Source organism: Ruania albidiflava DSM 18029 (assembly GCF_000421225.1).
Taxonomy (GTDB): domain Bacteria; phylum Actinomycetota; class Actinomycetes; order Actinomycetales; family Beutenbergiaceae; genus Ruania; species Ruania albidiflava.
Map to the genome: position 1 here is coordinate 170,306 of NZ_ATWL01000007.1, position 41,260 is coordinate 211,565.

Genomic DNA, 41,260 nt, shown 5'->3' on the forward strand with positions numbered 1-41,260 from the left:
CTTCGCCGAGGCCGGTGAGGCCGGTGTGCCGATGCCGGCGCTGCCGGAGATTAACGCCGTCTGGACGTTCTGGGGCACCACGCAGGCGGACATCGTCTCCGGTGCGGCCAGTGATCCGGCAGCAGCCTGGAACACGATGGTGGAGAACATCCAGGGCGCTATCGACGCCGCCTGACCACCCGCTCGGGAGGGGCGCAGGAAACGCCCCTCCCGAGCAGGCTGGTGACTATTCCCGTGCCGGCGGTGTGCCGGCCCCGGAGTGCGGCTCCGCGCATCGCGGCGCACCTGGTCCCGGAGGAAACGTGTCCCTACGCACCGAGAACAAGCCCACGTCCACCGTCGACGTCCGCGGCAGCACCTCCCACGCGCGGGAGATGAACAAGTTCTTCTTCGTCAAGCTCGTGCTGATGGCGCTGGTGAACGCCTTCGGCCTGTTCGTGCTCTACTCCTCCTGGCAGGTGGGCCACTGGGGGATGCTCGCCGCGATGGTGGTCCTGCTGGTCGTGGTCAACTGGGCCTACTTCTCCAAGCGGATGCTCGCGGCGAAGTTCCTCGTGCCCGGACTGGTGTTCCTGTGCGTGTACCAGCTGTTCACCATGGCCTACACCGGCTACGTGGCCTTCACCAACTACGGCACCGGCCACATCGGCACCAAAGAAGCCGCGATCGAGGCGAACCTCGCACAGAACGAGCACCGGGTGGAGGGGACACCGGCCTATCCGCTGGCCGTGGTCAGCAGCGATGATGAGCAGCTGGGCTTCGCCATCCTCGATGACGGCGCCGTGCTGGTGGGCACGTCCGACTCACCGTTCCAGCCCGCCCCGGAGGCGACTGTGGCCGACGGGGCGATCACCGCTGTCCCGGGCTACGAGGTGCTCACCTTCGAGGAGATCCTGCAGCAGCAGGAGGAGATCACCACCCTGCGGGTCGGTTTCGGCGATGCGGAGCAGGGCAGCATCCGCACCCAGACCGGGTCCACCGGGTTCCTCTACCAGCCCTCGCTGAGCTATGACGAGGCCACCGGCGCCCTGACCGACACCACCACCGGTGTGGTGTACCGGGACAACGGGGAAGGTATGTTCGCCGCCGACGACGGCTCCACCCTGCGGGTGGGCTGGCGGGTGCCCGTCGGGTTCGACAACTTCACCCGGATGTTCACCGATGCGCGGCTGTCCGGTCCGTTCCTGCAGGTGCTGGTGTGGACCTTCGCCTTCGGCTTCCTGTCCGTGGCCACCACGTTCTTCCTCGGCCTGTTCTTCGCGATCGTGTTCAACCACCCGCGGGTCCGAGGCCGAAAGGTGATCCGTTCGCTGCTGATCCTGCCCTACGCCTTCCCGGGGTTCCTCTCCGGTCTGGTCTGGGCCGGGTTGCTGAACCGACGATTCGGGTTCATCAACCAGGTGCTGCTCGGTGGCGCGGAGATTCCGTGGCTGACCGACGCCTGGTTGGCGCGGTTGAGCGTGATCGGGGTGAACCTCTGGCTGGGGTTCCCGTACATGTTCCTGATCACCACCGGGGCGTTGCAGGCCATCTCCTCGGACATGTACGAGGCGGCGAGGCTGGACGGCGCCCGGGTGTGGCGGATGTTCCGCTCGATCACTCTGCCGCTGCTGATGATCTCCGTGGCGCCGCTGCTGATCGCCTCGTTCGCATTCAACTTCAACAACTTCAACCTCATCTACTTCGTCACCGAGGGTGGCCCGAACTTCCCCGGGTCTCCGATCGCGGTGGGCGCCACCGACATCCTCATCTCCATGGTCTACGCGGTGGCGATCGAGTCCGGTTCCACCCAGTACGGGCTCGCCTCGGCGATGTCGATCCTGATCTTCCTCATGGTCGGGCTGATCTCCTGGCTCGGCTTCAGACAGACCCGCAAGCTCGAGGAGGTGCTCTGAGATGGCAGTGGTGACCTCTGCGACCGAGGTGCGCGGCAAGCGGTGGTGGCGTGAGGTGGGGTGGCGCTACCCGGTGGCCGCCGTGGCGATCGTCTACGCCGCGTTCCCGATCGTGTACATCCTGTCCGCATCCCTGTCCGACCGCGGCACGCTCACCGGCTCCAACCGGCTGTTCGCCGAGGTCAGCACCAGCCAGTACGAGCAGCTTCTGGCCACGATGTTCCCGACATGGGTTGCGAACACGCTGTTCATCGGGGGCGTGACGGCGGTGGGTGTGGTGCTCATGGGTGGTGCCGCGGCGTATGCCTTCTCCAGGTTCCGGTTCGCCGGCCGCCGTCAGTGGCTCACCGGCCTGCTGCTGGTGCAGATGTTCCCGCAGATGCTGGCCTTCGTCGCGATCTTCCTGCTGCTGCTCAGCCTGCGCGACGTGGTGCCGGTGCTCGGCCTGAACTCCCAGGTGGGCTTGATCGCCGTCTACCTCGGTGGCGCCCTGGGCACGAACACGTTCCTGATGTACGGGTTCTTCAACTCGGTGCCCAAGGAGCTGGACGAGGCGGCCAAGATCGACGGCGCGGGCCACGCCCGGGTGTTCTTCACCATCATCCTGCGCCTGGCCGCCCCGATCCTGGCCGTGGTCGGGTTGCTGTCCTTCGTGGCCACGTTCTCCGACTACATCATCGCCGGCATCGTGCTGCAGAGCCAGGACCGGCTGACCGTGGCGGTCGGCCTGTACCAGTTCATCTCCGGCCAGTTCGACGCCCGCTGGGGCATCTTCGCCGCCGGTGCGGTGATCAGCGCCATCCCGGTGCTGCTGCTGTTCCTGTTCCTGCAGCGCTACATCGTCGGCGGCCTGACCAGCGGTTCGGTCAAGGGGTGATCGGCCCAGCCCCAGGTAGGTAGTACCCCGGCCCCGAGGCCGGCACGTCCCACCCCACCGTTGCGCCCAGATGAGACGTTCTGCACCGCACCGGCGGCTTGTTGCGCCCTGACGAAGGAGTCTGATGTTGTCCCGCACCACCCGTCCCCGCGCCTGGTTCGCTCTCGGCGCCGCGCTCAGCCTGCTCGGCACCGGCCTGGTGGCCACCGAGACCGCCCTCGCCCCGGAGGCCGCCGCCGCTGCGCACACTGTGGTGCTCGCCGGCACGTTCCAGGACGAGCTCGGCTGCGCCGAGGACTGGCAGGCCGACTGCGCCGCCACCGCCCTGCAGCCCGGCGAGGACGCCGGCAGCTACACCACCACCCTGGAGCTGCCCGCCGGCGACCACGAGGTCAAGGTGGTCCTGGACGGCGACTGGGACACCTCCTACGGGGTGGGCGGCGGCGAGGAGAACTACCAGATCCGGCTGGCCGGTCCGACCACGCTGCAGCTCACCTTCGACGAGACCACCACGCTGCTCAGCGTCACCGCACCCGACCTGGACCAGGGCTACACCGAGGCGGACGCCGCCCTGGTGGCCGACCCGGTGCACCAGGCCGGCTCGGACGAGCAGTTCTACTTCGTGATGACCGACCGGTTCGCCAACGGTGACGCCAGCAACGACACCGCCGGCATCTCCGGCGACCGCCTGGACCACGGCTACGACCCCACCGACAAGGGCTTCTACCACGGCGGCGACCTGGCCGGCCTGCACCAGCGGCTGGACTACATCGAGGACCTGGGCACCACGGCGATCTGGCTCACCCCGTCGTTCGTGAACCGCCCGGTGCAGGGGGAGGGGGCGGACGCCTCGGCCGGCTACCACGGCTACTGGGTCACCGACTTCACCCAGATCGACCCGCACCTGGGCAGCAACGCCGAGCTCGAGGCGCTCATCGACGACGCACACTCCCGCGGCATCAAGGTCTACTTCGACATCATCACCAACCACACCGCGGACGTGATCGACTACGCCGAGGGCAGCTACGACTACGTGGACCAGGCCACCTCGCCCTACACCGACGTGGACGGCACCCCCTTCGACCCGGCCGACTACGCCGGTACCGGGAGCTTCCCGGAGCTGGACGGGCAGACCTCCTTCCCCTACACCCCGGTGCGCGAGGAGGGGGTGACCCTGGTGCCGGACTGGCTCAACGACGTCACCCTCTACCACAACCGCGGCAACTCCACCTGGGAGGGGGAGTCGGTCACCTACGGCGACTTCGACGGCCTGGACGACCTGATGACCGAGCACCCGGAGGTGGTGCAGGGGTTCGTGGACGTCTACTCCGACTGGATCGACCTGGGCATCGACGGGTTCCGCATCGACACGGTCAAGCACGTGAACCTCGAGTTCTGGCAGCAGTGGACCACCGAGGTGCTCGACTACGCCCACTCGGCCGGCAACGACGACTTCTTCACCTTCGGTGAGGTCTACGAAGCCGACGCCCGGCTGCTCGCTCCGTACGTGCGCAGCACCGACATGAGCTCGGTGCTGGACTTCGCGTTCCAGTCCTCGGCCGTGGCCTACGCCCGCGGTGGCAGCGCCGCCGGGCTGTCCGGGCTGTTCGCCGCGGACGACTACTACACCACCCCCACCTCCGACGCCGGGGCGCTGCCCACCTTCCTCGGCAACCACGACATGGGGCGGGTCGGCTACTTCCTGCAGGGTGCCGGTCAGGAGCTGCAGCGCTCCCGGCTGGCGCACTCGCTGATGTACCTCACCCGCGGGCAGCCGGTGGTCTACTACGGTGACGAGCAGGGCTTTGTCGGCCAGGGCGGGGACAAGGACGCCCGGCAGGACATGTTCGCCAGCCAGGTGCCCCAGTACCAGCAGGACCAGCGGTTGAGTGGCGAACAGATCGGCGAGACCGACCACTATGACACCAGCGCCCCGATGTACACCCACATCGCCGAGCTTGCCGCGCTGCGCCAGCAGCACCAGGCGCTGACCAGCGGCGCGCAGATCGAGCTGGCTGCCGACGGGCCCCTGTACGCGTTCGCCCGGGTGGATGCCCAGGAGCGGATCGAGCACCTGGTGGCGCTGAACAGCTCGGCCGACCCGGTGACCACCACCCTGACCACCCTCACCCCGGGAGCGGACTACACCACCGTGTCCGGTGACCACGCCCCGGTCACCGCGGACGCCCAGGGCCAGGTGACCCTGGATGTCCCGCCGCTGTCCGCCGTCGTGCTGGTGGCCGACCGCACCGTGGGCGCCCCGGCGGAACCGGGCAGCATCACACTCACCCCGGGGCAGGGCGGTGCGCTGGCGGAGCTGGCACCGATCGAGGCCGAGATCGCCGAGCACACCTGGGCGCAGACCTCCTTCGCCTACCGGCTGCTCGGCGAGAGCGACTGGACACCACTGGGCACCACCACCGGCGACGCGCCCCGGGTGTTCCACGACGTGACCGGGCTGCCCACCGGCACGATGGTGGAGTACCGGGCGGTCTCCGAGGACGCTGCCGGGCACCGGGTGGCCGCATCCACCCTCGGGGTGGTCGGGCAGGCGATGGACGGCACCGCCGCCGAGGAACCCACCGAGCAGCTGGTGACCGTCCCGGGCAGCCACAACGCCGCGATGGGGTGCGCCGGGGACTGGCAGCCCGGGTGCGAGGTGGCCGCCCTGGCCCTCGGCGAGGACGGCGTCTACTCGGCCACCTTCGACCTGCCCGCCGGGGACTATGAGTACAAGGTGGCCGTCGGCGGCAGCTGGGAGGAGAACGACGGGGCCGGTGGTGTGCCCGGCGGGGACAACGTCGCCTACCAGCACGACGGCGGCGAGATCACCTTCTTCTACGACCCGGCCACGCACCGGTTCAGCAGCACTGCCGAGGGGGAGATCCTCACCCTGCCGGGCAGCTTCCAGAGCCAGGTCGGCTGCCCCGCGGACTGGCAACCGGACTGCATGGCCACCTGGATGCACGACAGCGACGGGGACGGGACCTATGAGTGGTCCACCGACGCCCTGGCCACCGGCAGCTACCAGGTGAAGGTCGCCCACGGGCGCAGCTGGGACGAGAACTATGGCGCCGATGGCGTCCCGGACGGGGACAACATCACCTTCAGCGCCACTGCCGGTGACGTGGTCACGTTCAGCTACGACTCCGCCAGCCACCGGCTCACCGTGACCGCGGAGAACCCGCCGCTGCCCGGTGCCGGCGAGCAGGCCGCGCAGTGGGTGGCTGCCACCACGATCGCCTGGCCGCGCTCGCTGCTGCCGGAGGACGTCGCGCTGGAGGACCTCACCTTCTCGCTGCACCAGGCCGCCGACGGCGGGATGTCGGTGGATTCCGGCCAGGTCACCGGGGCAGAGAGCTCCGCCAGGCTCGAGCTGGTCGCCGCACAGCTCCCGGACGACCTCGCCGAGGCCTTCCCGCACCTGTCCGACTCCCTCGCCCTGCAGGTGCAGGGACTCTCGACGGCGGAGGTCGCCGAGGCGCTCAAGGGGCAGCTGCGGGTCTCGGCCGAGCAGGCGGGGGAGCTGGTGGCGTTCACCGGGGTGCAGATCCCCGGCGTGCTGGACGACCTGTACGCCGACGAGGCAGCCGAGCGCACCCTGGGCGTGCACTGGGCCGAGGGCACCCCGAGCCTGGCGGTGTGGGCGCCGACCGCTCGCCAGGTGGACCTGCAGCTGTGGGCGCCGGGCAGCGAGCAGACCCGGGCGGCGCCGGAGCTGGTGCCGATGACCCGAGGTGGCGACGGGACCTGGACGGTGACCGGCAGCCCGGACTGGGAGGGGAAGTCCTACCGGTACCAGGTGCAGGTGTACGCCGACGCCGCTGACGAGGTGCTCACCAGCTCGGTGACCGACCCGTACTCGGTAGGGCTGACGGCTGGCTCCACGCACTCGGTGCTGGCGGACCTGGACGACCAGCGGGTGGGCGCCCCAGCAGTGGACGCAGGTACCCGCCCCGGTGATCGAGGACCCGGTGGACCGCACCATCTACGAGCTGCACGTGCGGGACTTCTCCATCAGCGACGAGACCGTACCGGCCGGGCTGCGCGGCACCTATGGCGCGTTCGCCCTCAGCGACAGCGACGGGGTGAACCACCTGCGCGAGCTGGCCGAGGCCGGGATGAACACGGTGCACCTGCTGCCCACGTTCGACCTGGCCACCATCGAGGAGGACCGGTCCGCGCAGCAGGAACCGGACATCCCGGACGCCGGCCCGGACTCACCCGAGCAGCAGGCGGCGGTGGCTGCCGTCGCTGACCAGGACGGGTTCAACTGGGGTTACGACCCGCTGCACTACCAGACCCCAGAAGGCTCCTACGCCGCCGAGGGGAGGCAGCACGGTGGTGACCGGGTGGCGGCGTTCCGCACCATGGTCGGCGGTCTGCACTCGTTGGGCCTGCAGGTGGTGCTCGACCAGGTGTACAACCACACCACCTACTCCGGTCAGGAGGCGCCCTCGGTGCTGGACCGGATCGTGCCCGGCTACTACCACCGGCTGGACGCCACCGGCCAGGTGGAGACCTCCACCTGCTGCCAGAACGTGGCGACCGAGCACGAGATGGCGGAGAAGCTGATGGTCGACTCCGTGGTCACCTGGGCCGCCGACTACCACGTGGACGGCTTCCGGTTCGACCTGATGGGCCACCACTCGGTGGAGAACATGCAGGCGGTGCGGGATGCCCTGGACGAGCTCACTCTCGCCGAGGACGGGGTGGACGGGGAGTCCGTGTATCTCTACGGCGAGGGCTGGGACTTCGGCGAGGTGACCGGCAACGCCCGGTTCACCCAGGCGATCCAGGGCCAGCTCGGCGGCAGCGGCATCGGCACGTTCTCCGACCGGCTGCGCGATGCAGTGCGTGGTGGTGGTCCGTTCGACGAGGACCAGCGCAGCATCCAGGGCTTCGGCTCCGGCTCGGCGACCGACCCGAACGCGGTGGCGGCGGGTTCGCCGGAGGAGCAGGCGGCGCAGTTGGCGCAGCAGAGCGACCTGGTCCGCCTCGGGCTGGCCGGCAACCTGGCCGACTACTCCTTCCGCACTGCCTCCGGTGAGGTGCTCACCGGTGCGCAGATCGACTACAACGGCCAGAGCGCCGGGTATGCGCAGCAGCCTGCGGAGGTGATCAGCTATGTGGACGCCCACGACAACGAGACGCTCTACGACAACCTGGTGTTCAAGCTGCCGACGGACACCTCGATGACCGACCGGGTGCGGATGAACATCCTGTCCCTGGCGACCACCGCCCTGGCGCAGACGCCGTCGTTCTGGCACGCCGGCACCGACCTGCTCCGGTCGAAGTCCCTGGACCGGAACAGCTACAACTCCGGCGACCACTTCAACGAGCTGGACTGGAGCGGCCAGTCGAACACCTTCGGGGTCGGGCTGCCACCAGCGGCCGACAACGAGGACAGCTGGGACATCATGGGCCCGCTGCTGGCCGACGAGGACCTGGTCCCGGAGCCGGCGGACATCGAGCACGCCAGCCAGATGGCGCAGGACCTGCTCCGGCTGCGGTTCTCCACCGACCTGTTCCGGCTCGGCTCGGCGGAGGCGATCGAGGACAAGGTCAGCTTCCCGCAGGCCGGCCCGGACGCGACCCCGGGACTGATCGTGATGGCGATCGACGACCTGGCCGGGGCACAGGACGTGGACCCAGACCTCGACGGGGTGCTCGCCGTGTTCAACGCCTCGCCCGAGCCGATCACCGAGCAGGTCGACGGCTTCGCCGGACGAGACTTCACCCTCTCCGCGGTGCAGCAGGACGGTGTGGACGACGTGGTGCGCAGCACCGAGTGGGAGGCCGACACCGGGACCGTGACCGTCCCCGGCCGGACCGTGGCGGTGCTGGTGGACGACCAGGAGGCCGGCGAACCGGATCCCACCGAGGAGCCCACCGAGGTGCCTGACCCGACGCAGGAGCCGACCGACCCGGGCGGCACCGGCGACCCCGCACCGAGCGACAGCGACGCCAGCGGCTCGGACGAGGGGGCCACAGGAGCCGGTGGTGAGCTCTCCGCCACCGGTGTGGCGCTACCGGCCCTGGTGGCCTGGGCGGTGCTGGCGATCATCCTCGGCACCGCGGTGGTGCTCCTCGCCCGGCGCCGGAGCCTGACCACCGAGTAGGCACCCCTCGCCCGATCGCCGACCGAGGCACTCCTGTGACACGGAGGTACGAGTTTCGCGCCTCCATGTCACAGGAGTACCTCAGTGTGAGGCCGCCCGCCTATACCTGGGGGAGCTGCACCCAGGCGGTGACGTCCGGGGCGAGGACTGCAGCGCCGTCGCCGGACCCGGACAGGTCCGCACTGGCGAGCAGCACCTCGGTGCCCTCCGGTAGACGCAGGTCCTGCTCGCCGAGGTTCACCAGCACCAGCACCGACCCGTTCTGGAAGGCGAGCACCGAGTCGCGTGCGGCACCGGGCAGCCCGTCCACCCAGGCAAGCGAACCCGCACCCAGCTCCCACTCGGCACGCAGCCGCAGCGCGGCCCGGTACAGCTCCAACGTCGAGCCCGGTTGGTCCATCTGGGCGTCGCGGGCGAAGGAAGCCCAGTCCTCCGGTTGCGGCAACCAGGTGGTGCCGGTGGGGGAGAAGCCGAACCCGGGGGCGTCGGCCTCCCAGGGCAGCGGCACCCGGCAGCCGTCGCGGCCCTTCTCGGCACCCTCGGTGCGGAAGAACGCAGGGTCCTGACGCAGCTGGTCCGGTAGGGCCGTGTGCTCCGGAAGCCCGAGCTCCTCACCCTGGTACAGGTACGCCGAGCCGGGCAGAGCCAGCATCAGCAGCGCCGCAGCCGATGCCCGGCGCAGCCCGAGCGCCGCATCCGGCTGGGTGTCCTCGGCGCCGATCCCGTTCGGACCCTTGCCGGTCTCGGCCAGCCCCAGCCGGGAGGAGGCGCGGACCACGTCGTGGTTGGACATCACCCAGGTGGTCGGCGCTCCCACCTCATCACTCGTGGTCAGCCCCCGGGTGATCGAGGCCCGCAGCTCGGAGGCGTCCCAGCGGGTGCACAAGAAGTCGAAGTTGAAGGCCTGGTGCATCTCGTCCGGGCGGACGTAGCGGGCCAGCGCCTCCGGGGTGTCTGTCCATGCCTCGGCCACCAGGGCACGGTCGCCGTCATAGTCGGCGAGCACCCGGTGCCAGCGGCGGTACACCTCGTGCACACCGGGCTGGTCCCACATCGGTGCCTGCGGGCGGTCCCCGGCCTCGACCGAGTCGTCGTCCTGGCCGCCGACCATCGTGGTGTGCCCGCCCCAGTCGGGGAACTCCTGGTCCTTGATCAGCCCGTGCGCCACGTCGACGCGGAACCCGTCCACACCGCGGTCCAGCCAGAACCGGAGCACATCGTCGAACTCGGCCCGGACCTCCTCGTTCTCCCAGTTCAGGTCCGGCTGGTGGGAGTCGAACAGGTGCAGGTACCACTGGCCGAGGGTGCCGTCCGGTTCGGTGATCCGGGTCCAGGCGCGGCCACCGAAGACGCTCTCCCAGTTGGTGGGCGGCTCCTCGCCGGACTCGCCGCGGCCGTCGCGGAAGATGTACCGGTTGCGCTCGGCCGAGCCCGGGGCAGCGGCCAGGGCGGCCTGGAACCACTCGTGCTCGTCGGAGGTGTGGTTGGGCACCAGGTCCACGATCACCCGCAGCCCGAGCTCGCGGGCCCGGGCGAGGAGGGCGTCGGCGTCGGCCAGCGTCCCGAACCGCGGGTCGACCTGACGGTAGTCGGCCACGTCATAGCCGGCGTCGTGCTGCGGGGAGGTGTAGAACGGGGACAGCCAGATCGCGTCGACGCCAAGCTCGGCCAGGTGGTGCAACCGAGCGGTGATTCCCGGCAGATCACCGATCCCGTCACCGTCCGCGTCGGCGAAGGAGCGGGGGTAGATCTGGTAGATCACCGCCGTGCGCCACCACTCGGGATCTGGCCCCGCCGGGCTGTGGATCAGGGTGCTCGTGGTCTCGTCGAGGGTGCCCAGGGGCACAGATGCGGAAACAGTCACCGCGCCATTCTGGTCATTTCCGGGCGGAACATCAACGGCGCCCGGACGGGACAGCGCCAGAGGCTGCTCGGGCACCTGCGCACGGCACCGCCGCGGGGGCGGCAGACCCCCACCGTCTAGGCTGGTGGGCGTGGTGCAGGAGCAGATACCGGTCCGTGGCTACGGGGCGCTGGACATCGAGCGGTGGTACGCAGAGCCGCCGAAGACTGCCCACCGCACGCCGTTCGAACGGGACCGGGCACGGATCGTGCACTCCTCGGCACTGCGCCGTCTCGGCGCCAAGACCCAGGTGCTGGGGCCGGGCACCGACGACTTCGCCCGCACCCGGCTGACCCACTCCCTGGAGGTGGCCCAGGTCGGACGGGAGCTGGGCAAGTCGCTGGGTTGCGACCCGGACGTGGTGGACACCGCCTGCCTGGCCCACGACCTGGGTCACCCACCGTTCGGGCACAACGGAGAGACCGCGTTGAACCAGGTGGCCGCCGGTATCGGGGGGTTCGAGGGGAACGCGCAGACACTGCGGCTGCTCACCCGGCTGGAGCCGAAGACGTTCACCCCGGAAGGGCTCGGCGTGGGACTGAACCTGACCCGCGCCAGCCTGGACGCCGCCACCAAGTATCCGTGGTTCGCCGGTCAGGGCCCGGTGCGACCCGATGGGTCCAGCACGCACAAGTTCGGGGTCTACGCCGACGACGCGCCGGTGTTCCGCTGGCTGCGGCAAGGCGCCCCGGAGCTGAAACGGTGCATCGAGGCGCAGGTGATGGACCTGGCCGACGACGTCTCCTACTCCGTGCACGATGTGGAGGACGCGGTCTTCTCCGGCCGGGTCGACCTGAGCACCATCACTGGCGAGGTGCAGCGGGAAGAGGTGATCACCCTGGTGCGCCAGTGGTACGACCCGCCGGTCGGGGACGAGGTGCTGGATGCGGCGATCACCCAGCTCACCTCGCTGGACTACTGGGTGCACAGCTATGACGGCACCCGCCGCGGGCAGGCTCGGCTGAAGGACATGACCAGCCAGCTGATCGGCCGGTTCTGCGTGGCTGCCGCGCGAGCCACCCGGGAGTCGTTCGGGGACGGCCCGCTGGTGCGTTACGACGCGGACGTGGTGGTCCCGGACGAGGTGCTCGCAGAGATCAGCGTCCTCAAGGGCATCGCTGCCACGTATGTGATGGCCCCGCGCGAGGACGACCCCCTCTACCAGCGCCAGCGACTGATCCTCACCGACCTGGTCGCCGTGCTCTACGACCGGGCGGAGATCGCGCTCGCGGAGATGTTCGCCGAGGACTTCGGCCAGGCGGGTGACGACGACATCCGGCTACGGGTGGTGGTGGACCAGGTGGCCTCGCTCACCGACCTGTCCGCCCTGGAGTGGCACGCCCGGCTCTGCGGACCGGATGTGGGCACCGCGCTGTAGCGGCGGGGCCCACCACCTCCCGCACCCGGTCCGCTGTGGACGCCGCACCCGGGTCGCGCTGCGACGACTTACACTCGTCGATATGGCCGGTCTCATTCGTCGTGAGGACATCACCGCGGTGCGGGAGCGGGCGAAGATCGACGAGATCGTCGGCCAGCACGTGACCCTGCGCAGCGCCGGCGTGGGCTCGATGAAGGGCCTGTGCCCGTTCCACGACGAACGCAGCCCCTCCTTCCACGTGCGTCCGCACCTGGGCCTGTGGCACTGCTTCGGCTGCGGGGAGGGTGGCGACGTCATCTCCTTCGTGCAGAAGATCGACCACCTGAGCTTCACCGAGGCGGTGGAGACGCTTGCCGCGAAGGCTGGGGTACAGCTGCGCTACGAGGACGACGGCGGCCCGCGCCGGTCCCCGCACGAGGCGGGCCGGCGCCAGCGGCTGCTCGATGCGCACCGGGTGGCCGCCGAGTACTTCGCCGCCCAGCTCTCCAGCCCGGAGGCGCAGGTTGCGCGCGACTTCCTCACCGGCCGCGGCTTCGACCGGGCCGCTGCCGAGACGTTCGGCCTCGGGTACGCCCCCAAGGGGTGGGACAACCTGGGCCGGCACCTGCGGCAGAAGCACTTCACCTCTGAGGAGCTGACCGCTTCCGGGCTGCTCTCTCAGGGCCAGCGCGGCAGCTACGACAGGTTCCGCGGACGGTTGGTGTGGCCGATACGAGACCTGGCCGGCGCCGTCGTCGGTTTCGGGGCGCGCAAGCTGTACGAGGACGATCCGGGACCGAAGTACCTGAACACCCCCGAGACGCAGATCTACAAGAAGTCCCAGGTGCTCTACGGCATCGACCTGGCCAAGCGGGCGATCGCAAAGAACCGGCGGGTGGTGGTGGTCGAGGGCTACACGGACGTGATGGCGATGCACCTGGCCGGAGTGCCCACGGCGGTGGCCACCTGCGGTACGGCGTTCGGCGGCGAGCACATCAAGATCGTGCGCCGGCTGCTAGGGGACAGTGCCAGCTCGGCCGCCGGGGTGATGCTCTCCTCCGGCAGCGCAGTGGGCGGTGAGGTGATCTTCACCTTCGACGGGGACGAAGCCGGGCAGAAGGCGGCACTGCGTGCGTTCGACCAGGACCAGCAGTTCGCTTCCCAGACGTTCGTGGCGGTCGAACCCTCGGGGATGGACCCGTGCGACCTGCGCCAGGCGCGTGGCGACGAGGCTGTCCGGTCACTGGTGGCCGACCGGGAGCCGCTGTTCCAGTTCGCGATCCGCTCGGTGCTGCAGCAGGTGGACCTGGACACGGCCGAGGGGCGCGTGAACGGGTTGCGGGTGACCGCTCCGGTGGTAGCCCGGATCCGCGACCACGCGCTGCGGGGAGAGTACGCCCGCGAGCTGGCCGGATGGTTGGGCATGGACGAGTCGTCCGTGCGTCAGGCGGTCAACCGAGCAGCGCGGGCACCTCGGCCAGCCGATGACGGCGGAACTCGCCGGGACAGGCGCCCTGGCCCTGGTCCGGGGCCGAGTGGGGGCGGCCCGCAGGGGCGGGCCCAGGACGGTGCCGGTGATCAGGACGCGGCACCAGCAGCGGCTGCCGCTCGGGCGGCGGCCCGCTACCGCGACGACCCGGTAGCACGGCTGGAGCGTCAGGTGCTCGAGGTGGTGCTGCAGCTACCGCAGCACGCTCTGGAGGCGGGGTTCGACGACCTGGGGGCGGACACGTTCGTGGTCCCGGCGCACCGGGCGGTGCACGATGTGATCCGCGCGGCAGGTGGCCTGGCCCGGTTTGGTGAGCTGGCGGAACAGCTGAGCGCCAGCGGTGCGGGTAGCAGTGCAGCGGACCGGGCTACCGCCACCTGGGCCGAGCAGGTGCGGGAGGCGGCGGACGGGCCGGTGTCCACCCTGATCACCGAGCTGGCGGTGGCACCGTTGCCGCAGGACCGTCCCGAGGAGCTGGGCGGTTACGCGCGAGGGGTGCTGGTCGCGCTGCTGCGGATGGGGATGACCCGGCAGGTGGCGGACGTGAAGGGCCGGTTGCAGCGGATGGATCCCAACGACCCGGCCTACGGCGAGGCGTTCACCGAGCTGGTGCGGCTGGAGGAGCGGCGTCGGCTGCTGAACGAGTCCGCCTAGCTGGTACCCGGCCGGTGCGGACACCGGACGTCCTGTGGGGACATCTACCCCGGATGAGGTGTGCATCCACCCTGCCCGGTGCTCTAGCCTGCACCGTATGAGTGAACCGCAGGGACCACAGGAGCAGCAGCCGGGGAGCACACCGCCCGGTCCGCAGGGGACCCCGGGCTACGGTGCGCCCGGGCAGCAGCCCGGGGGTGAACAGCCCACGCAGGCGTTTGGCGCTTCCTCCGGGGGGCAGCCCGGCTACGGCGCGCCGGGGCAGCAGCCCGGGGGTGAACAGCCGACGCAGGCGTTTGGTGCTTCGTCCGGCGGCCAGCCGGGGTACGGCGCACCTGGGCAGCCTGGTGGTCCGCAGCAACCTGGCTATGGCGCTCCTGGTCCGCAGCCGGGGCAGCAGCCTGGTTATGGCGCGCCGGGGCAGCAGCCTGGTTATGGCGCGCCGGGGCAGCAGCCCGGGTACGGGGCGCCTGGCCAGCAGCCGGCCTACGGGGCACCCGGTGGCTACGGCCAGCAGCCCGGGTACGGCGGCCCAGGTGGCCCAGGCGGGTACGGACCCGGTGGTCCGGGGGGTCCCGGCGGCGCTGGTGGTCCGGGAGGACCGACCCCGTGGTACGCCCGCTGGTACGTGTGGGTGGCCGCAGCGTTGGTGATCGTGCTCATCGTGTTCGGCATCGTGAAGCTCGCTGGAGGCGGTGGCGACGAGCCGCCGCCGACCGCCGACCCGACCACCACCGAGCCGTCGGAGGAGCCCACCAGCGACGAACCGAGCGATGAGCCGAGCGATGAACCGACGAGCGAGCAGCCCAGTGACGACCCGACGAACGGGGGAGCCGACGTCCCCACCGACGACGTCGCGCTCGGCGACATCGTGTCTCTCGATGCGAATTGGGACGCGACCGTCGAGGAGCCGAACATGGACGCAACGCAGCTCGTGGTCGACGAGGGCAACCCCGAACCTGGCGACGGCAAAAAGTACGTGATCGTCTACGCAACTGTCACGAACACCAGCGACGAGCCCCGTACACCGTGGAACGACCTCGGGATGGCGTATGTCAACGCCAACGGTGACCAGTTCGACAGCTCGAACGTCGTGGCACCGGACGACATGTACATGGTGTCGGAGCTGGCGCCCGGCGAGAGTGGTACCGGGACCTGGGTGTTCGAGGTGTCGGAAGAGAGCACCGGTGGCTACTGGCTGATGGCCTCGTTCGCGGACAGCGACTCACCACAAGTCGTGTCTTTCGTGAACCCGTGAGCCGCTGAGTCGTCAGCACCTACGCCGGCCGCTCCCTTGCAAGGGAGCGGCCGGCGTTCTGTGTTTCGCACCGAGTCGGGCGGTGTCCGGCACTTCGGTGAGGAACGGCGGTGCCCCAGGCGGGGCTTGAACCCGCGACCGACGAATTATGAGTTCGCTGCTCTGACCAGCTGAGCTACTGGGGCCGGGCGCGCAGCGGCGCACCGCCGCCGGTCCGTGGCATGGGCCGGCGCCGACAATCGTAATGGGTGCCGGGCACGGGTTAGTGTCATGTCCATGCGTCGATCTCTGCGGCAGCTGCCCGAACCGATCCGTGCCCAGATTCCCGCCGGCGCCAAGGTGCTGGCCAGCCGGGAGCTGACCGATGGTCACTGGGCGGTGGCGACGGCCGAGCGGGTGCTGGTCCTGGAGGCCGAGAAGAGCCTGGTGGACCGTCCGTGGGCGGAGGTGGACCGGGCCACGATGGACTCCGACACCGAAGAGCTGACCGTGACTTGGGTGGACGGGGCGGAACCGACCGTCCTGCCGGTCGGGGACCAACCCGGGGTTGCCGACTTCACCTTCGCGGTCAAGGAGCGCGTGGACAACTCTCTCGTGCACGTGGAGACCGAAGAGCTGCCGGGTGGTGGTGTGCTCCGGGGTGCGATCCGCCGCAACCCAGACGGCTCGCTCTTCTCCCAGGTGACCATCTCCGGCGCCCGCCGCACTCCGACCGACATTGACCGCCGAGCCGCCGATCTCGAGACCCGGATCCGAGGTGTAGTGGGACTCACGCCCTGAGCCGGTGGCGGCGGTCCGGAGCACGGAGGAACGCTGTTAGTATTGTCGTCGCGATCCCCCGTAGCTCAATAGGCAGAGCATCCGACTGTTAATCGGACGGTTACTGGTTCGAGTCCAGTCGGGGGAGCCCTTGCCTCAGTGCACACCATCCTGTCCGGTGGCCTGTTCCCGGTCCGCATGCTCCCCAGCGCTGCGGCCTCCTGAGGTGCGTAGCTCACGCGCCCGCTGTCGGTCCTTCTCCTCCCGGGCGGCCCGCTTGGCAGCAGCACGCGTGTCCCGTGCCGGGAGCTGAAGGGTGTCCTCAGCCGGCAGGCCCGCCTGCAGCTGGCGGCCACGCTCCAGCTCGGCGTCGAACTCGGCCCCCAGCAGTAGCGCCAGGTTCATGATCCACAGCCAAAGCAGGAAGATGATGACCCCGGCGAGCGCGCCGTAGGTCGTGGCGTACTTGGCGAAGTTGGCGACATAGAGCCCGAGCCCTGTCGAGGCGAGCGCAGCAGCCACGATGGCGATGATCGCACCCAGGCTGATCCACCGGAACCGGGGTTGTTTCACGTTCGGGGTGGCGTAGTACAGCAGCGCTATCACGACCACGACGATCGCGAGCAGCACAGGCCACTTCACGATGGACCACACGGTGATCGCAGCACTCCCGAGGCCGACCAGCTCGCCCACCGCGCGCGCGACCGGACCGCTGAGGACCAGGATCGACGTCGCGACCGCGACCAGCAGCAGCATGAGCACGGTCAGCCCGTACATCGCCGGCCGCAGCTTCCAGATCGGGCGCCCCTCAGTGACGCCGTAGACCCGGTTCATCGCGCGGGAGAACGCATTGACGTAGTTGGACGCCGTCCACAACGCAGCCAGCAGCCCGACCAGCAGACCGACTCCGGGTGCAGGTGCGTTGGTGAGGCTGGTGATGACGGGCTCGAGGGTGCTCATCGCGCTGTCCGGTACGGCCGCGGAGACCAGATCCACCAGCTGGTCGGTCAGCGACTGCTGCCCCACCAGGCTGAGGATCGACACCAGAGCGATCATGGCCGGGAAGATCGACAGCATCGCGTAGTAGGTGAGCGCTGCCGCGAGGTCCAGGCACTGGTCGGTGACGAACTCGCTCACCGTGCGGCGCAGGATGAACAGCCAGGACGGTTTGCGCAGCTCAGTGGGGGAGTCCGCCTTCCCCCGGCGGCGGGCCGGAGCAGCCCTCCGGCGAGAGCCTCTCCCCTTCCTCGTCTGATCGGGGTCAGTCGTACGCCGTTCGGCCATGGTCGTCTCCCACTGGTGTCTGAACAGCCGGGCGAGCGGGGGCAGGGCGCACCTACGGCACGGTCCAGAAGTAAGACATCACGTGTGCTTACCCGAGACCGGTGCGCTCATCATCGTGTGCGGCCGGCTCCTGCGCATCTTCTGCTCTAGGTTGCGCATCCGGGTGCCGCGCTTACGGTGGACTCCAAGCACCGGCCGGCGACCCCGCCGGCTTGGTGGAGATCCTGCTTCAGACCAGAGGCGCCAGGTGCTGGAACTGGCCGCGGATCGCTGGAACGGGACGGAGACCCTGATGGCACTGGAGACGGAACAGCAGTCCAACACGGCAGCAAAGATCCTGTACCGCCCGTTCGGGCTGGTCAGCAGCGTGATCGCCGGCCTGGTCGCGGGACAGATCTTCAAACAGGTGTGGAAACGGGTCGGCAACAGGGACCAGGGGGACCCGCCCGGAGCACTGGAGTCGGAGTACTCCTTCAAGGAAGTGGTCCTCGGCGCGCTGATCCAGGGTGCCATCTTCGCTGCGGTGAAGGCCGCAGTGAGCCGGAGCGGTGCCCGGGCCTTCGAACGCTGGACCGGGGAATGGCCGGGCGACTGAGCACCGCTGCGATTCCACCAGCCAGCCACCGATCACCGACAGGAGCATGGTCATGCTGACACCGCAGGCTCGCGGGCCGTTGAGCGACCGGGTCCTGGCTGCAATGCGCGACGGCGCCACAGCCCACCTGGTCCAGGTGCCGGAGGCGGAGGTCGCGGAGGACGCCCAGCTCACCCTCTGGGCGCTGTACGAGCAGCACTACCGCGGCTTCGACGACGTCCCGGCCGCACTGGAGTGGGATCCGCACCTCATCGCCGTGCGGCGGCACCTGGAGGAGGACTTCGAGCGCATCCTGCGGGACCGCACTCCGCCCGCTCCACACGCAGAACCGTTCGCCGAGACGTTCTTCGCCTACATCGCCGACCACGACGGGCCCTCTGTGGCAGCCCATGTACAACGGGCCGCGACCAGCGAGCAGGTGCGCGAGCTGTTGCGGCACCGCTCGATCTACCACCTCAAGGAGTCCGACCACACGACCTGGGCCATCCCGCGGTTGTCCGACCCGGTGAAGGCGGCCGTGATGGAGCTGCAGTTCGACGAGTACGGGTGCGGCGACCCGGACCGCCTGCATGCCCACCTGTTCGCCCTCGGCCTGGAGGCGAGCGGTCTACGGCGTGAGTACGGCAGCTACGTCGACGACGCCCCTGTGGAGATCCTGGAGCAGAACAACGCGATGTCGTTGTTCGGCCTGAACCGGCGCCTGCGCGCCGCATCCCTGGGCTTCCTCGCCGCGTTCGAGGCCACCAGCTCCACGCCGTCCCGACGGATGGCGCAAGGTCTGGACCGACTGGGCTTCCCGACCGCGATGATCGACTACTACCTCGAGCACGTCGAGGCGGACGCAGTGCATGAACAGCTTGCGGTACGCACGATCTGCGGCGTGCTGCTGCAGGAGGAGCCGGACCTGCTCGAGGACGTCTATTTCGGCGCCTGGACCAGCATGGATCTCGAGGACCGGTACGCCGAGCGGATGCTGCAGGAGTGGGCGGCATGAACCGGCCGGAGCGGACGGACCACCCGGACGTCATCCTGTGCCCGGACGGGCCGATGCTGCTCCGCGGCGACCACGTGGTGCAGGACGAGGACGGCCAGCAGCACCGCACCAGCCGCCCAGTGAGCGCCGTGTGCCGGTGCGGTGAGTCGATGATCCCGCCCTGGTGCGACGGGACGCACAAGGTCCTGAGTCAGCACTGCCGCCGCTGACGTCCGCTGACCCCACGCGCGAGCCGCACGAGACTGCGGCTCACCACACGTCGAGGGTGTACAGGTAGGACGTCCGGCGCGGTACACCGCTGGGCTTGGTCACCTCCCGGGACAGCACCCGGTACCGGGTCTTGGCAGCCGGGCTCACGGTGGTGGTCGCCTGGCCGTTCTTCACCGCGATGTCGCGGACCGTGCGCCAGCTACCGTCGGACATCTCTCGCTGGAGCCGGACTGTGCCAGTCACCCCGCCCTTCGGGCTGATCCAGCCGATGTACAGGGTGGTGTTCCGGCCCTTGGCGGTCTCCTTCGGACCGCTCAGGTCCAGGATGGCGCGGTCGTCCGGACCCACGCAGCGCAGCCGGTGCCAGTTACTGGTCCCGTTCGGGTGGCTGGTGTCGATCTGCTGACTCCGTGCACTGATCGCCCGGACCCGCCAGTAGGCGGTGTTCCGCGCGCCGACCACAGTGGAGCCCTCACCGTTGCTGACGGTGATGTCGCGGATGTTCTGCCAGGTGCCGTTGGCCCGGCGACGCTGCAGCCGGACGGTGCCGTTCACCGGCACGTCGTCGTACTCCCAGAGCACGACCAGCCGGCCGCCGGCCGTGGACACCTTCCCACCGGTCCCGGAGAGCCGGAGCTTCACCCGGTCAGCGAGAATGTCCTGCGTCCTGCTCCGGATAGTGCCTAGCTTCGCGTACAGGTACTGGCCCGGGCAGGCGGTGGACTTGGTGTCCCGGTGCCCGGAGATCACCGGCAGGTTGCGCGTACCAGCGTTGGTGTACCGGGCGGTGTTGCGGGCGTAGTGCACGCCGTGCACGTCGAACTTCCACGCCAGCAGCGCCGCGTAGGCGTTCAGCACGCTGCTGGGCACGCTGCGCTCTTGGAAGTTCCCGATCGCGGCCACGCCGAAGGACTGGGAGTTGTAGTACTGGGTGTGCGCCGCGACCACCGCCCGGTGCACACCGCCGTAGGCACCCTCCCAGATCCGACCGAACCGGTCGATGAGGAAGTTGTAGCCGATGTCGTAGAAGTCCCGGCTGAGCACGTGGTAGCGGTAGATCGACCGGATGATCCCGCGCACCTCGCCCGAAGAGTACGAGTTCGAGGTCGCCGTGTGGTGCACGAACCCGCCGCGCACGTCTCCGTACTGCACCCCGTCCTGGTTCTGCCGCAGCGACTCGTCGGCACCCCAGTTCGCCCGAGAGGCCATCGTCGGTTTGGGCACGATCCACCGACCGGGCAGCCCGGCGGCCGCCACCGTCGCGGTCGGCTCCGGGCCCGTCGTTGCCGCCTGGGACACCGGTTCCGGGTGGACCAGCGTCAGCTCCAGGTCGCTGGGCACGTCGCCGGTGACCGACACCTCCACCGCATCCGCGCTGCGCACCCACAGGGGTTCGGTGCCCGTGACCTCGGCATCGCCCGTCTGCTGCCCGTCCGCGGGAAGTGCAGTCCATGACGACCACACCCCATCGGTACGCACCCGCACGAACGGTTCCGGCTCAGCTGCACCGGTCCAGGTGAGTGCGACCAGCTCGAACGCCTCCACCTGCCAGGCTGCCGTGCTGCCGCCGCCGACGTCCTGCACCGGTATGCGGCTCACCCCCTGGTCCGAAGGGCCGTCCGGTGCGGACTGCAGCTCAGCCGGATCGGCATCGTCCGACGGGGCAGCGAGCGCGGCCGCCGCCGGGCCGAGGGCAAGGCCGGCGCCCGCCAACCCGATCAACGCCCCACGCCGGCTCAGTCCGGTGTGCTCTCCTGCTGCATGCTCATCGTCCCTGGGGAACTGTGCCATCGTCATCTCCCGTGACCTGATCGTGACCTCACCGTAGCGGCTACGTGGCCCGGGGCGCCGCAGGCACACGCCCGCGCTCCCAGGCCGCGGCGCGGTTACGATCGAGAGGTCCGCGCGCCGAGGCGCGGAAGAAGGAGGGAATCCGTGACCACCCCCATGGAGCATGCTCCCGCCGGCGAACCAGAGCCGGCGAACGACGTCCCGCTACGCTTCATCACGGCTGCCAGCCTGTTCGACGGGCACGACGCCGCGATCACCATCATGCGCCGCATCATCCAGGACCAGGGCGCCGAGGTGGTGCACCTGGGCCACGACCGGTCCGTCGCGGAGGTGGTGCGCGCCGTGCTGCAGGAAGATGCCGACGGCGTGGCCATCTCCTCCTACCAGGGCGGGCACCTGGAGTACTTCCGCTACCTGGTCGACTCCCTGGCCGAGGCCGGCGCCGGCCACGTGCGGGTGTTCGGCGGCGGTGGCGGCACGATCACCCACGAGGAGATCGCCGAGCTGGAGGCCGCCGGGGTAGAACGCCTCTACCACCCCGACGACGGGCTCCGGCTGGGCCTGACCGGCATGATCGAGGACCTCGTCGCCCGGACCGAGGCCGCCCGCCGCCTACCGTCGGCACCGGAGATGCTTCCGCACGTCGGGGAGGATGCCGCGATCGGCGGGTTGCTGACCGCCATCGAGGATGGCGTGCTTACTGCCGACGGCGTAGCCCGCCTTGGTCTGTCGTCTCGCCCAGGTGCAGCACCGGTGATCGGGATCACCGGCACCGGCGGCTCGGGGAAGTCCTCGGTGATCGACGAGCTGGTGCTGCGGTTCCTGTCCGCGTTCGAGGGCATCCGCATCGGGGTGCTGGCGGTGGACCCCACCCGCAGGCGGACCGGCGGCGCCCTGCTCGGCGACCGGATCCGGATGAACACGTTGCGTTCCGGGTGGGTGTTCTTCCGGTCGATGGCCACCCGGCGCCAGGATGTGAGCATCAACGATGTGCTGGCCGCCTCGATCCGGGCGATGCGGGCCTGCGGCTTCGATCTGATCGTCGTGGAGACCGCCGGCATCGGTCAGGGCGACTCCGCGGTGGTGGAGCTCGTGGACGTGCCCGTGTACGTGATGACCAGCGAGTACGGTGCCGCCAGCCAGCTGGAGAAGATCGACATGATCGACTTCGCCGACCTGGTGATCCTGAACAAGTTCGACCGCCGCGGCGGGGAGGACGCGCTGCGGGACGTGCGCAAGCAGTGGCGCCGCAACCGTCTCGCATTCGATGCTCCGGACGAGGAGATCCCGGTCTACCCGACCATCGCCAGCCACTTCCACGACGACGGCCTCACCCGCGCATTCGAGGCGCTCCTGAGCCGGCTCGGCGCGGACTGGACCAGCCACGAGCCGATCATCGGCGGCGGCGCCGGCGGCAGCCTCATCCCCGGCTCCCGGGTGCGCTACCTGGCCGAGATCGCCGAGGCCGGCCGCGACCTCGGCCGCAGAGTGACCGCCGAGGCGGAGGCGGCCGATGCTGCTCAACGGTACTGGACCAGCCTGCGGGACCTGGGTGACCCCGTGCTCCCGGAACCGTTGCAGACCCACCCGGGCTCCGCCGTCGAGCAGGACGAGACGCTGACCCGGCTGCGCCAGCTGTACGCCGAAGCGCTCGCACAGCTGAGCGAGGACTCTCTGGAGCTCCTGCGCACCTGGCCGGACCGGCTCGCAGCGCTCACCGCCGAGGAGGGCTCCTACCAGGTGCGGGGGAGGACGATCACTGTGGCGAACTACTCCACCTCGCTGTCCGGCACACCGTTGCCGCGGGTGGCCCCGCCCCGCTACCGCTCCTGGGGCGACCTGCTGCACTTCCTGCACCAGGAGAACACCCCCGGTGCCTTCCCCTACACCGCGGGCGTGTACCCCTACCGCCGACAGACCGAGGATCCCACCCGCATGTTCGCCGGCGAGGGGCCACCGGAGCGCACCAACCGCCGGTTCCACTACCTGGCTGCCGGGCAGGGTGTGGCACGGCTGTCCACGGCGTTCGACTCGGTCACCCTCTACGGGGAGGACCCGGCCACCCGCCCGGACGTCTACGGCAAGGTCGGCAACTCCGGGGTGTCCGTGCCCACGCTGGACGACATGAAACGGCTCTACTCCGGGTTCGACCTGTGTGCCCCGACCACCTCGGTGTCGATGACTATCAACGGCCCGGCACCGATCATCCTGGCGATGTTCTTCCACACGGCGATCGACCAGCAGGTGGAGAAGCACCTGCGTGCCGAGCCGGCGCGTTGGCAGGCGGCTCAGGACCGGATCCGCGAGGTGCTCGGGGGCCGGGAGCAGCCGGTGTACCGCGGCGAGCTGCCAGAGGGCAACGACGGACTGGGGCTGGCGCTCCTCGGCGTGACCGGGTCCGAAGTGGTCGATCACGACACCTACGCCCAGATCGCCGCCGACACGCTGGCGGCCGTGCGCGGCACCGTGCAGGCGGACATCCTCAAAGAGGACCAGGCGCAGAACACCTGCATCTTCGGCACCGAGTTCGCGCTGCGGATGATGGGCGACATCCAGCAGTTCTTCATCGACTCCGGGGTGCGGAACTTCTACTCAGTGTCCATCTCCGGCTATCACATCGCCGAGGCCGGGGCGAACCCGATCACCCAGCTTGCGTTCACCCTGGCCAACGGGTTCACCATCGTGGAGTACTACCTGGCACGGGGGATGGCGATCGACGACGTCGCACCGCACCTGTCATTCTTCTTCTCCAACGGGATGGACCCGGAGTACTCGGTGATCGGCCGGGTGGCCCGCCGGATCTGGGCGCGGGCGATGCGCGACCGGTACGGGGCCAGCGCCCGGGGGCAGATGCTGAAGTACCACATCCAGACCTCCGGGCGCTCACTGCACGCCCAGGAGATCGAGTTCAACGACATCCGCACCACGCTGCAGGCGTTGTATGCCAGCTTCGACGCCTGTAACAGCCTGCACACCAACGCCTATGACGAGGCGGTCACCACCCCGACCGAGGAGTCGGTGCGCCGGGCGGTGGCGATCCAGCTGATCCTGGCCCGGGAGTTCGGGCTGAGCGGCTGCGAGAACCCGTGGCAGGGCAGCTTCATCATCTCCGAGCTCACCGACCTGGTGGAGCAGGCGGTGTACACCGAGTTCGAGGCGCTCAGCCGGCGCGGGGGAGTGCTCGGTGCGATGGAGAGCATGTACCAGCGCGGCAAGATCCAGGATGAGTCCATGGTCTACGAGCGCCGCAAGCACGACGGGTCGCTGCCAGTCGTGGGGGTGAACACCTTCCTGCCCGCTGAGCATGCCGGTGAGATCGAGGTGGCCATCGACCTGGTGCGGTCCAGCACAGCGGAGAAGGACGACCAGGTCGCCTCGGTGACCGGCTGGCAGCAGGTGAGGAACGCCGTCGACCCGGGCGCGCTGAACCGACTGCAGGAGGTGGCCCGCACCGGAGGAAACACCTTCGCCGCCCTGATGGAGGCGGTGCGCAGCCACAGCCTCGGGCAGATCACCCACGCCCTGTACAAGGTGGGTGGCGCGTACCGGCGATCGATGTGACCCGACTTGTACATCGTTGAAGGGGCGCGTGTGCCCTGGGTATGATGTGCGCGTTCACACATCCGACGAACCCTCTGACACCGGAGTCCCGTTACATGTCTGCACCGATCCGCGCCATCATCAACGTCGACGTCCCGGGTCCGGTGATCAGCCGGCACGTCTACGGGCATTTTGCCGAGCACCTGGGCCGGTGCATCTACGGCGGGTTCTACGTGGGGGAGGACTCCGACATTCCGAACAAGGGCGGGATCCGGCTGGACGTGGTGCAGGCGCTGCGCGCGCTGCAGATCCCGAACCTGCGCTGGCCCGGCGGCTGCTTCGCCGACGAGTACCACTGGCGCGACGGGGTCGGTCCCCGTGCGGAGCGGCCGCAGATGGTGAACAGCCACTGGGGGGATGTGGTGGAGGACAACTCGTTCGGCACCCACGAGTTCATGGCCCTGTGCGAGCTGCTCGGTGCCGAGCCGTACGTGAACGGCAACCTTGGCTCGGGCACGGTGCGGGAGATGAGCGACTGGGTGGAGTACCTGACCCGTGGGGACGACTCCCCGATGGCCGCACTGCGCCGCGAGCACGGCCGCGACGAGCCTTGGCGGGTGAAGTTCTGGGGGCTGGGCAACGAGCCCTGGGGCTGTGGCGGCAACATGACGGCCGCACACTACGCCGAGGAAGCCCGCCGGTACGCCACCTACTGCCGTGACCACGGCGAGAATCGGCTGTACCGGATCGCTGCCGGCGCCAACTCGGACGACTACGCCTGGACCGAGACGTTGATGAAGGCGCTGAACCCGCTGGGCGGGTGCGGCCGTGACCCGCGCGGGCTGTACCAGGCAGTGTCAGTGCACTACTACACGATCCCCGGCACGTGGGACGACAAGGGCGAGGCGACGCAGTTCACCGAGGAGGACTACTACCGCACCCTGGTGCGGGCGGCGTTCACCGACGAGCTGCTGCGCAACCACTCGAACGTGATGGACTGCTACGACCCGGAGAAGAAGGTCGGGCTGGTGCTCGATGAGTGGGGCACCTGGTGGAACGTGGAAAAGGGCACCAACCCGGGGTTCCTGTACCAGCAGAACACGCTGCGCGATGCGCTGGTGGCCAGCACCCACTTCGACATCTTCCACGGCCACGCCGACCGGCTGGTGATGGCGAACATCGCACAGACAGTGAACGTGCTGCAGGCGATGATCCTTACCGACCCCGACTCCGGAGAGCTGGTGCTCACCCCCACCTACCACGTGTTCGAGATGAACGCTGGGCACCAGGACGCCGCCAGCCTGCGGGTGGACACCCCCGACGGGCTGCCGGTCCGCACAGTGGGTCAGGAGGAGCTGACGACCGTGTCCGCCTCCGCCAGCCGCAAGGACGGGCGCGTGCTGGTGTCGCTGTCGAACCTGGATGCGGCCGAGGACGTGGCAGTGCACCTCGACCTTCGTGGCGGAGCGGTCAGCGACGTGCAGGCACGGATCCTCAGTGCCGGTTCGCTCACCGCGCACAATGCCCCCGGGCACGCGACAGAGGTGGCGCCCGTGGCCCACGACGGAGTGTCGCGGACCGACGGCGGATTGCGGGTGGAGCTGCCGGCGCACTCGTTCGTCACCGTGAGTATGGCGGCCGACTCCTGATCAGACGGTCCACGGCCCGCTGACAGCAGTACCGCGGACCCTGGGGAGAAGAGCCCATCGGCGCGACTATGCGGGTGTACGACCGCCGTTTAGTATGGGCCCGTTCCTGCTCGCGCGCGGGGTGTGCGCTCATCCATGGGGAGAAACCTTGTCATACCGCTTCAACACACCGCCCGGCTGGCCGCGACCGCCACAGGGGTGGCGTCCTCCCGAGGGGTGGCAGCCCGACCCCGCCTGGCCGCCCGCGCCCCCCGGCTGGGAGTTCTGGGTCGCTGAAGCTCCGGGGGGACAGGATGCGCCCGGGAGCTACGAGGCGCCGGCCGCGCCCGCAGTGGATGATGATGCGGCCGAGGCCGATGCCACCGAGGCTGAGCGCGCGGCTGGTGCACCTGAGGTCGAGGACGTGGGAGAGCACGGCGCAGGCGAGGCGCCTGCTGCTGAGCCCGTGGATCCGCCGACCGAGGAGTTCATGGCCGAGCCGCCCACGGAGCAGTTCCCCGCCCAGCAGCCCACGGAGCAGTTTCCGGCCCAGCAGCCCACCCAGCAGTTCCCCGTCCAGCAGCAGGCCGGCGGTTGGGGCGGCGTGCCGCAGCAGCCCGGTCCCCAGGTAGCACCGCCTCCCGCCGCTGCGCAGGCACCGGGAGCTGGTCTGGGGAGCCCACAGGCTCCAGCACCGCAGGGACCGGCAGCCTCGGCGCCCGCTCAACCGCAGTGGGGCACTGCACCACCGAGCGAGGGTCATCCCGCAGGCGGCTACCAGCCTGCTGGTCCGCAGCAACCCACCGGCGGTTACTCGGCGGCACCGCCGCCAGGTTCCGGCCCGCAGTTCGGTGGCCTGTTCGACGGTCAGCAGCCGCAGCAGGCTGGGCCGTTCGACCCTGGCGACGCGCCAGCGAAGAAGAGCCGCACCCCGTTGATCATCGGCGGTATCGCCGCCGCCGTCATCCTGGTGCTCGCTATCGTGCTCGGCGTGCGGCTCATCGGCGGCGGTGACGACGAAGCCGGGGGCCCGGACCCCTCGCCGACCGCGCCCGCTACCCCGGACGCGACCGACGACGACCCGGCCAGTACGGACCCGGCCCACGATGATCCGGCGAGTACGGACCCGGCCGACGATGACCCGGCGGCCGGTGGCTCCGCGGGCGACATGGTCACCCTGCAGCCTGGAGAGGCCGGCGAGGTCCTGGGCATCACCGGTGATCCGGAGCTGACCGTCGCGGTGCTCAGCGTCGAGCGGAACTGGGAGCCCGAGGGCACCCAGGCGGTGATATGCGGTGAACCGAACTACGAGTACATCGCTGTCGAGCTCGAGTTCACCACGTTGCCCTCCCTGGCGGACGGCTCCGGCACCTACACGTTCGCGGGATTCGAGCTGGGGTTGGCGACCGAGCAGGGCACACCTCTGGATGCCAGCGGGATCGATGGGCTCTTCTGCCTCAGCCAGGACCAGCAGGCACCGTCCGACATGGCTCCGGACCAGACCTACACGGGGTGGGCTGTGATCGACGCATCGCCCGAGGCGGCGTCCATCACCTGGAACCCGTTCCTGGACGTCACCAGCCAGCAGCCCGTCTACGTCTGGAACCTGGCAGACTTCTGACCGATGACCGTTCGTGACATCCGCATAGTCGGCGACCCCGTGCTGCGCACCCCGTGCGAGGAGATTGCCACCATCGACGACCGCGTGCGCGCACTCGTGGCCGACCTGCTGGAGACGGTCGATGCCGACGGGCGCGCCGGTCTTGCCGCGAACCAGATCGGCGTCAGCCTGCGGGCCTTCTCCTGGAACATCGACGGCGAGCTCGGTTATGTGCTCAACCCGCGCCTGGTGGAGGTGTCCGAGCAGGAGCAGCACGGTGACGAGGGCTGCCTGTCCGTTCCCGGGCTCTGGTACCCGACCACCAGAGGAGCCTATGCCCGGGTGACGGGCATGGACGTGGACGGGAACGCCGTCGACGTGGCCGGCGAGGGACTGATGGCTCGCTGCCTGCAGCACGAGTACGACCACCTGGACGGCAAGCTCTACCTGTCCCGGTTGACCGGCCCGGTGCGCAAGGATGCCCTGCGTACTGTGCGGGAGAAGTTCTGACCAGGGCGACAAAACGGCCGATCTAAGGCATAATCGCAGCCGTACGCCGCGAGCGGTTCTTGGAAGTGAACGCGCGAGATCGTTGGGGAAGACGCATCTCGACCGGTCACAGAAGGGAACAGCATGTCAGGTCAGAGCACCCGCGGTGTTGTTTTCGTGCACTCATCGCCTCGCGCGTTGTGCCCGCACGTGGAGTGGGCCACCGGGTCCGTGCTGAACGCCCGGGTGGCGTTCGACTGGACCCCGCAGCCCGCCGCGCCCGAGATGTTCCGGGCCGAGCTGTCCTGGACCGGTGTGTCCGGTACCGGGGCACGGTTGGCGTCGGCGCTCCGCGGCTGGAATCACCTGCGCTATGAGGTGACCGAGGAAGCCAGCCGCGGGGTGGACGGCGGCCGCTGGAGCCACACCCCGGAGCTGGGCATCTTCCACGCCCAGATCGACACCCACGGCAACGTCGTCGTCCCCGAGGACCGGGTGCGGGCAGCGATGGCCCACGCCGGAGAGCCCGCGCGGATGCGCCACGAGCTCGAGCTCGCCCTCGGTCAGGCGTGGGACGACGAGCTGGAACCGTTCCGTTACGCCGGTGCCGGGGCGCCTGTGCGCTGGCTGCACCGGGTCGGCTGACCGGCCCCGAGGAGGAGGACGGTCGCAGACTACTCAGCGGCGCGGCAGGAGGGGCCGCGCCGCTGAGTTCTGTCTCCCCACCCCTCGCGAACGCAAGGTTAGGCGGCCGACACGCCGCCGCAGGCCGCAAACCAGGGCGTTCGCGAGTGGAACCCGGTCAGCTGCTGGCGACCACCAGGGCCACGTTGTGCCCACCGAAGCCGAAGGCGTTGTTCACCGCGGCGATCTGACCCTGGGGCAGCTCGCGCGGGGTGTCGCGCACCAGGTCGATCTCCAGGTCCGGCTCCGGGTCGGTGACGTTGATCGTCGGCGGAGCGGTGCGGTGGTGCACCGCCAGCACGGTCAGCAGGGACTCCAGCGCGCCGGCACCACCGAGCAGGTGCCCGGTCATCGACTTGGTCGCCGAGACCGCCACGTGGTCGGCCTCAGCCCCCAGGGCGCGGCGGATCGCAGTGGCCTCCACGCCGTCGCCGGCGGGGGTGGAGGTGGCGTGCGCGTTCACGTGCACCAGGTCGGCGGTAGACACCCCGGCGTTCTCCAGGGCCAGGCGCAGCGCCCGCTCCTGCCCGGCACCGCTCGGGTCGGGTGGTGCGATGTCGTAGGCGTCGGCGGTCATCCCCACACCGGCCACCCGAGCGTAGACGCGGGCACCGCGGGCCCTGGCGTGCACCTCGCTCTCCAGCACCACCACGGCTGCGCCCTCGCCGAGGACGAACCCGTCCCGGTTCACGTCGTAGGGCCGGGAGGCACCGGCGGGGTCGTCGTTGCGGGTGGACAGGGCCTGCATCTTCGCGAACGAGGCGATCGGCAGCGGGTGGGTGGCGGCCTCGGTGCCGCCGGCCACCACCACGTCGGCTCGCCCGGTGCGGATCATCTCCAGGCCGTAGCCGATCGCCTCCGCCCCGGAGGCGCACGCGGAGACCGGGGTGTGCGAACCGGCCTTCGCGCCCAGCGCGATGGAGACGTATGCGGCGGGGGAGTTGGGCATCAGCATCGGGACGGTCAGCGGCAGGACCCGGCGCACCCCCTTCTCCTTGATGGTGTCCCAGGCGTTCACCAGGGTGGTGACCCCGCCGATACCGGAGGCGACCACGGCACCCAACCGTTCGCCGTCGACCTCCGGCTCCCCGGCATCTGCCCACGCCTGCCGGGCGGCGATCATGGCGAACTGTGCGCTCGGGTCCATCCGGCGCATCTCCTGGCGGGTGAGCTTCTCCTCGGCGGGTACGGCGAGCTGCCCGGCGAAGGTGACCGGCAGGTCGTACTGGCTCACCCAGTCCTGCTCCAGGGTGCGCACCCCGGACCGTCCGGCGAGCGCCCCGTCCCAGGTCGCGGCCGTGTCACCACCGAGCGGGTTCGTGGTGCCGAGGCCGGTGACCACGACGTTCGTCTGGTCCGTCATGAGGGTCTCCAAGGATGTGTCAGGTGCTAAGCGTCGGGCGCGTACCCGCAACAGAGCACGCGCCCGACGGCGGCGGGATGCTCCCGGCGCCAGGTGGTGGCCCCGGCCGGAGGAACGCAGTGTGCGCCCGGGGCCGGGGCGGGGTCAGGACTGTGCCTGGACGATGTACTTGACGGCGTCACCAACGGTGGCGAGGTTCTTCACCTCTTCGTCGGGGATGCGCACATCGAACTTCTCCTCGGCCAGGGTGACGATCGTCATCATGGACAGGGAGTCGATGTCCAGGTCGTCGGTGAAGGACTTGTCCGCCTGGACGGCGTCCGTCTCCAGACCGGTCTCCTCGTTCACGATCTCAGCCAGGCCGGCCAGGATGTCCTCTTCGCTGTGCGCCATCATTTCTCCGTTTCTCGATTGACACGCTTTGTTCAGTGCGAGCGGGACCAGTGTCCCCGACTCGCGGGTGCTGCTGCCACTGCGGCACGCGGCAAGGTTCGGGTTGTCCCGGTGGTGTGCGCCACGATCACGGCAGCACCACCACCTGCGCGGCGTACACCAGCCCGGCGCCGAAGCCGATCTGCAGGGCGATGTCGCCGCTCTTCGCCTGCCCCTCGCGGAGCAGCCGTTCGGTGGCCAGCGGGATGGAGGCGGCCGAGGTGTTGCCGGTGTCGGCGATGTCCCGGCCGACCACCACGTCCTCGCGGAACTTCAGCAGCTTGAGCAGCTGGTCGGTGATCCGCATGTTCGCCTGGTGCGGCAGGAACACGTCGATGTCGCTCATCTGGAGCCCTGCTGCGGCCACTGCCCGGCGGGCGATGTCCGGCATCGAGGAGATCACCCACTTGAACACGGTCGGACCCTGCTGGCGCAGCGTGGGCGTGGTCATCGCGCTGACCTCCTCGGCCAGCTCCGGGGTGGGCGGTTCTGGCTCGCCCATCTCCTGGCGCCGGTAGTCCAGCCAGGACCGGGTCTGGTAGATGGCGTCCGCCTTGCCGCCGTCGCTGCCCCACACGGTCGGGGCGATGCCGGGGGTCTCGCTGTGGCTGACGACAGCGGCGCCGGCACCGTCCCCGAGCAGGAAGGAGATGGTCCGGTCGCTGGGGTCGATGAAGTCGCTCATCTTCTCCACGCCGATCACCAGCACGTGCTCGGCCGTGCCGGCGCGCACCAGCGCATCGGCCTGGGCGATGCCGTAGCAGTAGCCGGCGCAGGCGGCGGAGATGTCATAGGCAGGTGCCGGGGTGGCGCCGATGGTGTCTGCCACCAGCGCGGCCAGCGAAGGGGTCTGCTCGAAGTGGGTGACCGTGGATACGAGCACGGCCCCCAGGTCAGCTCCGGTCAGTTCGGCCTTGGCCAGCGCATCCTCAGCGGCACCGACCGCGAGGTCCTTGACCGAGACCTCCCGTCCGGCCCGCGCCCGGGTGCGGATACCGGTGCGCTGGGTGATCCACTCGTCCGAAGAGTTGATCGGGCCGATGATGTCGTCGTTGGGTACCAGCGTCCCGCCACGCATACCGCCGACGGCGAGGATGCGGCTGGCCGGCACCGGTACCGGCTGGGCGAGGGTCGGCTTGGTCATCGGGTCTCCTCGGTGCTGCGGGTGATCAGGTCGGCGGCGGCGTCCAGGTCGTCTGGGCTCTTCAGGGCAACAGTCTCCACCCCGCGCATGCTCCGGCGGGCCAGGCCCGCCAGCACGCCGCCGGGTGCCAGCTCGACGGCGCCGCTCACCCCGCTGTGCCGGATCGTCGCCTGGCACAGGTCCCACCGCACCGGGGAGGAGATCTGTGCGACGAGGCGCTCCAGCGCCTGGCCGCCGGAGCTGACCGGTGCGCCATCGGCGTTGGACAGCAGCTGCAGCTGCGGGTCGTGGGCGGTCACCTGCTCGGCCTCGCTGCGCACGGTCTGCACTGCAGGGGCCATGTGGTCGGTGTGGAACGCACCGGCTACGGCCAGCGGGATCACCCGCGCGCGTGCCGGTGGGTCGTCCGCCAGCGCCTGCAGGTCGCTGAGCAGCCCGGCTGCCACCACCTGGCCGCCGCCGTTGACGTTCGCACCGACCAGGTGGTGGGCGGCCAGCGCGGCCTCGACGTCCTCCGGGGCACCGCCGACCACTGCGCTCATCCCGGTCGGGGCTGCCTCGGCGGCCTCGGCCATCGCCCGGCCCCGGACCCCTACCAGGTGCAGCGCGTCCTTCGCGCTGAGCACCCCGGCCGCAGCTGCGGCCGCGAACTCACCCACGGAGTGCCCGGCGCTCACCTGCGCCCACGCAGACCGCGCCCCGACCCGTGCCTCCAACGCGTGCAGGCTGACCAGGGAGGTGGCCACGATCAGGGGTTGGGCCACCTTGGTGTCCTTGATCGCCTCCGCGTCTGCGGTGGTGCCGAGCGTGTGCAGGTCGAGGCCGGCGGCGTCACTGAGCTCGGCGAGCAGGTCGGTGGTGCCGTCCAGCTCGAGCCACGGCGCGAGCATGCCGGGAGTCTGGGCGCCCTGACCAGGGCTGAGCAGTGCGATCACACATTTCACCTTTCCGCGTGCGGCCCGGCACCGAGCACGACGGATCGCACCAGGTTGCCCGGAGGGGTTTGTCCGAATCCTACAAAGCGACGCCACCGGCGAGCTGACCAACAGCGATCGCGATCTGCAGCACGAACCCTTCCCGGGCGTCCACCGGGTCCCAGCCGGTGACCGTCGCGATCCGGCGCAGCCGGTAGCGCACGGTGTTCGGGTGCACGTACAGCAGCCGGGCCGTCGCCTCCAGGGAGCGGCCTTCGTTCAGGTAGGTGCTCAGTGTGGTCAGCAGCGGGCCGCCGACCTTCTGCAGCGGTTCGTAGACGTCGGTCAGCAGGGTCCGGCGGGCGTCGTTGTCGCCGGTGAGCACCCGTTCGGGGAGCAGCTCGTCGGCCATCACCGGTCGCGGGGCCGACGGCCAGGCGCGGGTGGCCTGCAGCGCGCTGAGCGCGGCCCGGGCCGAGCGACCAGCCTCAGCCAGCTCGGGCACCTCGGGGCCGATCACCACCGGCCCGGACCCGAACCGGGGCAGCAACGCAGTGGCCTGCTCGCGCAGGTTTCCCTCCCCGCCGAGCACCACGATCAGCCGGTCGCCCTGGATGCCGACCAGGGCGTCCTGCGCGGCGCGACGCGCGGCCCTGCGCAGCTCGGCGGCGCCCACCTCGTCCAGCGGGTCGTCGGCGGTGCCCACCATCACCAGCGCGCTGCCGCGCCCTGCCCACCCGAGGGCTGCGACGCGGGAGTGCAGCGAGTCGTCCGGGTCTCCGCGCAGCAGGGAGTCCACCACCAGGGCTTCCAACCGGGCATCCCAGGCGCCGCGGCTCTCCGCAGCGCGGGCGTAGACCTCTGCAGCAGAGAAGGCGACCTCGCGGGAGTACAGCAGCACCGCCTCGCGCAGCGCGGCTCGCTGCCCGGGGGCGGCCAGGTCCTCCGTGTGCTGCTCGACCACCTCCACCACGATCCGCACCAGCTGCAGCGTGTGCTGCAGGGAGATCGACCGGGTCAGCTCGGGCGGTGCGGCGCGGAAGATCTCGCCGGCGTTGTAGGCGCCCCGGCCCTGGTTCTCGTACCAGGCGATGAAGCTGGCGATACCGGACTGGGCCACCAGGCCGATCCAGGAACGGTCCTCCGCGGGCAGCGCGCGGTACCAGGTGAGCTCGGCGTCCAGGCGGCGTAGGGCGGCCGCGGTCAGCAGGTCGGTGCCGCCGCGCAACCGGCGGACCATCTCTCCGGTGGCGGCCGCGTCGGGCGGTGCAGCATCGCCGGGAGAGGGGGCCATGGCCTGAGGATACGAGCAACAGCGTTTGTGGGAAACCCACAAAGCGGTAGCCGTGGTCAGGATCACCGCACCGGGCGGCGCTCGAGCCGCGGTGGTGCCGGCACACCGCCTGCCGGATCTGGCACGGACAGACCGTTCCTGGACGCGCGGACGGTTCCCGCAGGCATGGGTGGAGCACGTCCGGTGCGTGGTCGTGACGGGCTGCTCACCAGGAGGAGGTCAAGCCTTGGCGCTAACCTGACGCTATGGGATGGCGCGACCGGATCCGCAGGGTGTTCCGCGCTGCACCCGCAGTGCGCGGGCCGCAGCGCCGGCAGAGCAGTGCTCCGCTCCCACCGGATGCGGCCCGGGAAGACCACCTGCGCGCCGTGCTCGCCGAGGACCCGAACGACGTGCCGGCGTTCAACGAGCTCGCCGAGATCGTCCGTCGCCGCGCCGCCGAGGTCGCACACCCGGACCCGCTCGCTGCGGACACCGGGCCGATCACCCGCGCGAAGGCAGCGGACACCGCACACTGGGCGCTGGCCGAAGAGCTCGCGGGCCGGCCCAGCGGTTGGTACGGACTGGTCGAGATGGCCCGGCTGTCGCTGGAGGACGACCGGGAGGGAGCCATGCGCCGGCTCGGGGCCGCATGTGAGCGGGACCCCAGCGGGCGGGCCCTGCTGGAGGGGGTACGGATGCTGCGCGAGGCGCACCTGCCCAGCGAGGCGCTCGGTCTGGGCGTCGGGCACTGGTCCCCGGCCGAGCACGACCCGGAGGCCGGTCGGCAGATCGTGCAGGCAGCCCTGGACGCCGACCGGCCCGCGGATGCCCGCCGGCACCTGCGCGACCTGGCCGAGCTGGGCAGCGGGCAGCACCGCACCGCCCGCGTGGTCGCCGAGCTGGAGCCCTTCGTCCGGGCTGCTGAGGCGACAACCAGCGCCGACTGACCCACCGGCCACCCACAGGCGAAGTTGCTCGTCGATCCGGCTAGCCACAGTGACCGGATCGACGAGCTGATTCCCCTGACCAAAAACGACTTGTCGATCTGGCTACGAATCGTGACCAGATCGACGAGCCATTTCGCCGCGGGGGAGGGGAGGGTCAGCTGTCGCCGCCGGCCGACCCCGTCGTGCCCGCGGTCACGTCCAGCAGCTGGTACTTCTCCACCGCCTGCGCCGGCGCCGAGGCGTCCACCTCACCGCGCTGGGCCAGGGCCTGCAGTGCGCGGGTGACGATCGACTCGGTGTCGATGAGGAAGTGCCGGCGCACCGACGGGCGGGTGTCGGAGAAGCCGAAGCCGTCCGCACCGAGCGTCCAGTAGTCGCCCGGCACCCACGCCCGGATCTGGTCCGGAACCTGGAAGTCGTAGTCCGAGGTGCCCACGAACGGGCCGTTGGCACCGGAGAGCTTCTGCGTGACGTAGGCCTGACGCTGCTGACCACCGGGGTTCACGAACGCCTCCCGGTCGGCCGCCAGAGCGTCCCGGCGCAGCTCGTTCCAGCTGGTCACCGACCACACCCCGGCCCGCACACCCCAGTCCTCGGCGAGCACGTCGCGCGCCTTGAGCGCCCACGGTACCGCCACACCAGAGGCGAGCAGCTGGACCTCGGGGCCGTCGCCGTCGGCCGGGGCCGCGAGCTGGTAGATGCCCTTGAGGATGCCCTCCACGTCCACGTTCTCCGGCTCGGCCGGCTGCAGCATCGGCTCGTTGTACACGGTGAGGTAGTAGATGACGTCCGGGTTGCGGTCGTCCTCGCCGAACATCCGCTGCAGACCGTCCTTGACGATGTGGCGGATCTCGTACCCGTAGGCAGGGTCGTAGTGCACCACAGCGGTGTTCGTGGAGGACAGCACGGGGGAGTGCCCGTCGGCGTGCTGCAGACCCTCACCGGTGAGCGTGGTCCGCCCAGCAGTGGCGCCGATCAGGAACCCGCGGGTGAGCTGGTCCCCGGCGGCCCAGAACTGGTCACCGGTGCGTTGGAACCCGAACATCGAGTAGTAGAAGTAGAACGGCACCATCACCTCGCCGTGCGTGGCATAGGAGGTGCCGACCGCCTGGAATGCTGCTGCAGATCCGGCCTCGGTGATACCGGTGTGCATCAGCCCACCGGACTCGGACTCCTTGTAGCTCAGCAGCAGGTCCCGGTCCACGGGCATGTAGTTCTGCCCGGTGGTGTTGAAGATCTTCAGGCTCGGGAAGATCGCGTCCAGGCCGAAGGTGCGCGCCTCGTCCGGGATGATCGGCACGATCCGCTTACCGAACTCCTTGTCCCGCAGCAGGTCCTTGAACAGCTGCACGAGGGCCATCGTGGTGGCGACCTCCTGCTGTCCGGAGCCCTTGGCGAGCCGCTCGTAGGCCTTGTCACCAGGCAGGTTCACCTGGGTGTACTTGGAGCGGCGCTCGGGTAGGAAGCCGCCGAGCTGGCGGCGCCGGTCGAGCATGTACTCGATCTCCGGCGCGTCCTTGCCTGGGTGGTAGTACGGGGCGGTGAAGGGGTCCTCGAGCTCGGAGTCCGGGATCGGCAGCCGCAGCGAGTCGCGCAGCAGCTTCAGGTCGTTCTCCTTCAGCTTCTTCATCTGGTGCGTGGCGTTCCGCCCGGCGAATGCGGAACCGAGACCGTAGCCCTTGACCGTGTGCGCGAGGATGACCGTCGGCTGACCGGTGTGGTTCATCGCGGCGGAGTAGGCGGCGTAGAGCTTGCGGTAGTCGTGCCCACCGCGCTTGAGCGCCCAGATCTCGTCGTCGGTCATGTTCTCCACCAGCGCCTTGGTGCGCGGGTCGCGACCGAAGAAGTGCTCCCGGATGAACGCCCCGTTCTCCGCCCGGTAGGTCTGGTAGTCCCCGTCCAGGGTCTTGTTCATCAGGTTCACCAGGGCGCGGTCCTTGTCCGCCTCCAGCAGGGCGTCCCACTCCCGGCCCCAGACCACCTTGATCACGTTCCACCCAGCACCCCGGAACGAGGCTTCCAGCTCCTGGATGATCTTGCCGTTGCCGCGCACCGGACCGTCCAGGCGCTGCAGGTTGCAGTTGATCACGAAGGTGAGGTTGTCCAGCTGCTGCCCGGCGGCGAAGTGGGCCAGACCGCGCGACTCCGGCTCATCCATCTCCCCGTCACCGAGGAACGCCCATACGTGCTGCTGCGAGGTGTCCTTGATCCCGCGGGCGTGCATGAACCGGTTCGTCCACGCCTGGTAGATCGCCGAGGCTGGGCCCAGACCCATGGAGACGGTCGGGAACTCCCAGAAGTCGGGCATGTTGTGCGGGTGCGGGTAGGACGGCAGCCCACGACCACCGGCGGGTCGGGACAGCTCCTGGCGGAACCCGTCCAGGTCTGCCTCGGAGAGCCGGCCCTCGAGGTAGGCGCGGGCGTACATACCGGGGGACGCGTGCCCCTGGAAGTAGATCTGGTCACCACCACCAGGGTGGTCCTTGCCGCGGAAGAAGTGGTTCAGGCCCACTTCGTACAGGGTGGCCACCGAGGCGTAGGAGGAGATGTGCCCGCCGACTGCGATGTCCGGACGCTGCGCCCGGGTGACCATCACTGCGGAGTTCCAGCGCAGGTAGGCGCGGTAGCGGCGCTCGACGGCTTCGTCGCCAGGGAAGTACGGCTCGTCCTCGACCGCGATGGTGTTCACGTACGGAGTGGTCATCGCCGACGGCACGGCGACCTGACGCTCCCGTGCTCGCTTGAGCATGTTCAGCAGGATGTACCGTGCCCGTGGTCCGCCGCGGTCGTCGATCAGACCGTCCAGCGACTCGAGCCACTCGCTGGTCTCGTCCGGGTCGATGTCCGGAACCTGGCTGAGCAGGCCGTTGATCAGAGGTCCGGCCTCGTTGCGTGACGTCACGACTCTCTCTTCTCTCCGCGCCCGGTGAGGCGCTAGCGACAAGCCCCGGCCGGCAGGTCTCGGTGGCTGGGGCTACGGTGACGCTCCCATTGTCATGCCTTGACGCGGGCGCGTCATCTTCTTGTGGTGTGAGATCCGTGACACCACTGTTCCGTATGGTGGCAGCCATGCCGCGAGGGAGGAATCTGGGTCATTGTGTGCCGAACTGGTGTGTCGGCCTGGGTGCCCCCGGTACGGTGTGGGGATGAGCACACCGCTGCCGACCGGGCGCGGTGGACGACGAAGAGAGGACACACGTGGCAGCGACCACGAACGCCGCGGGCAACAGCGCAGGCGTCCGTTTCGGAGTGAAGGCTGGGCAGGTCGTCCAGGAGTTCGGCTACGACGACGATGTCGACTCGGGCCTGCGTAGCGAGCTGGAGGAGGCCACAGGCACCGAGCTCGTGGACGAGGAGTACGACGACGTCACCGACATGGCGCTGGTGTGGTGGCGTGAGGACGACGGTGACACCCACGACCTGACCGACCTGCTGGTGGACACGCTGACGACCCTGGAGGACGAGGGGCTCGTGTGGGTGCTCACCCCGAAGGCCGGCCGGCAGGGGCACGTGGGTGCACCAGAGGTGGACGAGGCCGCCCGCACCGCCGGGCTGCACAGCACCAGCACCATCTCCGCCTCCGAGCACTGGAGCGGCTTCCGGCTCACCTCGCGTGGTCGCGGTCGGTGAACGACGGCGAAGCCTCACCTTCTGCAGGAGAGGTCGCCCCGGGTTTTGCCGCACCGGACGTGCACGGCGCGAGGCTCTCGCTGGCTGGCCTGCACGGTCGGCCGGTGCTGCTGGTGTTCGTACCGTTCGCGTTCACCCCGGTGTGCACCGATGAGGCGGCGGCGCTGCAGCAGGCCTGGCCGCGCTGGCGGCAGCAGGGTGTGCGGGTGGTGATGGTCGCCTGCGACGCGGTGCCCACGCTGCGTCGTTGGGTCGAGGAGCACGGGGTCGACTTCGACGTGCTCTCCGACTTCTGGCCGCATGGCCGCATCGCGCGCGCTTATGGCGCATTCTCCGAACGCGACGGCGCCGCTGACCGGATCAGTGTGCTGGTCGATGCCGACGGGCTGGTCCGCTGGCGCACCAGCGCGCCGCGCGGCACGGCTCGCCCAGTGGCCGACTACGAGGCGGCGATCGCGGGTCTGCTCGGGGGAGTGACGCGGTGACCTTGCAGCTGCCCAACGGACCGTTGGCCATCGCGCACCGCGGCGGTGCCGGGCTGCCCGCGAACGAAGGGATCGAGAACTCACTGCGGGCGGTGGCCCACGCCGCTGAGCTCGGTTACTGGTACATCGAGACCGACGTGCAGGCGAGTGCCGACGGTGAGGCGTTCGTTCTCCATGATGCCGACCTGGACCGGGTGGCCGGCCGGGACGTGGCCGTCGGTGATCTCACCGCGGCCGACGTGCGAGCGATCACCCTCAGTGGCGGGGAGTCGATCCCGACCTTGGCTGAGCTGCTCGAGGAGTTCCCGGCGCTGCGCTTCAACATCGACCTGAAGTCCGACGCAGTGGTCGCACCAGCACTTCGTGTGCTGCGCGCAACGGGTGCGACCGAGCGGGTGGTGCTGGCTGCGTTCAGCCACCGACGTCTGGTGCGGGTGCGCCGGCTGCTGCCCGGAGTGGCCACGTCTGCCTCGCCGGCGGAGATCGCGGCGCTGCGGTTCGGCCGGCTGCCGCTGGCGGCACGCGCCGGGGCGGTGGCCTTCCAGGTGCCGATCCACACCACGGTCCGGGGGCGGAGGGTGCGGATCGTCACTGACTCCTTTATTGCCCGCGCGCACGCGCGGGGCCAGCAGGTGCATGTGTGGACGATCGATGACGCGGACACGATGCGCACGCTGTTCGCTCAGGGGGTCGACGGCATCGTGGCCGACCGGATCGACGTGCTGCGGGACGTCCTCGCCGAGCGGGATCAGTGGCCCGCCCCCGGGCAGTGGCACTGACGGGCCGGACCGAGGTCGCGAGCGTCTGTGGGATTGGTAGGCTTACCCTCCGCCAGGGCCTATAGCTCAGTTGGTTAGAGCGTCGCGTTTACACCGCGGATGTCGGGGGTTCGAGTCCCTCTGGGCCCACGTAAAGTTGAACGTTCGAACCTTGCCCCGCTTGATCGCGGGGCAAGGTTCTTTCGTTGTGCGGCCTGGTCGCGGCGAGGATGGCGGCGATGGCCTGCTTCGGTTCGAGGGCTGCGTGGTCGTCGTCATCGATGGTGATGCGGTCGAACAGTGCCCGGTTGAGCATCCGGCGTTCGGCGGGTTCGGCCTTGGTATAGACGTCGCCGATGTCGGTGAGGAGTCCGAGGATCGCGTCGAGTCCGATCGTGGCCTTGTCGTAGGTCGTCTCCAACGTGTCGAGCCGGCTCGTGATCGCTTGTAGGCTCGCGCGGATGCGGTCCTGTTCGGTCTTGAGCAGGTCGAGCGGGATCGCGTCGGCGTAGTGGGCTTGGAGGAGCTTGACCTGTTCGGCTTCGAGTTTGGCCTTCTGCTCGGCGAGCAGCTTCTGCTCGTCGCTGGTCGACTCGGCGAGCGTGTCGAAAACCTGCCCCAGCACCGCCTTGATCCGCGCCGCTTCGTCCTCGGTGACGGAGATCTGCTGGTAGGCGCGTTCGATGGACTGTTCGACGCGGTGGACGAGGGCGGCGGTGCGCTGGCAGTCGTTGCTCTTGAACCGTCGGCCGGTGCAGGTGAAGTAGTCGTAGGCGACGCCCTGGTGGTTGCGGGGCCGTTCGAACATGAGCCGCTTCCCGCAGGCGCAGTAGATCGAGCCTTTGAGGTAGTGGTCGTACTTCTGCGGCTTGTCGCCCACGACGTGGTTCTGGGTGAGGATCGTCTGCACCTGCTCGAACGTCTCCGGGCTCACGAGCGGTTCATGGGTGCCGGGGTAGGTGACCTCGCGGAAGGTGACGATTCCCTGGTAGTAGGGGTTGGTGAGGATCTTGTGCAGGCCGGTCGTCGTGACCGGCTTCGCGGGGAACGTCGGCGTCGGCCTCGTGGTCAGGCCCCGTGTTTCCAGCTCGCGGGCGAGCTTCGAGAGTGACCAGTCGCCGGTGGCGTAGGCGGTGAACGCGAACCGCACGAGCTCGGCCCGGTCGGGGTCGAGCTGCACGT

The 41,260-nt window shown here is 69.7% G+C and carries 29 protein-coding genes, 3 tRNA genes and 1 pseudogene (1 of these 33 only partly in view); 22 read left to right on the plus strand and 11 right to left on the minus strand.

From position 1 onward, the window contains the following. The 4 genes and pseudogenes from K338_RS0110450 to pulA all read left to right on the plus strand — a co-directional run. Positions 1–175 carry the 3' portion of a sugar ABC transporter substrate-binding protein gene (locus K338_RS0110450; RefSeq protein WP_027286704.1) on the plus strand. It extends 1,091 nt beyond the left edge of the window, so the window shows 175 of its 1,266 coding nt (coding positions 1,092–1,266); the start codon falls outside the window, past its left edge; the stop codon is at positions 173–175. 127 nt (positions 176–302) lie between these two features. Continuing rightward, the gene (locus K338_RS21885; RefSeq protein WP_022918123.1) at positions 303–1,895 is read left to right on the plus strand and encodes an ABC transporter permease subunit; all 1,593 of its coding nucleotides are present in this window, start codon (positions 303–305) and stop codon (positions 1,893–1,895) included. A 1-nt stretch (position 1,896) separates the two neighbouring features. After that, on the plus strand, positions 1,897–2,772 hold the full coding sequence (locus K338_RS0110460) for a sugar ABC transporter permease (RefSeq protein ID WP_022918124.1): 876 nt from the start codon (positions 1,897–1,899) through the stop codon (positions 2,770–2,772). Positions 2,773–2,896: 124 nt separating this feature from the next. Beyond that, positions 2,897–8,894 (plus strand): annotated as a pseudogene (gene pulA, locus K338_RS21890) (pullulanase-type alpha-1,6-glucosidase). Between the two features lie 100 nt (positions 8,895–8,994). On the opposite strand, the gene K338_RS0110470 reads toward pulA, so the two are convergent. After that, positions 8,995–10,758, minus strand: a complete 1,764-nt coding sequence (locus tag K338_RS0110470) for a glycoside hydrolase family 13 protein (RefSeq protein ID WP_245542941.1) — start codon at positions 10,756–10,758, stop codon at positions 8,995–8,997. Positions 10,759–10,882: 124 nt separating this feature from the next. Here K338_RS0110470 and K338_RS0110475 point away from each other — a divergent pair, with 124 nt between their 5' ends. From K338_RS0110475 to K338_RS26430, 3 genes are all read left to right on the plus strand, one after another. Next, a complete protein-coding gene (locus K338_RS0110475) occupies positions 10,883–12,175 on the plus strand; it encodes a deoxyguanosinetriphosphate triphosphohydrolase (protein WP_423817691.1) in 1,293 nt (430 codons plus the stop codon). 82 nt (positions 12,176–12,257) lie between these two features. Next, positions 12,258–14,297, plus strand: coding sequence for a DNA primase (dnaG, locus tag K338_RS0110480; protein WP_022918127.1), 2,040 nt, complete (start codon positions 12,258–12,260; stop codon positions 14,295–14,297). Positions 14,298–14,394: 97 nt separating this feature from the next. Next, complete coding sequence (locus K338_RS26430) at positions 14,395–15,555, plus strand: DUF4352 domain-containing protein (protein ID WP_157612355.1); 1,161 nt, start codon at positions 14,395–14,397, stop codon at positions 15,553–15,555. 111 nt (positions 15,556–15,666) lie between these two features. Here K338_RS26430 and K338_RS0110495 read toward each other — a convergent pair. Further along, a tRNA-Ile gene (locus K338_RS0110495) sits at positions 15,667–15,740 on the minus strand. A 91-nt stretch (positions 15,741–15,831) separates the two neighbouring features. On the opposite strand from K338_RS0110495, the gene K338_RS21900 reads away from it, so the two are divergent. Next, complete coding sequence (locus K338_RS21900) at positions 15,832–16,335, plus strand: hypothetical protein (RefSeq protein ID WP_157612356.1); 504 nt, start codon at positions 15,832–15,834, stop codon at positions 16,333–16,335. Positions 16,336–16,389: 54 nt separating this feature from the next. Further along, positions 16,390–16,462, plus strand: a tRNA-Asn gene (locus K338_RS0110505). Positions 16,463–16,470: 8 nt separating this feature from the next. Here K338_RS0110505 and K338_RS0110510 read toward each other — a convergent pair. Further along, complete coding sequence (locus tag K338_RS0110510) at positions 16,471–17,451, minus strand: YihY/virulence factor BrkB family protein (RefSeq protein ID WP_245542942.1); 981 nt, start codon at positions 17,449–17,451, stop codon at positions 16,471–16,473. 439 nt (positions 17,452–17,890) lie between these two features. On the opposite strand from K338_RS0110510, the gene K338_RS0110515 reads away from it, so the two are divergent. From K338_RS0110515 to K338_RS0110525, 3 genes are read left to right on the plus strand one after another with little or no spacing between them, the layout of a single operon-like run. Next, entirely contained in the window at positions 17,891–18,193 is a 303-nt protein-coding gene (locus K338_RS0110515; protein WP_027286708.1) for a DUF4235 domain-containing protein, read from the plus strand. Between the two features lie 52 nt (positions 18,194–18,245). Next, positions 18,246–19,187 carry an iron-containing redox enzyme family protein gene (locus K338_RS0110520; RefSeq protein WP_022918133.1) on the plus strand — a complete coding sequence of 314 codons (942 nt, stop codon included), beginning with the start codon at positions 18,246–18,248 and terminating at the stop codon, positions 19,185–19,187. Further along, a complete protein-coding gene (locus K338_RS0110525; protein ID WP_022918134.1) occupies positions 19,184–19,396 on the plus strand; it encodes a CDGSH iron-sulfur domain-containing protein in 213 nt (70 codons plus the stop codon). Before K338_RS0110520 ends, K338_RS0110525 begins: the two co-directional genes overlap by 4 nt. A 40-nt stretch (positions 19,397–19,436) precedes the next feature. Here K338_RS0110525 and K338_RS24475 read toward each other — a convergent pair whose 3' ends face one another. Continuing rightward, a complete protein-coding gene (locus tag K338_RS24475) occupies positions 19,437–21,188 on the minus strand; it encodes an N-acetylmuramoyl-L-alanine amidase (protein ID WP_211218215.1) in 1,752 nt (583 codons plus the stop codon). Between the two features lie 144 nt (positions 21,189–21,332). Between K338_RS24475 and K338_RS0110535 the strand changes: the two genes are divergently transcribed. From K338_RS0110535 to K338_RS0110555, 5 genes are all read left to right on the plus strand, one after another. Next, a complete protein-coding gene (locus tag K338_RS0110535; protein WP_027286709.1) occupies positions 21,333–24,749 on the plus strand; it encodes a methylmalonyl-CoA mutase family protein in 3,417 nt (1,138 codons plus the stop codon). A 95-nt stretch (positions 24,750–24,844) separates the two neighbouring features. Continuing rightward, positions 24,845–26,377, plus strand: coding sequence for an alpha-N-arabinofuranosidase (locus K338_RS0110540; protein WP_022918137.1), 1,533 nt, complete (start codon positions 24,845–24,847; stop codon positions 26,375–26,377). 331 nt (positions 26,378–26,708) lie between these two features. Continuing rightward, on the plus strand, positions 26,709–27,977 hold the full coding sequence (locus K338_RS0110545) for a hypothetical protein (RefSeq protein WP_022918138.1): 1,269 nt from the start codon (positions 26,709–26,711) through the stop codon (positions 27,975–27,977). Between the two features lie 3 nt (positions 27,978–27,980). Beyond that, positions 27,981–28,466, plus strand: a complete 486-nt coding sequence (gene def, locus K338_RS0110550) for a peptide deformylase (protein ID WP_022918139.1) — start codon at positions 27,981–27,983, stop codon at positions 28,464–28,466. A 123-nt stretch (positions 28,467–28,589) separates the two neighbouring features. Continuing rightward, positions 28,590–29,090 carry a DUF3145 domain-containing protein gene (locus K338_RS0110555; RefSeq protein ID WP_022918140.1) on the plus strand — a complete coding sequence of 167 codons (501 nt, stop codon included), beginning with the start codon at positions 28,590–28,592 and terminating at the stop codon, positions 29,088–29,090. Between the two features lie 157 nt (positions 29,091–29,247). Here the strand turns inward: K338_RS0110555 and K338_RS0110560 are convergent, their stop codons facing one another. The 5 genes from K338_RS0110560 to K338_RS0110580 all read right to left on the minus strand — a co-directional run bounded on the left by K338_RS0110560 (position 29,248) and on the right by K338_RS0110580 (position 34,276). Then, on the minus strand, positions 29,248–30,492 hold the full coding sequence (locus K338_RS0110560; RefSeq protein WP_022918141.1) for a beta-ketoacyl-[acyl-carrier-protein] synthase family protein: 1,245 nt from the start codon (positions 30,490–30,492) through the stop codon (positions 29,248–29,250). 144 nt (positions 30,493–30,636) lie between these two features. Then, positions 30,637–30,885, minus strand: coding sequence for an acyl carrier protein (locus K338_RS0110565; protein ID WP_027286710.1), 249 nt, complete (start codon positions 30,883–30,885; stop codon positions 30,637–30,639). A gap of 127 nt (positions 30,886–31,012) precedes the next feature. After that, entirely contained in the window at positions 31,013–32,068 is a 1,056-nt protein-coding gene (locus K338_RS0110570; RefSeq protein ID WP_022918143.1) for a beta-ketoacyl-ACP synthase III, read from the minus strand. Beyond that, the gene (locus K338_RS0110575) at positions 32,065–33,003 is read right to left on the minus strand and encodes an ACP S-malonyltransferase (RefSeq protein ID WP_022918144.1); all 939 of its coding nucleotides are present in this window, start codon (positions 33,001–33,003) and stop codon (positions 32,065–32,067) included. The genes K338_RS0110570 and K338_RS0110575 overlap by 4 nt, the downstream gene beginning before the upstream one ends. Before the next feature lie 79 nt (positions 33,004–33,082). Beyond that, positions 33,083–34,276 (minus strand): PucR family transcriptional regulator, encoded by a 1,194-nt coding sequence (locus K338_RS0110580; RefSeq protein WP_022918145.1) that lies wholly within the window; start codon positions 34,274–34,276, stop codon positions 33,083–33,085. A gap of 245 nt (positions 34,277–34,521) precedes the next feature. Here K338_RS0110580 and K338_RS21910 point away from each other — a divergent pair, with 245 nt between their 5' ends. Further along, on the plus strand, positions 34,522–35,205 hold the full coding sequence (locus K338_RS21910; RefSeq protein ID WP_022918146.1) for a hypothetical protein: 684 nt from the start codon (positions 34,522–34,524) through the stop codon (positions 35,203–35,205). Positions 35,206–35,359: 154 nt separating this feature from the next. Here K338_RS21910 and aceE read toward each other — a convergent pair whose 3' ends face one another. Beyond that, positions 35,360–38,107: a pyruvate dehydrogenase (acetyl-transferring), homodimeric type gene (gene aceE / locus K338_RS0110590; RefSeq protein ID WP_022918147.1), complete on the minus strand. Its 2,748-nt coding sequence runs from the start codon at positions 38,105–38,107 to the stop codon at positions 35,360–35,362. Positions 38,108–38,403: 296 nt separating this feature from the next. Here aceE and K338_RS0110595 point away from each other — a divergent pair, with 296 nt between their 5' ends. From K338_RS0110595 to K338_RS0110610, 4 genes are all read left to right on the plus strand, one after another. Continuing rightward, positions 38,404–38,835 carry a DUF3052 domain-containing protein gene (locus K338_RS0110595; protein WP_022918148.1) on the plus strand — a complete coding sequence of 144 codons (432 nt, stop codon included), beginning with the start codon at positions 38,404–38,406 and terminating at the stop codon, positions 38,833–38,835. Beyond that, a complete protein-coding gene (locus K338_RS0110600; RefSeq protein WP_022918149.1) occupies positions 38,832–39,320 on the plus strand; it encodes a redoxin domain-containing protein in 489 nt (162 codons plus the stop codon). Before K338_RS0110595 ends, K338_RS0110600 begins: the two co-directional genes overlap by 4 nt. Next, positions 39,317–40,099 (plus strand): glycerophosphodiester phosphodiesterase family protein, encoded by a 783-nt coding sequence (locus K338_RS21915; protein ID WP_022918150.1) that lies wholly within the window; start codon positions 39,317–39,319, stop codon positions 40,097–40,099. The genes K338_RS0110600 and K338_RS21915 overlap by 4 nt, the downstream gene beginning before the upstream one ends. Before the next feature lie 55 nt (positions 40,100–40,154). After that, a tRNA-Val gene (locus tag K338_RS0110610) sits at positions 40,155–40,228 on the plus strand. Here the strand turns inward: K338_RS0110610 and K338_RS26590 are convergent. Continuing rightward, on the minus strand, positions 40,188–41,258 hold the full coding sequence (locus K338_RS26590; protein ID WP_211218219.1) for a recombinase family protein: 1,071 nt from the start codon (positions 41,256–41,258) through the stop codon (positions 40,188–40,190). The genes K338_RS0110610 and K338_RS26590 overlap by 41 nt on opposite strands. Between the last annotated feature and the right edge of the window lie 2 nt (positions 41,259–41,260).

Excerpts from the sequence above, each read along its gene's own strand:
- K338_RS0110460 (WP_022918124.1), top strand. The coding sequence starts at position 1,897 with ATGGCAGTGGTGACCTCTGCGACCGAGGTGCGCGGCAAGCGGTGGTGG.
- dnaG (WP_022918127.1), top strand. The coding sequence starts at position 12,258 with ATGGCCGGTCTCATTCGTCGTGAGGACATCACCGCGGTGCGGGAGCGG.
- K338_RS26430 (WP_157612355.1), top strand. The coding sequence starts at position 14,395 with ATGAGTGAACCGCAGGGACCACAGGAGCAGCAGCCGGGGAGCACACCG.
- K338_RS21900 (WP_157612356.1), top strand. The coding sequence starts at position 15,832 with ATGCGTCGATCTCTGCGGCAGCTGCCCGAACCGATCCGTGCCCAGATT.
- K338_RS0110515 (WP_027286708.1), top strand. The coding sequence starts at position 17,891 with ATGGCACTGGAGACGGAACAGCAGTCCAACACGGCAGCAAAGATCCTG.
- K338_RS0110520 (WP_022918133.1), top strand. The coding sequence starts at position 18,246 with ATGCTGACACCGCAGGCTCGCGGGCCGTTGAGCGACCGGGTCCTGGCT.
- K338_RS0110525 (WP_022918134.1), top strand. The coding sequence starts at position 19,184 with ATGAACCGGCCGGAGCGGACGGACCACCCGGACGTCATCCTGTGCCCG.
- K338_RS24475 (WP_211218215.1), bottom strand. The coding sequence starts at position 21,188 with ATGGCACAGTTCCCCAGGGACGATGAGCATGCAGCAGGAGAGCACACC.
- K338_RS0110540 (WP_022918137.1), top strand. The coding sequence starts at position 24,845 with ATGTCTGCACCGATCCGCGCCATCATCAACGTCGACGTCCCGGGTCCG.
- def (WP_022918139.1), top strand. The coding sequence starts at position 27,981 with ATGACCGTTCGTGACATCCGCATAGTCGGCGACCCCGTGCTGCGCACC.
- K338_RS0110555 (WP_022918140.1), top strand. The coding sequence starts at position 28,590 with ATGTCAGGTCAGAGCACCCGCGGTGTTGTTTTCGTGCACTCATCGCCT.
- K338_RS0110560 (WP_022918141.1), bottom strand. The coding sequence starts at position 30,492 with ATGACGGACCAGACGAACGTCGTGGTCACCGGCCTCGGCACCACGAAC.
- K338_RS0110565 (WP_027286710.1), bottom strand. The coding sequence starts at position 30,885 with ATGGCGCACAGCGAAGAGGACATCCTGGCCGGCCTGGCTGAGATCGTG.
- K338_RS0110570 (WP_022918143.1), bottom strand. The coding sequence starts at position 32,068 with ATGACCAAGCCGACCCTCGCCCAGCCGGTACCGGTGCCGGCCAGCCGC.
- K338_RS0110580 (WP_022918145.1), bottom strand. The coding sequence starts at position 34,276 with ATGGCCCCCTCTCCCGGCGATGCTGCACCGCCCGACGCGGCCGCCACC.
- K338_RS21910 (WP_022918146.1), top strand. The coding sequence starts at position 34,522 with ATGGGATGGCGCGACCGGATCCGCAGGGTGTTCCGCGCTGCACCCGCA.